Annotated in this window: 56 protein-coding genes (1 of these 56 running past the window's edge); 1 reads left to right on the top strand and 55 read right to left on the bottom strand. The window is 57.0% G+C overall.

All coding sequences use genetic code 11. From position 1 onward, the window contains the following. The 39 genes from PMI16_RS23190 to rfbA form a co-directional block, all read right to left on the bottom strand. On the bottom strand, positions 1-235 hold the beginning of the coding sequence (locus PMI16_RS23190; RefSeq protein WP_007884137.1) for a polysaccharide biosynthesis protein. It extends 776 nt beyond the left edge of the window; 235 of the gene's 1011 nt are visible here — the first part of the coding sequence; the start codon lies at positions 233-235; its stop codon lies beyond the left edge, outside the window. Between the two features lie 83 nt (positions 236-318). After that, a complete protein-coding gene (locus PMI16_RS23185; RefSeq protein ID WP_007884135.1) occupies positions 319-1185 on the bottom strand; it encodes a dTDP-4-dehydrorhamnose reductase family protein in 867 nt (288 codons plus the stop codon). Then, entirely contained in the window at positions 1182-2429 is a 1248-nt protein-coding gene (locus tag PMI16_RS23180; protein WP_007884134.1) for a glycosyltransferase family 4 protein, read from the bottom strand. The genes PMI16_RS23185 and PMI16_RS23180 overlap by 4 nt, the downstream gene beginning before the upstream one ends. A 64-nt stretch (positions 2430-2493) precedes the next feature. After that, the gene (locus tag PMI16_RS23175) at positions 2494-3546 is read right to left on the bottom strand and encodes a glycosyltransferase (protein WP_007884133.1); all 1053 of its coding nucleotides are present in this window, start codon (positions 3544-3546) and stop codon (positions 2494-2496) included. A gap of 282 nt (positions 3547-3828) precedes the next feature. Next, positions 3829-4842 (bottom strand): glycosyltransferase family 2 protein, encoded by a 1014-nt coding sequence (locus PMI16_RS23170; RefSeq protein WP_237719934.1) that lies wholly within the window; start codon positions 4840-4842, stop codon positions 3829-3831. A gap of 5 nt (positions 4843-4847) precedes the next feature. Next, positions 4848-5951, bottom strand: a complete 1104-nt coding sequence (locus PMI16_RS23165; RefSeq protein WP_007884131.1) for a DegT/DnrJ/EryC1/StrS family aminotransferase — start codon at positions 5949-5951, stop codon at positions 4848-4850. Then, the gene (locus PMI16_RS23160; RefSeq protein ID WP_007884130.1) at positions 5952-6947 is read right to left on the bottom strand and encodes an NAD-dependent epimerase/dehydratase family protein; all 996 of its coding nucleotides are present in this window, start codon (positions 6945-6947) and stop codon (positions 5952-5954) included. It lies immediately after the preceding gene. After that, entirely contained in the window at positions 6928-7752 is an 825-nt protein-coding gene (locus PMI16_RS23155) for a hypothetical protein (RefSeq protein WP_202801663.1), read from the bottom strand. The genes PMI16_RS23160 and PMI16_RS23155 overlap by 20 nt, the downstream gene beginning before the upstream one ends. Positions 7753-7999: 247 nt before the next feature. After that, positions 8000-8836 carry a methyltransferase, TIGR04325 family gene (locus PMI16_RS23150; RefSeq protein WP_007884123.1) on the bottom strand — a complete coding sequence of 279 codons (837 nt, stop codon included), beginning with the start codon at positions 8834-8836 and terminating at the stop codon, positions 8000-8002. Further along, positions 8833-9747, bottom strand: coding sequence for a glycosyltransferase (locus PMI16_RS23145; RefSeq protein ID WP_202801662.1), 915 nt, complete (start codon positions 9745-9747; stop codon positions 8833-8835). The genes PMI16_RS23150 and PMI16_RS23145 overlap by 4 nt, the downstream gene beginning before the upstream one ends. A 12-nt stretch (positions 9748-9759) precedes the next feature. Next, positions 9760-10461 (bottom strand): FkbM family methyltransferase, encoded by a 702-nt coding sequence (locus tag PMI16_RS23140; RefSeq protein WP_007884117.1) that lies wholly within the window; start codon positions 10459-10461, stop codon positions 9760-9762. Positions 10462-10606: 145 nt separating this feature from the next. Further along, on the bottom strand, positions 10607-12379 hold the full coding sequence (locus PMI16_RS23135; RefSeq protein WP_007884116.1) for an ABC transporter ATP-binding protein: 1773 nt from the start codon (positions 12377-12379) through the stop codon (positions 10607-10609). Then, positions 12376-12987 carry a hypothetical protein gene (locus PMI16_RS23130; protein ID WP_007884114.1) on the bottom strand — a complete coding sequence of 204 codons (612 nt, stop codon included), beginning with the start codon at positions 12985-12987 and terminating at the stop codon, positions 12376-12378. The genes PMI16_RS23135 and PMI16_RS23130 overlap by 4 nt, the downstream gene beginning before the upstream one ends. A gap of 217 nt (positions 12988-13204) precedes the next feature. After that, positions 13205-14527, bottom strand: coding sequence for a TIGR04372 family glycosyltransferase (locus PMI16_RS23125; protein ID WP_034381997.1), 1323 nt, complete (start codon positions 14525-14527; stop codon positions 13205-13207). Between the two features lie 81 nt (positions 14528-14608). Beyond that, entirely contained in the window at positions 14609-15436 is an 828-nt protein-coding gene (locus PMI16_RS23120) for a nucleotidyltransferase family protein (protein ID WP_007884111.1), read from the bottom strand. Between the two features lie 4 nt (positions 15437-15440). Continuing rightward, positions 15441-16925: a PfkB family carbohydrate kinase gene (locus PMI16_RS23115; RefSeq protein ID WP_007884110.1), complete on the bottom strand. Its 1485-nt coding sequence runs from the start codon at positions 16923-16925 to the stop codon at positions 15441-15443. Positions 16926-17225: 300 nt separating this feature from the next. Beyond that, complete coding sequence (locus PMI16_RS23110) at positions 17226-17984, bottom strand: phytanoyl-CoA dioxygenase family protein (protein ID WP_007884109.1); 759 nt, start codon at positions 17982-17984, stop codon at positions 17226-17228. 18 nt (positions 17985-18002) lie between these two features. After that, complete coding sequence (locus PMI16_RS23105; protein WP_007884106.1) at positions 18003-19127, bottom strand: radical SAM protein; 1125 nt, start codon at positions 19125-19127, stop codon at positions 18003-18005. An 8-nt stretch (positions 19128-19135) separates the two neighbouring features. Then, positions 19136-19807 (bottom strand): hypothetical protein, encoded by a 672-nt coding sequence (locus PMI16_RS23100; protein WP_007884104.1) that lies wholly within the window; start codon positions 19805-19807, stop codon positions 19136-19138. 2 nt (positions 19808-19809) lie between these two features. Continuing rightward, a complete protein-coding gene (locus tag PMI16_RS23095; protein WP_007884101.1) occupies positions 19810-20130 on the bottom strand; it encodes a hypothetical protein in 321 nt (106 codons plus the stop codon). Between the two features lie 11 nt (positions 20131-20141). Next, entirely contained in the window at positions 20142-21203 is a 1062-nt protein-coding gene (locus PMI16_RS23090; protein ID WP_007884099.1) for an alpha-ketoacid dehydrogenase subunit beta, read from the bottom strand. After that, positions 21204-22172 carry a thiamine pyrophosphate-dependent dehydrogenase E1 component subunit alpha gene (locus PMI16_RS23085; protein WP_007884098.1) on the bottom strand — a complete coding sequence of 323 codons (969 nt, stop codon included), beginning with the start codon at positions 22170-22172 and terminating at the stop codon, positions 21204-21206. A 115-nt stretch (positions 22173-22287) separates the two neighbouring features. Beyond that, positions 22288-23394 (bottom strand): DegT/DnrJ/EryC1/StrS family aminotransferase, encoded by a 1107-nt coding sequence (locus PMI16_RS23080; RefSeq protein ID WP_007884095.1) that lies wholly within the window; start codon positions 23392-23394, stop codon positions 22288-22290. Further along, complete coding sequence (locus PMI16_RS23075; protein WP_007884094.1) at positions 23387-24541, bottom strand: DegT/DnrJ/EryC1/StrS family aminotransferase; 1155 nt, start codon at positions 24539-24541, stop codon at positions 23387-23389. Before PMI16_RS23075 ends, PMI16_RS23080 begins: the two co-directional genes overlap by 8 nt. Positions 24542-24570: 29 nt before the next feature. Then, positions 24571-25566: a GDP-mannose 4,6-dehydratase gene (locus PMI16_RS23070; RefSeq protein WP_007884093.1), complete on the bottom strand. Its 996-nt coding sequence runs from the start codon at positions 25564-25566 to the stop codon at positions 24571-24573. Then, positions 25566-26156: an SIS domain-containing protein gene (locus PMI16_RS23065; RefSeq protein WP_007884092.1), complete on the bottom strand. Its 591-nt coding sequence runs from the start codon at positions 26154-26156 to the stop codon at positions 25566-25568. The genes PMI16_RS23070 and PMI16_RS23065 overlap by 1 nt, the downstream gene beginning before the upstream one ends. Then, positions 26153-27103, bottom strand: coding sequence for an NAD-dependent epimerase/dehydratase family protein (locus tag PMI16_RS23060; RefSeq protein WP_007884090.1), 951 nt, complete (start codon positions 27101-27103; stop codon positions 26153-26155). The genes PMI16_RS23065 and PMI16_RS23060 overlap by 4 nt, the downstream gene beginning before the upstream one ends. An 81-nt stretch (positions 27104-27184) precedes the next feature. After that, positions 27185-27958, bottom strand: coding sequence for an oxidoreductase (locus tag PMI16_RS23055; protein WP_007884089.1), 774 nt, complete (start codon positions 27956-27958; stop codon positions 27185-27187). 10 nt (positions 27959-27968) lie between these two features. Further along, complete coding sequence (locus tag PMI16_RS23050) at positions 27969-28688, bottom strand: acylneuraminate cytidylyltransferase family protein (protein WP_237719933.1); 720 nt, start codon at positions 28686-28688, stop codon at positions 27969-27971. After that, positions 28673-29590 carry a Gfo/Idh/MocA family protein gene (locus PMI16_RS23045; protein ID WP_007884087.1) on the bottom strand — a complete coding sequence of 306 codons (918 nt, stop codon included), beginning with the start codon at positions 29588-29590 and terminating at the stop codon, positions 28673-28675. The genes PMI16_RS23050 and PMI16_RS23045 overlap by 16 nt, the downstream gene beginning before the upstream one ends. Further along, complete coding sequence (locus PMI16_RS23040; RefSeq protein WP_007884085.1) at positions 29587-30636, bottom strand: nucleotidyltransferase family protein; 1050 nt, start codon at positions 30634-30636, stop codon at positions 29587-29589. Before PMI16_RS23040 ends, PMI16_RS23045 begins: the two co-directional genes overlap by 4 nt. Next, positions 30636-31265 carry an acetyltransferase gene (locus PMI16_RS23035; protein WP_034381993.1) on the bottom strand — a complete coding sequence of 210 codons (630 nt, stop codon included), beginning with the start codon at positions 31263-31265 and terminating at the stop codon, positions 30636-30638. The genes PMI16_RS23040 and PMI16_RS23035 overlap by 1 nt, the downstream gene beginning before the upstream one ends. Next, positions 31262-32341 carry an N-acetylneuraminate synthase gene (neuB, locus tag PMI16_RS23030; protein WP_007884083.1) on the bottom strand — a complete coding sequence of 360 codons (1080 nt, stop codon included), beginning with the start codon at positions 32339-32341 and terminating at the stop codon, positions 31262-31264. Before neuB ends, PMI16_RS23035 begins: the two co-directional genes overlap by 4 nt. After that, on the bottom strand, positions 32334-33494 hold the full coding sequence (gene neuC, locus PMI16_RS23025) for a UDP-N-acetylglucosamine 2-epimerase (RefSeq protein WP_034382006.1): 1161 nt from the start codon (positions 33492-33494) through the stop codon (positions 32334-32336). The genes neuB and neuC overlap by 8 nt, the downstream gene beginning before the upstream one ends. A 5-nt stretch (positions 33495-33499) precedes the next feature. Beyond that, positions 33500-34678, bottom strand: a complete 1179-nt coding sequence (locus tag PMI16_RS23020) for a LegC family aminotransferase (RefSeq protein WP_007884077.1) — start codon at positions 34676-34678, stop codon at positions 33500-33502. Beyond that, complete coding sequence (locus tag PMI16_RS23015) at positions 34671-35666, bottom strand: NAD-dependent 4,6-dehydratase LegB (RefSeq protein WP_007884076.1); 996 nt, start codon at positions 35664-35666, stop codon at positions 34671-34673. The genes PMI16_RS23020 and PMI16_RS23015 overlap by 8 nt, the downstream gene beginning before the upstream one ends. A gap of 99 nt (positions 35667-35765) precedes the next feature. Further along, a complete protein-coding gene (locus PMI16_RS23010) occupies positions 35766-36704 on the bottom strand; it encodes a GDP-L-fucose synthase family protein (RefSeq protein WP_007884075.1) in 939 nt (312 codons plus the stop codon). 7 nt (positions 36705-36711) lie between these two features. Continuing rightward, positions 36712-37797, bottom strand: coding sequence for a GDP-mannose 4,6-dehydratase (gmd, locus tag PMI16_RS23005; protein WP_007884074.1), 1086 nt, complete (start codon positions 37795-37797; stop codon positions 36712-36714). Positions 37798-37848: 51 nt separating this feature from the next. Continuing rightward, positions 37849-38739 (bottom strand): glucose-1-phosphate thymidylyltransferase RfbA, encoded by an 891-nt coding sequence (rfbA, locus tag PMI16_RS23000; RefSeq protein ID WP_034382003.1) that lies wholly within the window; start codon positions 38737-38739, stop codon positions 37849-37851. A 311-nt stretch (positions 38740-39050) separates the two neighbouring features. On the opposite strand from rfbA, the gene PMI16_RS22995 reads away from it, so the two are divergent. Beyond that, positions 39051-39869: a symmetrical bis(5'-nucleosyl)-tetraphosphatase gene (locus PMI16_RS22995; RefSeq protein ID WP_007884070.1), complete on the top strand. Its 819-nt coding sequence runs from the start codon at positions 39051-39053 to the stop codon at positions 39867-39869. Here PMI16_RS22995 and PMI16_RS22990 read toward each other — a convergent pair. The 16 genes from PMI16_RS22990 to polA all read right to left on the bottom strand — a co-directional run. Beyond that, positions 39799-40608 carry a lysophospholipid acyltransferase family protein gene (locus tag PMI16_RS22990; protein WP_034381990.1) on the bottom strand — a complete coding sequence of 270 codons (810 nt, stop codon included), beginning with the start codon at positions 40606-40608 and terminating at the stop codon, positions 39799-39801. The two genes, PMI16_RS22995 and PMI16_RS22990, sit on opposite strands and share 71 nt — an antisense overlap. Positions 40609-40623: 15 nt before the next feature. Continuing rightward, complete coding sequence (locus PMI16_RS22985; protein WP_007884067.1) at positions 40624-41904, bottom strand: dihydroorotase; 1281 nt, start codon at positions 41902-41904, stop codon at positions 40624-40626. A 141-nt stretch (positions 41905-42045) separates the two neighbouring features. Beyond that, a complete protein-coding gene (locus tag PMI16_RS22980; RefSeq protein WP_007884066.1) occupies positions 42046-43005 on the bottom strand; it encodes an aspartate carbamoyltransferase catalytic subunit in 960 nt (319 codons plus the stop codon). Continuing rightward, positions 42998-43516, bottom strand: a complete 519-nt coding sequence (pyrR, locus tag PMI16_RS22975) for a bifunctional pyr operon transcriptional regulator/uracil phosphoribosyltransferase PyrR (protein ID WP_007884065.1) — start codon at positions 43514-43516, stop codon at positions 42998-43000. The genes PMI16_RS22980 and pyrR overlap by 8 nt, the downstream gene beginning before the upstream one ends. Then, positions 43503-43895: a Holliday junction resolvase RuvX gene (ruvX, locus tag PMI16_RS22970; RefSeq protein ID WP_007884064.1), complete on the bottom strand. Its 393-nt coding sequence runs from the start codon at positions 43893-43895 to the stop codon at positions 43503-43505. Before ruvX ends, pyrR begins: the two co-directional genes overlap by 14 nt. A 10-nt stretch (positions 43896-43905) precedes the next feature. Further along, positions 43906-44604 (bottom strand): YqgE/AlgH family protein, encoded by a 699-nt coding sequence (locus PMI16_RS22965; protein ID WP_007884063.1) that lies wholly within the window; start codon positions 44602-44604, stop codon positions 43906-43908. 78 nt (positions 44605-44682) lie between these two features. Continuing rightward, positions 44683-46116 (bottom strand): amidohydrolase family protein, encoded by a 1434-nt coding sequence (locus PMI16_RS22960; protein WP_007884062.1) that lies wholly within the window; start codon positions 46114-46116, stop codon positions 44683-44685. A 6-nt stretch (positions 46117-46122) separates the two neighbouring features. Continuing rightward, positions 46123-46914: an ABC transporter permease gene (locus tag PMI16_RS22955; RefSeq protein WP_007884059.1), complete on the bottom strand. Its 792-nt coding sequence runs from the start codon at positions 46912-46914 to the stop codon at positions 46123-46125. Next, entirely contained in the window at positions 46895-47770 is an 876-nt protein-coding gene (locus PMI16_RS22950) for an ABC transporter ATP-binding protein (RefSeq protein WP_034381988.1), read from the bottom strand. The genes PMI16_RS22955 and PMI16_RS22950 overlap by 20 nt, the downstream gene beginning before the upstream one ends. 15 nt (positions 47771-47785) lie before the next feature. Beyond that, positions 47786-48811 (bottom strand): aromatic ring-hydroxylating dioxygenase subunit alpha, encoded by a 1026-nt coding sequence (locus tag PMI16_RS22945; RefSeq protein WP_007884056.1) that lies wholly within the window; start codon positions 48809-48811, stop codon positions 47786-47788. 105 nt (positions 48812-48916) lie between these two features. After that, positions 48917-49912, bottom strand: coding sequence for an isopenicillin N synthase family dioxygenase (locus PMI16_RS22940; RefSeq protein ID WP_007884055.1), 996 nt, complete (start codon positions 49910-49912; stop codon positions 48917-48919). Positions 49913-50059: 147 nt separating this feature from the next. After that, positions 50060-51049, bottom strand: coding sequence for an ABC transporter substrate-binding protein (locus PMI16_RS22935; RefSeq protein ID WP_007884054.1), 990 nt, complete (start codon positions 51047-51049; stop codon positions 50060-50062). 39 nt (positions 51050-51088) lie between these two features. Then, entirely contained in the window at positions 51089-52102 is a 1014-nt protein-coding gene (locus PMI16_RS22930) for a PDR/VanB family oxidoreductase (protein ID WP_007884053.1), read from the bottom strand. A 465-nt stretch (positions 52103-52567) separates the two neighbouring features. After that, positions 52568-53452 carry a dienelactone hydrolase family protein gene (locus PMI16_RS22925; RefSeq protein WP_007884052.1) on the bottom strand — a complete coding sequence of 295 codons (885 nt, stop codon included), beginning with the start codon at positions 53450-53452 and terminating at the stop codon, positions 52568-52570. A gap of 179 nt (positions 53453-53631) precedes the next feature. Next, positions 53632-55284: a methyl-accepting chemotaxis protein gene (locus tag PMI16_RS22920; protein WP_007884051.1), complete on the bottom strand. Its 1653-nt coding sequence runs from the start codon at positions 55282-55284 to the stop codon at positions 53632-53634. A gap of 459 nt (positions 55285-55743) precedes the next feature. Beyond that, positions 55744-57671: DNA polymerase I (gene polA / locus PMI16_RS22915; protein ID WP_007884050.1), on the bottom strand; the 1928-nt coding region annotated here is incomplete at its 5' end.

Raw genomic sequence — 57671 nt, 5'->3', positions numbered from 1 at the left:
GAAAAACAAAATCGACGCCGACCAGGGCCTGCGCCACGCTATCGTAGTTGCGCACGTCGCCGATGTAGAACTTGACCTTGTCATTGTTCAAGGCAATCCGCATGTCTTCCTGTTTCTTTTCGTCGCGACTGAAGATGCGGATTTCGCGTACGGCTGTATCCAGAAAGCGTTTCAGAACGGTATTGCCGAAAGATCCGGTACCGCCCGTAATCATCAAAACTTTATTATCAAACATACAATACTCAATTCATCCATGGTGAATAACAGCGCCCGCGCCTCAGCCTGTCCAGCCGCTGAATACATCAAAAATTTAGCACATTACTTTCCTGCCCCATAATACGCGTGCATGCTTGCAATCAGCTCCGGCCACTCAGGCGCCCGGTATTGCGCCGCTTCGGCAAAGCGATCCGCATTGAGGGAGCGGTCAATGACCAAGGTATCGTCGGGAATAATCTCGATCTGCTTCCCATAGACATCGGCGACGAGACGCAGCAGGTCGAATTTAGCAATCGGTTGTGCCGCGACGTGATACAGCCCCTGCAGTGCGCGGTTGGGAATCACCTGGTCGCGTACGATTGCCGCCATGGTCGTGGTCGGCAAGCCCGAAAAGATGGCCCGGCGGTATCCCTTGCATTGCCCCTGTTGCTTCAAGAACCAGCCGATCAGGCTGTAAGCTCCTTGCAATTCGTGACCGATGATCGATGTCCGCAGCGTAATCGCATTGGCGCCGCCGACTTCGCCCAGATATTTTGACTTGCCATACATATCGGCGGCGTCCGATGGCGCCGCTTCCGTGTAATGTCCGGTGGCGCCGCTGAACACGCAATCCGTACTGAAGTGCACCAGGCGGATGCCCTCCGGGTCGCACAGTTTTTTCAGACGATGCGGCAGCAAGGCGTTGATCGTAATCGCCTCCACCGGATCGTCGGCCTGCGCCAGTTGCTTGATCAAGCCAATGCAGTTGATCACGACATCCGGCTTGATCTTTCGCAATACGCCGGCCAGTGCATCATCGTCGGTAACATCGATGCCCGTCACCAGGCGCGATGCCGTATCGGCGGAAAAGAAACGCCCGGCGTCTTCCGAACGCACCGTTCCGAATACGTCAAGATCCGCAGCCTCGCCGAGCACGCGCATCATGGCGTTGCCCAGCATTCCCGTTGCACCCAAGACTAAAATTTTCATTGCATCTCTCCGGCATTGCCTGCCGCATCCGATAAATAACCGACGAGCTGATCGATCAATTTTTCCCGGTCAAAATATTGACGGGAAAACATTCTACCGTTACTTCCGAACTGCTCCCGCTCTTCCGGCGCCATGTCCGCCAGCTGTAACACGGCATCGGCCAAAGCAGCCGCGTTCTCTGCGGGCACCGCGAGCCCGGCCTTCGCTTCTGCGATCAAGCGTGCGCCTTCGCCGTTGAGGCTGGCAATGATCGGCCTGCCTGCAGCCATGTACGCCTGCACCTTGCTTGGGACGGTCGCGGCAAAAATCGGCTCATCCGCCAGCGTCACCAACAAGACCGATGCCTGCCGCATCAAACCGGGCATCGTCTCGACCGGAAAACGCCCCGGCAAATGCAGGTTGCTCAGCCCCCGTTTGTCCGCCGCCTCCGCCAGCCAATCCCATTTGCTGCCCTTGCCGAAGACGAAGAAGGCAATGTCTTCACGGTGCCGCAGCAATTCGGCGGCATCGGCAATGACGTCTACCGCTTGCGCTGCCCCCACGTTGCCGGCGAAAACAACGGAAAAGACGTGCGGCGGCAATGTCGGCAACGCGCCGTCGCCGCGAGGACTTTCGGCAACAGCATCACTAGCGAACATGGCATCTACCGAATTCGGATAATAAACCGCCGTTTTCCCAGGCGCGAGTCTCTCCACACTATCTTTAAACGCTGCCGACTGAACCAGCAATAAATCGGTATGGCGGTAAACAAAACCCACCACTTTTCCAACGCACTTCAGAATAAATGCATTCTTGACATAGCCTGTCGCCGCCAGGCTTTCGGGCCAAAGATCTTGCACCCATACCGTCACCCTGGTCCGCTTCAGAAAACCAAGAAACAGGGCCGGGAGCGCTTGCAGCAGCGGCGACGTCGCATAGACGAAAATGGCGTCATAACGGCGACCGCGCAACAACCAGGGGCCCAGGACGGATCCTGTGGCGATAAAGGACAGGTAATTCAGCACCAGCCGGATGGCGCTACGGCTTCCCCGCGCGACCAAAGGCACGCGGTATATGCCGACGCCTGCCCACTCTTCACGCTGGCAACCGCTCCCCTTGTAGCCGGGAAAAAATTTCCCGTCGGGATAATTCGGCTTCCCGGTCAGGACGTCGACTTCACATCCCCTGGCCACCAGCGCTTTCGCCATGTCGTTAATGGGAAAGCTTTCCGGCCAGAAATGCTGACTAACAATCAATACTTTCATTTTGGCTAATTCAAGAGATCCATGTCTGGCTCAAACAAATATCGCGGCATGCGGCAAAGGTCTTTTATTTGTGGCTCTTCAAAACGTAGGCGAGGAATGTTGCCGCATCTTGCAACGCCGATGGCGGCGACTCCTTGCCGATAAAACGTTTGACCGCGCGCGCGATGGAGATGGCAGATTCGGGATCGAAGGTTTGCTCCGGATCGACCACATCCCGGACATAATCCAGCTCGGACGCCAATATCGCCAATCCGGCCTGGCGCGCCTCAATCAGCGGCAAGCCGAACGATTCCATCGTCGACGGATAAATCAGGGCGGCTGCCCGGCCATATAGCTCCACCACCTTGTCGTGCGCGACAACCGATGTATTGTCGATACGCAGTCCGTGTTCCTTGGCCTGCTGCATTACCCAGGCGCACAGTTCAAGGAAATTGCCGTTATCGAGCGTCAGCGTCAGCGAAGGAAACAAACCCTCCTCCGCCAACAAGCACCAGGCCTCGATCAGACGCCGATGATTCTTGTGCGGATCCCCGGACGCCACGTAGACAAAGTCGATCTCCTTTGCCCCGGACCCGGCGGAAACCGCCGTCTTGCGCGCATAACCCGCAGGATTGGCCACAAACGGCATGATATGGATCGGCACCCGGCCCTTTGTCAACGCAGCCAGAGAGCGTTTCATCGACGGCGTCTGCACCACCAGCACATCCGCATTCGCGATGCGCCAATGCAACCAGAAACGCTCGGAGAAAAGGCGAAACCAGGTCCTGAAAGAGGTCGAATCCAGCTCGACCTCATCCACCAGATAGCGATTTTGCACGAAAACGATTGCGCAGCCCCTGGTCTTGAACAAGGGGGGCAGATTGCCCAGACACAGCAGGACATCGTCCTTCTCTACCTTGCGCCGCAACCAGATTTCAGAGAACAATCTTCCGACAATGCTCGGTGGAGTCCGTCGCACAAGGTTTTTCGAAGACACCGCATCCGGCAAAACGACGCGCTCATGCAATGACAATACGGATTGCGTACCTTTGGGCAACACAGCAAGCAAAGCATTCAATAAGGTGAGACCGCCGCCTTGATGAATATTCGAAGCGTGGATAAACAATTTGCGCGTCAAACCAGACTCCACATGAACTCATGGGCGTCAGGAAGCGAACCTGCCGTCATTCCGGCGAATAGGCAAACTGAGAAGATATTGATGATGACACTCCGGCACTAAGCAAAAACAAACGCAATTCTAGTGCATTACAGAATGATGACCGGCCATTTTCATGCCAAATGCCGACAAATGCGGCTCGGGTAGGCGGGCGTGCAACAAGGAAGCAGAAATCCCTTGCCAAGACAGCCGTGCCGCCACGCTGCGGGCCGTCGCATGAAAAGAGCGCAGGCCGAATAAATGTTATTTAAACAAGTATTTGCGCATCCGCCATTTCAACTTCGCCCAATGCTTCTCCAGATGGCTGACCAATGCGCCCCGCTTGCCGCTCAGGATTTTGGCGCGGGCCGCTTCGTCGAATACCCGGACATTGGCATCGCTGACGCCGCCAACCTCCATATTCACGGTCACGGCATCGAAAAAAGCCGCCCCGAGTGTGTCGCGAGGACGCAGCAACAACTCATAGTCACCGCAAATCTTGTAGCTGTCGTCAAACAAACCATATTTTTCAAACAATGCACGGCGATGCATGGATCCCACGTGGGCGACGCCCATGTATCTGCGAAATACCGGCCATTGCCAGGCATGTCCCACGACGCGAAGCAACTGCGCATCCCGGATAAGATTCACCTTCGAAGAGACATATTCCAGCGTGCCCGGCTGATGCGCTGCGATGAAATCGACGTAACCGGCGATTGCGTTGTCGGCATACGCATCATCCGCGCCCAGAAAGGCAATCCAGTCGCCGGTTGCCAGGCGGACGCCGCGATTCCATGCATCGTAGATGCCGGCATCCGGCTGGCTCACCCAATAGTCGATGGCGTGTTCATATTGCTTGAGGATGTCGATGGTGCCGTCCCGGGATCCGCCATCGACGACAATGTATTCGATGTTGTCGTAGGACTGGGAAAGCACGCTGAGAATCGATTTCTCCAGTGTTTTTTCGCCATTGAAAACGGCCGTAATAATCGTAATGAGCGGTTTGCCGCATGGCGCGCCGCCGACATTGCCGCCCGCTTCGGCTTGCTTGAAATAACCATTGACGCGCAAGCCTCCTTCGCCTTTGCGACCGGCTGCGGCAGGCAAGGCAAGACAGGAGCCCAATGCATTGCCCGCGTCGGACGGCTTGCTCCGGGTGAGGCGCCGCGTTGTGCTGAAGCGCGGATCAAGGCAGACAAATCCATTCATTTCGCAAATCTTTCTTTTTCCGTCATCAAGCGATTTGCATGTATTTCCCGATCCGCTCGAAAAATACAAGGTGCTCAGCTGTTTTTAAAGGCATTGACTGCGGCAATCACGCGCGCCACATCCGCATCGGTCATCTGCGGATGGCATGGCAAGGATAAACAGGTTTTGGCATGCTGCTCGGTGCGCGCCATTCCTTGCGGATCCAGCCTGACATCGACACACGGCTCCTGATGATGCACCGGGATAGGATAGTGAATCAGCGCTTGCACGCCATTCGCATTCAAATGCGCTTGCAATTCATCCCGCGCGTCGCAATTGACGACGAACAAATGGTAGACGTGCGCGGTCTTTTCCTGGGGACGGCTGAGCGGCCGGACCCGGGGATTGCCGATCCCGGAAAAATAGGCATCCGCGATATCTCGCCGGCGATCGGTAAATTCTGCAAGCCAATGCAATCTCGCCGACAGCATGGCCGCCTGGATCTCATCCAGGCGGCTGTTCATGCCGAGCTCGGGATGATGATAGCGAACGCTCTGCCCGTAGTTGCGCAAGCGCGCCGATTTTTTGGCAAGCGCCTCGTCCCCGGTCACCAGCATGCCCGCATCGCCTGGCGCACCGAGATTTTTGGTTGGATAGAAGCTGTACGCGCCGGCCCGGCCGAATGCGCCGGCCACTTGACCTTGCCAAGTCGCCAGATGTGCCTGTGCGCAATCTTCGATCAGCGTGATTTCATGCTCGGCGCATAGTGCACGCCACGCATCCATGTCACGCACCTGGCCATACAGATGCACCAGCAACACCGCTTTGGTCCGTTCCGAAATACACCGGCGCACGCTCTCGCGCGACAACAAGCCGGTGTCGGATTCGATATCGGCAAGCACAGGAATGGCGCCGGCCCTCGAAATTGCCAGCACCGTCGCAAAAGCCGTCATCGAGGTCGTGATCACTTCGTCGCCCGGACCGATCTCCAGCGCACGCAAAGCAATCTCGATGGCGTCCATGCCGTTGGCAACGCCAACTCCGTGCGCCAATCCGCAAGCATCGGCCCATTCGCGCTCAAAGCTTTCCAGTTCCTTGCCCAATACATACCAGCCCGAGTCGATCACTCGCTTGGCGGCCGCCAGCATGGCATCGCGAACCGCCTGCGGCTCGGCCTTGAAGTCGTTCATCAATATCATTTAGGTATCCAAATAGTGTGGAATATGCGCTTTATAGTATTCGATCGTGCGTTTGAGTCCTTCTTGCAAACCGATCTTCGGCTCCCATCCGAGCTCTTGCGATATCAGGCTGAAATCACTGTAGTAATCGCCGATGTCGATCGCCTTGCGCTCTGCCGGAAACGGCACCAGTTCATATTTGCCGCCATAGCCCAGTCCGACCAGCATGTCTGCCAGACTGCCCAGATCGATGACTTCCTTGCTGCCCAGGTTGTAGACTTTGCCGTTGGCATGATCGCTCGCGCCCACCAGCAGCAGCGCGTCGACACAATCATCGACGTAGTTGAAATCACGCAGTTGCTTGCCATCGCCGAAAACCTTGATCGGACCGCCTTCAATCAACGACCTGATCCAGATGCCCAAAAAGGTCTGGCGCGCATCCTTCACGCGCATGGCCGGCCCGTAGGTATTGGTCAGCCGCAAGGCGCACGCGCGAATGCCGTAGACGTTGTTGTAGAGCAGGTGATACCACTCGCCGGCAAGCTTGTTGATGCCATTCACGTCAACAGGACGGATAGGATGACGCTCGTCGACCGGCAGATAGTCCGGCTTGCCGTATAACTGACGGGTACTCGCGAAGGTGATCTTCACGTTGCTATTGGCCGCCCGGCAGGCTTCGAGGATAGTGAGCTGCGCGGCGGCGTTGATGTCCAGGTCGGCGCGTGGATTCGTCATCGAATCCATATGGCTGGTCTGCCCCGCCAGATTGAACAAGTAATCCTGATCCCGCACGAGATACGCCATTGCATGAGGATCGCGGACATCGCTGATATTGCAGTCGATGCGATCGCGAATATCCGCAATGTTGAACAGGTTGCCGCCGTATGTCGGAATCAGGCTGTCCACCAGCGTGACATGCGCACCAAGGCCAACCAGACGTCGCGCCAGATTCGAACCGATAAAACCGATTCCTCCGGTAATCAATACGCGTTTGCCGTTATAAGGACTGGTATTCATTGAACTCCCCTTTGATACGCCGTCTGATGTTGCGCAGCGGCGTCTTCCACGACACCACCTTGGTTGCGTTGCCCCTGTCGAATCCGGGCAGGACCGCACTTACTTCGCGCCTGGCCTCGGCCAGGCCCTGCACGTAAGGCCGGTACAGCAATTCCCTGACGGATCCGGCCAGCCGATAAGCACCTAGCTCAAGCGTGCCGTCGGCATATTGCTTGTAACCATGGAAATGGTAAAACACCAGCATGGCATCGTTCGCATGGAGTGCGCCGTCCGCGACATGAACATCATATTGCTGCACATTCCATGGCGCGACGCCGCCGCCGATATGGCGCAGGGCATGGACTCCGTCAAACCGTTCCAGCCAGTCGTCAAGATACTTCTGATCGCCGAACTTGCCATCTTCCACGCGGTTGTAGCACCATTCCAGGCATCGGTCCTGCCACCACTGAAGCACGGTCAATCCGCGCGAGTCCGACTTGAATGTCATGAATTGCACGCAATAGGTACCCGATGCCGCCGACTGATCGTATCTGGGCGTGTAGCGATGCGAGGTGATCAATACGGATGCCCCGCTCTGCGCGAACTCCTGCAGCAACAGCGATGGCTTGGCGTAAAAACAAAGATCGGCATCGAGATAAGTCACCTCGTCAAGCCGATACGTGTCCAGCACGTGGCGAATGACATGCGGCGTACATGTCCAGCAGTATTCACCGGCGCTGCGCTGCGGTTTTACCGCCAGCAAACCGGCCGTTTCAAATTCGCCGAGCGGTATGGCGACCAACCCGGGCAATGCCAGCTTGCCCAACGCCTCATAAGCCAGGTCGTCAAAACAGACCGCATATAACGTGAACTCGTCCCCCGTCCTGACCAGCGAGCGGTATAACACCAAAGCGCGGGTCAGATAGTTGGAGTCAAATAGGGTACAAAAATTATGCATAGATATTTCGGGCGTTCATTTTCGCCTCATTACGACGTCGCATGATTAATGGCGCTGTCCTCCGGGGAATTCTGCGCCCTGGATTGCCAGTGCCTGTGAAATGAAAAATCAAACGTCAATACCGCCGCCAGATCATTCCTCGATACTCAAACGGGAACATGCGGATTCCAGTCTGCACGTACCCGTCTCCGCCCAACGCCTCAAAATCGGCGATGAGATGATAGTCAGCCGAGAAACGCCGCACCAATCTTTCACTACTGAGCAAGGCGCACGGATAGCTGGCCTCGTAAATCGATGCAGGCACCTCTTGCACGCATATCCAATCATCCTGCCGGGCAATGAACGGGGTCCGGTCAATCAGGACATAAGGAATGGATGCCGCGACGACACTATCCAGGATCTGATCCGCCTTTTCCAGATACTGCAACACACTGGCAAATAAAACGACATGCGGGCGATGCTGCGCGAGGCACTCTTCAATTGAAAAGAAAAATTGCAACTCATCCGTTGCAAATGCATCGCGACCACGCTGAACGAACTTCTCTTGCTCGACCACGCACCAGGTCAGCGCTACGCTATCCGGCAAGAAATGCTTGCATTGAAAGTAACTGCTGCCAAGAGAACCGCCGAAATCCAGCACGGTCAGCTGACCGCCATTCTCCACCGCCACCCTTAACAGACCGGCAAGCAACGGGAAAGAGTGATGCACTTCGTCAAACAGGACAGAGTCCCGCTCGTATATCGCCTTGCCGGACTTCACCTGCATCAGCGCATTGCTGACCTGTTCCAGTATGCGGCTATCGTCGTATCCTTTGGAGGCGCCGGCAGCGGCTTCCCAGGAAGCAAAATGTCCGACAAAACGAATGCGCGATCTCGAAAAAAAATGCCGTATCGCCATTGCTCCCGGAGGAATGCAATTTTTGAGCAGCCGCTTGAGTGATTTTCCGATCATGCCAGTCTATGCCACCATGAGCGAAGTTTATTCAAGATGCGTTGTCCAAGTGTTTTTCTCAGCGACAGGAAATAGACACGGATTGCTTCGTAGGCAACGACACTGGGTTCGATCGGGATTCCCCCGACCGGTATGGCTGTTGTTGCGATCTCGCCGCTAAAATCATCCGTATTGCCGCCATGCGTGCCGGTCCGGTCATGCCCGATATTGTGAACCAGGCTGACCCCTGGGTACAGCGTCAGCTTGTTCGCGAGAAATGCACTTGCATACCAGCGGATTGCCCAGGAATTGACTTTGCCTTCGATTTGTTGCTGCAGCATTTCAGCATATCCATAACTGCCCTCAAAATCAAAAGTCGACACTTCTCCACCGGCGAGCAAGGCATCCTGCAGCTTCTTCGCATCCGACTCAAAGAAATCCCAGCCACGCTTCCACGTCGCCCACCCCCAACAATCCGCACCGCGCAAGAAAAAAGTCGACGGCAGACGTGAAGCGGTAGGATAAATGTAGCCGTGAATGCTGATGACCTGATCGACAAACTCATATTCGTCGAGAGCGGCATTCATGTATTGCAAGAAATGGGGGGAGGTGACCAAATCGTCTTCCAGTACGATGACTTTTCCGTATTGGGCACAAATCATTCCTACTCCGTCAATGACGGAATTTGCCAATCCCATATTCCGTTCGCGTTCAATCAAGGTCACGGATTTAAAACCCGTCACCGTGCGCACGAAATCCCTGACATCACTCACCGCAGGCATTGCGCCCGCATCTTTTGCCGCATCGGAAAAAATGAACAAGTCGCTTTTCTCGGCGAGCAGATTCTTTTGCAGGGCAAGGATCGTCTGCCGGGTATGATCCAACCGGTTATAGACAAACAGGACGATGGGGGCAAGGCTAGCAGTCATCATAAGACCTTAGCTTCATGCCGCACGCAGCACTGCTCGGAATATCCACGTGTTGAACGTCTTGGCAAACAATGTGTAGCCATTCTCTTTCATGAACTTGTACAGTTCATTGTTCGCAGCATCGTCGAGACTGCTCTCCAATGCTTCGACCAGCACGCATGAGGGGCGATACAAAGACCAGTTGTTGGACTTCAACACTTCAAAATCCAACCCCTCGACATCGATCGTCAAAAAATCGATATGCTGACCGGCCGGCAAATGCTCGCTCAAAATTTCGTCCAGCCGTCGTACCGGAACCAGTATCGTGTCGATGACCTTGTAGGACGTATTGTCGAGCCGATCCTGAACCAGCGCAGCATCAAAGCTGTTGAGCGCAGGTTCATCGAACCGGTAGTATTTCAACACCCCCTGTGTCTCGGCGACACCATATTGCAGATTGACATCCGACTTTCGGCAACGCTGAAAAACTGAAATGGCGTCGGGATTCGGCTCGATATTGATCCCTCGCCATCCTCGACGATAGAAATATTGCGTGTTCGAAAAACGAGATGGATGGTGCGCCCCGACATCCACAAAAAAACCTTCGCGTTTGCCGTCAAAGATGCGGCGCAAGACCATGTCTTCGCCTTCTTGAGAATAGACCCGCACTCCGTAGACGTCGCTGAATCGGGCGCGCAAATGAAACAGATGCTCCCTCAGTTTTTGGATGATTGTCATTTTTCGCGTATGTCTTTTCTGTCCAGATAACGTATCTGCACAATGCCTTCTCGGTACCGCATGTCTCTCGTGTTCATGCCAATACGGTTGGATAGTATGTGATCTTACCCGGTGCCTGGTCTATCCGAGCCGTCCCGGCGGAAGATCAAGATTGATCATTACTCTCGTTTTTTTCCCCGGGAAGATTCATTGCCCGATACAAGGAACTGTTCTGCAGCAGCTCGGCGTGTTTTCCGCTGGCGACGATCTTACCATCCTGCATCACGTAAATAACGTCGCAATGCATGATCGTCGTCAAACGATGCGCGACGATAATCAGCGTCTTGTTTCCGGCAAGCGCCTGGATTTCATCCGAAAGTTCTTTCTCCGTAATATTGTCCAGCGCACTCGTGGATTCATCGAAAATGAGAATCTGCGGATCTCGATACAATGCCCGCGCAATCCCCAGACGTTGCTTCTGGCCTCCCGAGAGACGCACTCCGGCCTCTCCGACAGAGGTATCGACTCCTTCAGGCAACGCATCGACAAACGCACTGAGATTGGCGACTTTAAGCACCTCGTTGAGCTTGCTACGGTCATAGTCATGCGTGAACGTGACGTTGAAGGCAATCGATTCGTCGATCAGGGCGATTTGTTGCGGCACGTAGCCGACATAACGTCGAATTGCATCGCTTGAATACGGATCCACCTCGATATCATCCAGCAAAAAACGTCCGCCGGCCTTTTCCTGAAGACCGGTAATGACATCCAACAGCGTACTTTTCCCGGAACCGGAAGCACCGACGATACCCACGGATTGCCCTTTCCGTATTGTTATCGACAGATCGCTGATGATTTCCTTGTCCGGATAACTGAACCGCAGATGTTCGATCTCGATTTTCTTCTCAAACGGGATGTCGAGATGGACAATCTCCTGACGGCTTTGCGCGAGCGTCGAATGAAACTCCGCCAACTTGTCGAGATAATTCCTCGAGTAACGGAACGTACTGTAATAACCGGTCAAACGTCCAAATGCCGGCAACGCCCGCAAGGCGCTCAACGCCATCAGTCCCAACACCGGCAGCATCTTTTCCATGCTGATGCCGGAGCGCATGAACAGCACCGCAGCAAAAATAAAAGCGGTAATCATGACGTATTCGATGCTCACGCGTGGCAGAGCACTAGCGAAACTATTACGCCAAGCTATTTCCCGGGTCTTCTCCGAAAGTTCCTCAGTTCGCTCATAGAACGTATTTCCCAAACCCATGATCTTGGCGTCTTTAATACTGGAAACCGTTGCATAAGTCCATCGATGGCGAGCAGCATCAATCAGATTCTGCTGCTTCCCATAACGCACGATTCTTTTGATGATCAAAAGATAGAGCACCACCACAATCAGAATTATGCCCCCTGCGATAATCATCGTTGCCAACGGTTGCACATAGACTGAAATGCAAAAGAACAACATAAAGAAAATGAACTCGTTGACGATCCCGAGCCACGCCTGAAAACTCAAGACAACCTGGGATGAATAAGAATAGTTCATCCCCAGCAATTCAGATGGCGCGCGACGTAGAAAAAAATCATAGCGCGCCGTCATCAACATGCCGAACAACTCTGTTGTCAGACGATGAGCAATTTCGGCCAAGCCCTTATATTGCAACTTATTGAGAAGAAGTATGCATATTGTCTTTAACGAGAAAAATACCAGCAAGCAAAAACTAACTGCATACATGAATTGTTCATGGGAGTTGAATCCAACGATCTCATAAAACGCACGCAGATAGCGATGGGAATCAATAACCTCTGGCTCGGCAATGAGCTTTAAATAGGGAAAAATAATAGCGATCCCAGCAAGATCAAATACCGATAATAGAAGAGCACCGATAAGGAATGCCGCAATTTTGCGCCGGCCAATGAATTTGAACAGAAACTTCATGCGACCTTCTTAAGTTTGTCGCCGAGGCCTCCTGCCGGCGTATTCAACTCGCTGCCATAGATTGCCCGGACAATCTTCGCAACCTCTCTTTTGAAAAACTCGGTTTTCCGTTCGAAGGACACCTGCTCAAAAGTAGACGGATTGACCTCGTCGAATAAAGACTTACTGCCATTGACGGCAATTTTATTAAGCAAATTTCGCGAATGCAGATGCCCCGCTCTGTTCCTGCAATCTCGAATTTTCGCCCTATCAGGCCTGATGGCACAGACAATCCGCCTGAATGCACGAGCGATGAACGTACGGCTGAGTTCGCGAGCAGAAAAGCTCTCGGAAATATTGATCAGCGAACGATAATATTCGAATGCAGACCATCGATAAGCCTTGCGTTTGTGAGCAGTGCAACGGTTGCATACTTTTTGTTTCTCAACTGCCGAGGATTCTTCAGAGACGCCATAGGCGCTCATGGGGATGCAATATCCTTTGAACTGCCCGCCACAAGATACGTAGACCACCTCGTTGCCGGCTTGCTGCAAAGCTTCGAGGACCAGCGTCTCCGAAAAGGCATGTGTCCAAATAGCCGAGTGTGGGGCAAATGCAAATATTTTCATCTTAAATTATTTAGCAGTAACTTATCGCAAATGAGATGCATCGATTTCAAGAGGGGTAATCGTCATATTGAGTGTTCTTACCAAAATAGAAGCGCCACACTCACGCTCTTCACATTCACTGCACCTAGGCAGGCAACCATTATTAAAGAGGCGACGGGCGGTTTGGATTTGGCCATTGAGTGCCCCTCAAGAGAAGCTCGCGCTGCCAAATTTTGAGTTAATTTGCCAGAGATCGTGTCTGTGTCGGCGCATTCATATGCCGCTCCTGAGTTCGCTCCAAAAAACCAGCGCCAAGCGCCCCCTGAACCGACTCAAGACGAGAGGCCAGACGGTAGCGGGCCAGCATATCCGCAAAATTGTCCCCTGGATTGAATTCGCTGCACAATAATTCGCGCGCCCCATTGATACGCAATGCATTGAATTCCTTTTGCAGCGGTGAATGCTTCCAGTTTTCTGGACGATCCAGATATTCCGCAACAACAGCGCGAAGTTCCTCAGGCGTGTTTTCATGAAACTCATACTCTTCTTCAGGAGAAAAGCTACTATGACCTCCCCACGCCAACTGAGGCCATTCAAAAGGGGAGAGAAAACGTTTTAGCTTCTTTGAGTAGACATGTTTGAACAATCCCAGGTCGCTTTGCTTGGGAGGGAAAGCAAGCAACCAGCTGCACATGTTCACTACCAGCATCGGGCGTTGAAACAACATTGCCAAATCCAGGATCCCGGACAACATGCCAATGTAGAAACGACATTCCTTGATCAGATACAGATCCATCATCGCGCTCTTGGCCGCCGTGAACGGATAGTCGATGACACGCTCCATCTGGGGCAATCGCGTCATGGATGCATCCCCCATACGCACAACCCAACCACCCCTACGAGTAATTTCTTTAATTGCTTCGAAATAATTTGCAATGGTGGCATTTCGTGATCCCGATGAATCATGATCACTGTAATAGCCGCCCTCCCGGACGTGTAAACAGACAAACCAGGCATCTGCCGGAAGGCCCATGTCTCGCCTCAGAATGCGCGCCTGCTTCTGCTGGCTTTCCGAAAGCGAAATATCAACCGGCGCTTCCATTTGGGCAGTCCAGTCATAGGCGCTAACCACATCCCACGAGAAATTCTTCATCGTACCTTTCGGTTGCCATAAGACTTCCTGACCAGCCATTGGAATCGTAAGTTGTTCTCGAAGAGTGATTCCCAACAGCCTTATCGTCACAATACTGATCGCACGAAAGAAAGCAAAATAGAGTGTCACACCCCAGCATATGGGGACATACCAAAAACTATCTTGTAACCGAGATCTATATTCGGTTTGCAATTCAAGCAATGCTCGATTGTTATGGAGCTGCAAGTGCAAACGACCGGACAGCGGATACGGCAGAATAACCAGTAGCTTTTTCTTTTCTCGACGTGCCTTTAACAGACCGAAATAGATCTCTTCACCGCAAGTACCGATTGCAATCGGATGCGGAATTAATATAACCGTACCGAGTCGCTTGCCAAGCCACTCCAAAAAACGATGAAAAATTAACATTCTCTAATGCACTTTCCAGTTCAAATATCTGCGATGCCAACCGCCATGTCGCTGCTATGCGAATAACTATCTGCCCCTGGTTTAAGCAGAAGTCGTCGCATTTCCCCTGGAGGGATCTTCCTCCAGCAACTGCAAAAGCACATGATGAAGCACCGCATCATCCGCCAAACACATATCCTGCCAGACGCGCTCATTCTGAGGCGAAAAAGAAGTCGCCTGAAAGTCCCGGTTCGCTTGCTTCCAACTCGCTACGGTGCCGATATCACGGTGATATGTCTGATTCAGATAAGTGTTGATTCGTCCAGTCAGCAACGGAATCACTTGTGTACTGATATCCAGGCCGTCTCCTCCCGTCTCTGCCATCAATCGGATTACCGATGGTTCGAATATATACACTGCGGCATTGGCAAGATTGCTCGGTGGATTTTGCACTTTCTCATGAAAAGCGGACACCACGCCGCGTTCATCGCACTCGACAATCCCGCAGGAGCGAGGATCGTCCGTCTCGAACAGCATCATGGTCATTTCCGTCGAGGACGGACGACGACGGTGGGCATCGCAGAAAGCCGGTACATTGAACAAGGTCAAATTATCGGCATGCGCGACGAGTACGGACTCGCCCGCAATAAATGCCTGATTGGCGACGATTGTCCCCCCGGTGCCCAACAAATGCGATTCGTGCACAAACCGGACATAAGGCGACCAAGTGCTCCGATTGACATACTCCACGACAAGCGGCGCCAGATAGTGCGTATTAATCAGAATTTCTTTGAAGCCGCTACTGACCAGAGCCTCAAGCCAATAGTCCAGCAATGGCCGACCGCCTACAGGAACCATGCATTTGGGAACGTAATTGGTCAGAGGACGCAGTCTTGTGCCAAAACCCGCAGCCAACAGGAGTGCGCGCATCGTGCTACCCCTTTAGTTCCGACGCCAGATCCGCAGGAGACAACGGAATATTGCCGACACGACCAACCTGGCATGCCGCGGCGATGGAACCTAAATACATGCTTTGCCAAACGTCAGCACCGACTGCCATCGCCAGGGAACAACATGTCAGCAAACTATCCCCCGCGCCTGCCGAATCCTTTGGTGCCGTATTGAACGCAGGGAGACGGTCCGTCAGCCATTCATCTCCTGTCGGATCCGCGACATGCGCCATGATTCCTTCCGCGCCAAGCGTCAGAATGATGTTTTTTGCGCGCGCTTTTTTACGCAATTTTTCAGCCAATACCACCAGTCCTGAATTGAAATCGCGAACAGCCAGGCGTGCCTCACGTTCAGTAGGCGTGAGCAACATCGTATTTTTAAACCGCGATACATCGCCCATCTGGGAGGACGATTGACTATCGGCCACCATCGGTATTTTTCGACGCCGACAAAAATCCACCAAATCATCCACCATGCTCTGCGGAAGACATCCGTAATTGAAATCGGAAAAGATAACCAGATCCGACTGCGACAGGGCGGCTTTAACCTCTGTTGCGAACTGCAAACTAAGTTGGTGATGGATATCGTGCTGACGTAAATGACTGACACGCAACAGTGTCTTTCCCGATGCCCTGTAGCGCTGTTTTAAGGTCGTTGGCCGGCTGTCATCCTCAAATACTTCCGCGTACACGCCGTACTCATGGAGTTTGTCTCTCGCAAATTGTGCTGCCGCATCTTTTCCCGATACCGTGAAATAGCGCACATCGGCACCCAGTTCCCGTGCGTGAGAAGCAACGATAGCGGCCCCGCCGATGAAACGTTGCGTCTGTATCGGTGTGACGACCAAGGTAGGATCCTCCTGCGACATCCCCAGGGGATCGCAAGCGATGTATTCATCGACGATCAAGTCACCCAACACCGTGACGCGAAGTCCCTTGAATTTATCCATCGTCGCTTGCATGTCGGCACGAGAAAAACCATGCCTGGCAGGAAAATCCATCGGCAGTGAAACAGAAGACAGGTTCGCCTCTTGGATTTCTCGCTTGAGCAAGTCGATCGAAGAAAATCGCATTTCACCGGAACCGAAGAGCAGCTTGCCGCCATAACCATTCACGGCACTCTGTTCGGGGTTTTCCTTCGTTTCATGCTCCTTCCCCTTGATCACGATTGCAGGCTGCAATTGCGCGATAAACTCCTCAGGGGAAACTCTCAAGATAAAAGCGTAATCGACGAAACTGATGGCGCGTACGCCATCAAGCCTCAACTCTTCCTTTAACATGATCGTACCGTGGGCGTGATTATCCGCCACGCCGACCACCAGAAAATCGCCACATTCAGCGGCAAAACGCAGCAGGCGCAAATGTCCGGGGTGGACCGTATTGAAATTTCCGGAAACGAAAACGATACGCTTGCGCGAGCCGGCCTTTTGTCGAATCTCGGCCACAATATCTGTAACGGCGCCGGTCATTTCAACTCTCCCGCGAGAGAGAGAAGCTTCACATCAGCAAATATTGCGCTGTCTTTTCTTGTCGCATCATAGGACTCCCCGGCGATGATCCGGAATACCATCATGTTCACTCTATGATTCCTCAAACGTGTGAATAGAGACACGCGACCTTTTTTATAGGTGCGGCTTGTCGGTTTAAATGTTGATTGTGAAAATCAGAAACACGCGATCACGGACATTGCGCCGACGCAACATCCAAGACATCGACATATTGCATATAGCTGGAAGCGGCAGTTGAGTTCCTCACTGAACCGCAACCGGCTAAGTCAGAAGTCGAATTGCAAATTCGATGCTAACCCGTGTCTGCTCGCCATTATGAGGAATACCTGCGTGCAGGAGTTTTGTATTGAATACAACAGCTTCGCCCGCCTTGGTATCAAGCGTCACCAGATCCAACGTCTCTTGAGGCACTGCCAGCACCGGCTTGCGTCGACCATGTCGCAACTCCCACGTATTTGGCCACTCGACCAGATGCGACCCCGGCAAAACGGACAATCCGCTTTCGCCTGGTTGCACGTGAATGGCGGCCCACACCTTGACAAGCCCCTGTTGCTGCTCGTCAGTCAAATTATTGGTGTAGTCGTAAAACCAGGCATCGGCATGCGCTCCCGCGACGTCATTTTGCTGTCCGGGACGTACTAAGCGCCAATATATTTCCGGGTAACCCAATCCCTCAATATCGGCAACTTCGAATTGCCCCACCTGCTCTGCCAGCAAGGCAAAAAAAGGCATGGATAGAATTCTGGAGACTTCATTTTTATTGAAGAGCCTCGCATCTTTAATCCATGCAGACTGATGATCAATCAAATGCGATATCTTGTGGTAATCATGCAAGGCAGTACGTTCAAACTGTACCGCCTCCGCAGGATTCACACGCACCAGATTGGCAAGCCACTTGCCGTGAATGATTTCCCGCAACTCGCCTAGCTCAGATTCCGAAAAGTGAATCCCTCGGCGATAACCGGAGTCGCCAAAGATATCGTCGCGAAATTGGGTGTTCTTTTTGTCTACGGCCATCATCGAAGAATTTCTCGAAGCTCAAACGAAATTGATGTGCTGGGGTTCGATTTTCCCATTCAAATCGGGCAAGGCAATACGCTCTTTTTGATAACCATCAAGGAATTCGTTAACTTTGTGCTGCAAGCACAGAGAGCCGCACATTTTTTGCGCGTTGAAATCCGGCCCGGCAAGATAGTTCATGACTTCCCAATAACGGTCCGAAGCCCAGATATCGCGGAAACGCTCGTCACAAATATTGCCCATATGGAATTTTTTGTAACGTTCGTTAAACAACATTCCGCATGGCGCCACCAAACCCGATCCGGAGAGCTGAATCATGAATGGCGCACCATAGCAACGCTGATAGCTGCGCTGACCGGTGGAGTCAATCTTCGACCACTTTACGACAACCTTGTATTCATCGTCAGACATGGCCTCAGCTTCACGCAGCGTGTCGTAAATCGCAGCATATTTGCTGTAGTCGACACCCAGATCACCGTCCTCATTATCCGAGCAATGCTTGATCACCAGGTAATCCGGACGCAATTCTTTACCAAGTTTTGCCAAAGGCAAAATCTGATCCGCATATTCCGGCATCAATACCATTTGCAGACCGATGGTGACCTTCAGATTGTCACGCTTCTTGATCGCTACCATGTCGCGGATGTTTTGACATACACGATCAAAATAGTCTGGCTTGACACCCATGATTTCGCCGTAGCGATCGCGCTCGCCAGCCGAAATATTAATACGGAGATATGTCAGGGACGGCAGCACTTCTTCGAGCTTGCGCTTGGTCAAAACAAAACCGTTTGTACCGCAAGCCATGGACAGACCAAGCTCATGGCCTTTTTTACACGCATCGACGAACACCGGCGAAATGGTGCTCTCTCCATCGGAGACGAAGCTAATGCCTTTAACACCGATTTCTGCGCAATCCTCCAGGAAATTCGTGATCACTTCCTTGGTGATGGTCTTGCGATCGTTTTCTTGCAACATGGCGTAGCAAAAGTGGCAGCCATAGTTGCACGCGCGCGTCAGCGCCATGTCAATGGTAATAGGAGCGATACGCTCGCCACGCTCCCAAGCTTCAATACGATCTTGGTGCCAACCAATTTTGGTGCCATCAAGAATCAAGTCTGCGTGTTCCGTAAGTCCGGTCATATCGTTTCCTATAATCGACGAATGCGATTTAAATCTTTCATTTCGAATGCAAAAACTTCAAGTCTTTCCTTCGTTTGAGTACGCAGGTAGCGTTCGAAACCCATTAACAACTCAGGCTTATCCGCGATAGCAACAAAATCGGAAATTTGTATATCGATACGCTCATATTTGTCGATATCGAAACGAACGACCGAATCTCGCGCAATATTGCCGGCATCCAGGAACTGCGTTAAATATTCACCAACCTTGGCTTTTTTTTCTGGTTTCGGCAGAGCAACCCATTCCGGACTGATTCCGCGATCTTCGTAGTTCCACTCTTTCGCTTCCAGGGCCCAGAAAGGTGAACCACGATACATTTTGCGTAAAATTGCTTCAGCGCGGCCCAGGTCCGGATTCAAATTCTTGGGCAAACCGATACCGCCCTTGCGCTCTTCCGGCAACTTTCCTGCAGCACGCAGTTCCCTGGCCGCATAGAGCGCAGAATGTTCTGCCGCCTCACGCAAGGAATGTCCTACCATGGCGTTGCATACGGCATCGAAAATAGTCGTTTCTACATCACCCTCGGTTCCTGAGAATGTAACCGCAAGAACCTTATTTTCGACAACATCAGCGTTAATGGAACGGCCGTCAATCTCAGCCGCCAAATTCAACTGCTCCAATCCTTCAGTTATCGATGCCATTCTCAAGCCTTGCTTCCAATTTGACTAAATTTCAACGCATACATCTCGCCAGTTGCCTCTACAGCGATATCGGCCAAATCACTAATATCTTCAGCCAAAATCTTCAACTGAGCATCGCTGATTGAGGATTGATTGATCGTGAGAACAAAATCCGGCAACCCGTAAATTTCTGCAGCCTCAACCATGTTGGCGATGCTCTTGCGCGAATCCGGATCCGGCACCCACATTTCCAAAAAACCAGCTTCGTTGTTATGACCACGCAACTGGGTTAATAGCGATTCTTCGAAATTCTTGATCAGTTGCTCGTATACCAATTCATTCATTCTTTCTTCTCCTAGAAGGGACCAGTAAACCAGTCTCCCGGCACGTCGTGCGGATAGGAAGTTTCTCGGTTTAATGTTCCCTTGATCTGCTTTACCCCAGACATTTGCTGAATTTTTTCAATAATATTCTCAGCACGAGGGTAAAACTCTTTTGTCAACATAAAGCTCGTTGGCTCCGGGATATCCGGCATCGCAATGCGTGCTGGCGCAGACCGCAAAGAGCTCCACAATTCTTCAGACAAACGGGCAACAATTTCTCCCGCCACCGATCCTGTAAGCGCCCCCGTATCCAACACCAGCAAACGCCCGGTCTTTTTGACGGAATCCCGCAAACAAGGCCAATCGATTGGATTAATGGAAGTCAAATCTATGACCTCGCAGTATACACCGTTATCTGCCAGATAATCGGCTGCGTAGAGCGCCTCGACGGTCATGAAGCCCATTGAAACAATTGTTACATCCGCACCGTCACGACGCACTCTCGCTTTCCCCAAAGGCGCCGGCACAGGCGCCTCAAGAACCTCCCCTGTAGTATTGTGCAGCCAGCGATGTTCCAAAAACACTACCGGGTTGGGGTCTTCTATCGCACCAAGCAGCAACGCTTTTGCATCCGCCGGCGTGGTCGGCATCACCACTTTCAACCCTGGAATGTGCGCAAACCATGCGTGCAAAGATTGGGAATGGGTGGGCCCCTGCCCCCATCCTCGACCGATGACCAGACGAATGACGATGGAGGCCGATTTTTGCCCCCCGAACATAAAATGCCATTTGGCGGCACCGTTGACCAATTGGTCCATCGCCAGCAAGAAAAAATCCAGCCGCTGATGCACCATGACTGGGCGATAACCTTGCAAAGACGCGCCAATAGCCACGCCTGTCATTGCATTTTCTGCCGTCGGCATGTCAAAAACGCGCTCCGCGCCAAACTTCTCCTGCAAGCCGCTGGTCGTACCGAAAATCTCTTTCGGATCTCCGACGCCAAGCCCGAAGGTAATTACCTTCGGATCGTTTTCCATGGCCTGCGAGAGCGCCTCGTTGATCGCTTGCGCGAAAGTGATAAAGCGTCCCGACATCTAGTTCACCTGCTTATAAATATAGTGATCAACCGTACTCAAATCAGGAAACGGTGAGCTCTCTGCAAACTGGAATGCCTCTTCAACCTCGCTTCGTACCCGGGCATCAATTTCATGTTCCATTTCATCCGTCAGCAGGCCGCTCGTCCTGAGCGCCTGCTCAAACAGCATCACGGGATCTCTCGCCTTCCATGCCTGAAACTCGGCCTCTTCGCGATATCCGATGTGGTTATCATAGTTGGGGCCGCAATGCTCCAGCCAACGATAAGTGGACAACTCAACAAATTGAGGTCCTCTTTTATTTCTGATGTTTTGAACGGCGACTTGAACGACGTCTTTCACCGCCAGAATATCGTTGCCGTCCGCGTAGTGGGACTGCAATCCAAGACTCTGCGCCATTTCATGTATCACCCGCCCTTTGGGCTGGCGCACAGACAAGCCGGAGTAAACGGAGTACTGATTGTTCTCGCACAAAAACAATATCGGCAGATTGCGTACAACGGCAAAATTTACCGATTCGTAAAAGACGCCCTCTTCTGTCGCGCCGTCGCCGACGAAAATACAGCTCACCCTATCGTCGCCAGCCAGGCTGATCGCCAATCCCAATCCCACTCCCACAGGAATGGTATTACCGACGATTGCAGTGCTGCCCTCGAAACCGACGTCCAGATCAATCAGATGCATGGAGCCGCCACGACCGCGCGAACAACCGGTTTCTTTGCCATAAATCTCGGCAATCATCTTGCGCAAACTCCCGCCTTTGGCGAGATAGTGCGCATGTGCACGATGAGTACTGACAGCCAGATCCGTTTTGCGCAGCGCAGCGCAAACGCCGACAGCGGTGGCCTCTTGCCCAATAGAAAGATGCGTTGGGCAACGCATTTTCCCATTGGAGTACCTGGCGCTGATCTCCATTTCGGCGGCGCGAATAAGCTTCATTTGATATAGAAGCTCAATCTTTTCTTTCATATTTGACTCAATCGTTAGAAACAGCCTGGGTATTGAGGACAACAATCATTGTCCTCCGATAGACGGCCATGCAACTCAGGGCCTTGGCTCGGCCATGCATAAGCCCGTCTGCATGTCAGCGAAAAAACGACCTCACGGATTGCACAACATGCGCGACTTCAACATCGCTCAGTTCCGGATAGATCGGCAAGCTAATCATCGTTTTGGCGTAACGCTCGGCGTTGGGGAAATCCCCCGGCTTGTAAGGAAGATTCTTGGCAGCATCCTGCAAGTGAATCGGAATCGGATAATGCACGCGGGTGTCCACACCGTTCTGCAAGAGATGCGCCATCAAGGCATCGCGTTGATCCGTGCGGATCACGAAGTTGTGATAAACGGATTCTTCCCAGGCCTGGTCAACCGGCACCTGAACGCAATCCGCCAAGCCGGTTGCATAGGCTTTGGCGATGACGCGGCAACGCGCATTCCATCCGTCCAGATAGCCGAGCTTGACTTCGGCAAAGGCGGCTTGCATGGTGTCGAGTCGCGAATTGAAGCCCCAGATTTCACACTCGTCCCGATTACGCAGACCGTGATTGCGCAGTTTCAACAACTTCGCGGCAAGCGCGTCGTCATCTGTCGTGATCAAGCCGCCATCGCCGTACACGCCCAGATTTTTCAAGGGATGCAAACTGAAGCCGGCTGCGTGTCCCAGTGCGCCGGCGCGCTTGCCGCGATAACGGGAGCCGATTGCCTGAGCAGCGTCTTCGAGGACAAACAAGCCGTGCTTCTGTGCAATCGCGTTGATCTCATCCATCGGCGCCGGACGGCCGGTGAGATGGACCGGAATGATTGCCTTGGTACGCGGCGTGACAGCGGCTTCGACCAGCTTCGGATCGATATTAAAATCCTCGGCCACATCGACCAGCACCGGCGTAGCCCCCGCCGCAACAATCACCCACGCCGAAGCGATGAAGGAATTGGTGGCGGTAATCACTTCGTCGCCGGGACCGATATCCAGCGCCTTGAGCACCAGGAACAGGGCATCGGAACCATCGGCCACACCAAGGGCGTGACGCACGCCGATGAACTCCGCAACCTTGCGCTCAAACGACTCCAATCGCGCGCCCATGATATAGCCGCCGCTGCGGCCGACATCGACAAATGCCTTGGTCAGTTCAGCTTCGATGCTGCGAAACTGGCGCGCCAGGTCGACGAACGGGATGGTCATTTTTTCAGCCATAGAATGCCTTGATCAATTGAATCACGCGATCCTGCTGCTCACGCGTGATGAATTCGTGCACTGGCAGCGACAACGCCGAGGCAGCGATCGCTTCCGTCACCGGGAAGTCACCCATCTTGTGTCCCAGGAAAGCCGCCGCGGGCTGCAGATGCATCGGCACCGGGTAGTGGACTTTCGCGTCGACATTGTTTTCGACCAGATATTTCTGCAACAGGTCGCGCTGTTCGCAGCGCACCATGTACAGATGGTAGACCTGCTTCACGTCGGCTTCGCGCGCCGGAATGGTGATTTGCGGAATGCCGCGCAAACCGTCATCGAAGTACTGCGAGTTGGCGATGCGGGAAGCCGTGATGTGGTCGATCTTGCCCAGCATGTGTCGCGCGACCACGGCTTGAATGGTATCGAGCCGCGAGTTATAAGCGAAGACGCGGCATTCGTCGCGCCCCGCCAAACCATGATTGCGCAACAGGCGCAGCTTGTCGGCCAGTTCGTCGGAATTGGTGGCGATGATGCCGCCGTCGCCCCATACGTTCAGGTTCTTCAGGGGATGGAAACTGAAACAGGCGATGGTGCCCAGTTCGCCGGAATGCCGACCTTTGTAGCTTGCCTTGATTGCATGGCAGGCGTCGCTGACGATCGCCAGTCCGTGCTTCTTCGCAATCGCTTCGATGGCATCCATGTCGCAAGGCTTGCCCGACCAATGTACCGGCATGATGGCTTTGGTCCTGGACGTGATCTTTTTTTCGATCTCGGCGGGATCGATGTTGTAGTCGTCGCGCGCATCGGCAAACACGGGCGTAGCGCCGGCGGTCACGATGGCGCCGATGGTCGCGTAAAAGGTGTAGGGCGTGGTGATGACCTCATCGCCCTTGTCGATGCCCAGCGCCTTCAGGCTCAGGAACAATGCATCGGTGCCGCTGCCGACGCCGATGGCATGCTTTACGCCATTGATGGCGGCAAACTCGGCCTCGACCTGATCGACTTCCGAACCGAGGGTAAAGTCGCCGCGACGCACGACTTCCCGGATTTTGGTCCAGATCACATCATGATCGGCAAACTGATCGTGCAAATAGTTGTGATTGATCTCGAGCGCGCCGGTCTGGCGATATTGCTCGGGCAAGAAATTTTGAATGGTAGGAGAAGTCATGATCGTAAATGTTGTACGGTAGTTACCGTCTATGCCTTATGGATGTAATTCAGCGGCAACTGATTAATTTCATCGAGATTGTCTTTTACCCAGCGAATCGTCGCATCGACACCCTGCTCGAAACTGACTGCTTCAGTCCAGCCCAATTCGGTCTTGGCCTTGGTCGAATCCATCAGGTAGGCCTGGTCTTTTCCGGCCCGGTCCGGCGCGACTTCCGCCAATGCATCAAAGGGTACACCGATTCGCTCGCAGATGATTTCGACAACCTTGCGAATGCTCATGAAACGATCCGAAGAGAAGTGATAAATCTCTCCCGGATTGCCGTCGGCGGCGGCGCGCATGATGCCGTCGGCCACATCGTCAGCCGCGATAAAAGCACGCACCGCAGTACCACCGCCATGCAATTGCAGCTTGCGACCGGTCAAAGCATAAATGATGGTGCGCGGTACGATGCGATACAACTGCTGACCCGGGCCATAAAAATTGGCATAGCGGGTGAACACCACCGGAAAACCGTAATTCTGATGAAACGCACGCAGACTCATATCGATGGCCGCATGCGACACCGCGTACGGCGTGCTCGGCAAATACTGCCAGCTTTCAGGGATCACGCTGTCCTGGCTACCGTAGACTTCCGGCGTCGAAATGCGGACATAACGCTGCAACCAATCGTATCGACGCAAACGATCGTGCAAACGCACCTTGGCAATGATATTGGTGTTGTACCACTGCGCCGGATCCTGCCAGCTTTCAGCCACCATGCCCTGCCCGGCGAAATCAACAATCACCTGCGGACGAAATTGCTCCAGAACACCAAGAATCGTCTCCAGATCGTGATTGATATCGGCTCTATAAAACGTATAGCGACTGCTGTTCGGAGATTGCTTGTACGGCAGGAAAATATCCGCCCCCTCCGGGGAACGGTTGAATCCGACTACTTCCGCACCATCGGCCAGCGCCCGGGCAACGAACGCTGCTCCCGCAAAAGAATTACTGCCTAAGACCGCAAAACGTTCAAACTTCATCACCGCGCCTCAGGCTTATTCTGGCAAAGCCATTGCATGATCATATGCCCGACAATGACCTGCAAATCCTCGGAAATCTGCATATCGTTCACATCAAAGTGAATCGGCAAATCAGCCATTGCTTTCGCTTTGCCTCCGCTATAGCCCAAAATCGCGCAAGAGCGCACGCCCATGGCGCGAGCCTGTTCCAGTGCTTTCAGAATATTCGGTGAATTCCCGCTGCCGGACAGAACAATCAGCAAATCGCCTTTTTGGCCTTGCACGGCCAACTGCTCGGAATAAATACTGTCGTAGCCAACGTCGTTAGCCAGGCATGTAATGACCGCGGCGTTAGCCGCCAGCGACAACACGCGCATGCCGCCGCCGGTTCGCTTGGCGATGCCATAGAGGTAGTCGTTGGCCAAATGGATGGCGTTGCCCGCGCTGCCGCCATTTCCGCAAAAAAACACTTGCCGGCCGTTAGCCCAGCAATCGCGCATATCTTCCGCCAGTTGCGCCACGCCGGACCAGTCTGCAGATGCGAGCACGCCTTGCAAGCGACTCGCATAATCGCTGAAGAAAGCCGTTGGTAACTTGTTGTTTTCACTCATGCTGCTTTGGGAGCCAGTACGGTCTGCTCCATCCATTTCAGATTGTAGTAACGGTCTTCGTCTTTCAACACGCCGCTGCGGTATTTCTCGATGATTTCCGTGATTGCCGTTTCAACCGATTTGGACGGTTTGAAACCGGTAGCAAGCAACTTGTCGGAATTGACGCGATAAGAACGCGGGTCATTCGATTCCGTGACAACGATCTCGACAGGAATATGCTTTGCGACCATCTTGGCAATATCGAGGATAGAAATATTCTCGAAGCCGGCGTTGTAGACGCCGGTCACTTCCGGATGATCGATCAGATGCAGATAGACGTCGGTGATGTCGTCGATATGAATGTTCGGGCGCACCTGCGCACCGCCGAACACGGTGATCTTGCCCTTGGAGAGCGCCTGCATCGTCAGCAGGTTGACCGACACGTCCAGGCGCATGCGTGGGGAATAGCCGCACACGGTTGCCGGACGAACGATCTGCACTATCATGCGATCCTTGTAGCTCATCAGCACCGGCTCGGAGACCATCTTGGTCTTGTTGTATTCCGAAATCGGCTTGAGCTCCAGATCCTCGGTCACTTGCAACTCTTCCTTGACGCCGTAGACGCTGCCGGAAGAAGCATAAATGAATTGCTTGACGCCCTTGCGCGCCGCCTTGTCGGCCAGCTGCATGGTTGCCAGCGCACTGACTTCCCACGTCAATTTCGGATCGAGGTCGCCGCACGGATCATTGGCCACCGAGGACAAGTGAATGATCGTGTCGATACCGTCGAGAGAGATTTGATCAATATCACGCACGTCGCCTTGCGTTACGGTCAGATTCGGATGCGGCTGCAAATAATTGCCGAACCACATGGTATCCAGCACACGCACCTTGTAGCCGCGCGCGAGCAATTTGGGGACCAGCACTGTACCTTTGTAACCGCAACCGCCAGTAACTAAAATATTCATATATGCGTGTGATTCTCTTAAAAATTAAATGGAACTGATTTATCGTTGCTCTGAAACCGCAGATTCGCCAGCATCTTTTTGTTATAAAGACCAGCCGTCATCGACGATGATGTTCTGTCCGTTCACAAATTGCGACATGTTGCTCAAAAGGAATAGCAAAGCCCCCTGAAGATCGCGAGGCTCAAGCATTCCCTTGGAAAGCGAATAACTATTATATCGCGCCAAAAAAGCCTCGGGCTGAGCATCCAGAATGCCTCCCGGGCTGATGCAATTGACTCTGATACCGCTACCTTTCAGATAACTGGCCAGGTATTTTGTCAAATGAACAACAGCCGATTTGATCGCAGCATATTCCACCGGCATCGTCATGGGGGTATCGCCGTACACATCGAAACGCGGCGCCACTACCCCATAGATCGAAGCCATGTTAACGATGGAACCTCGTTCTTGTTTCTTGAAATAGGCGGCAAATTGTTGAGATGCCAGAAAATATCCGCCTAGATGCATACCGACGTTTTGATTGAAATCATCAAACTCAACGTCTTCGAACTTGCGTCCGTAGTGCTGGTTGCGCGGGTAGGCATTATTGACCAGTGCATCGATGCGGCCATATTTTTGATGCACGGCGGCAATCAGCGCCTGCAGCGACTGCCTGGATGTAATGTCTGTTTTTACGAAATCGATCGACGCTAAAGGATGCTGAGACTGTTGCGATTTAACAACGGCGTCGCCGGCCCCTTCATCGCGATCGGCAATGACCGCCGTTCCGCCCTGCGCCAGAATGGCGCTGACGAACGAGCGCCCGATCAGGCCTGCGCCACCCGTGACCACAATAACCTGGTCTTTCAACAACATCGCGATCCCCTTACTCTGCCGCTGCCAGACGCTCTCGCATCAACAGCTCTACCAAACGAAAATCCAGCTCCGAATCGATGTCGATCGAACGCTCTTCCGGCATGACATGAAGCCGGGTATTTGCGCGAAAAACGGAGTCTCCATCGAAAAGTGCATCGTGTTGCCAGACATAAATGGACGCATTCATGTCGTAACACAAAGGCGCATCCTGACGCCGGACAATGCCGGCCTGCAACGGCTTGGACAGTGCCACGACACCGGCCGCATTGACCTCGACCAGATTGAAATAGGGTGAACGACGCGCCGGCATTGCCGTAATGACGTTGTCGACTCCCGTGCTTTCCAGCAACCCGACCGCCTGCAGGATGTCCTCCTCCGAGCGCAAAGGCGAGGTGGCATCAAGGTCGACCAGGGTGGCAAAGCGCTTCCCGGACAGACGTTCGACCTCCGACACGCAATGTCGGATGACCGGCAGCTTGGCGGCCGTATCCGTGGCAAGCTCAGCCGGACGCGCGATCAGATAATCCACGCCGGCATTGCGCGCCGCCTCCAGAATCACTTCGGAATCGCTGCTGACCGCAATCGCATCGAACAATCCGCTGCGCCGCGCCTGCTCAATGCTGTAGGCAATCAACGGCTTTCCGATCAAGGGGCGAACGTTTTTCCCTTTGACGCCCTTGGAGCCGCCCCGTGCGCAAATCGTGCATAAACGGCTCATCGCGATACCCATTGCCGCGTGCCGGCGGCCTGTTCGATGGCGGCAATCAGATCGAGCACTTCAGCCCCCTGCCGGAATGTACACAGCGTCTCATGGCGCCCGCCAAGCAATGCCGCATGCATTTCTCTGTAGGTATCGTCGCGACCGCTGACGATGCTTTCAATTTGATCGTTCATGGTGACCGTTCCCCTGACAAGATCCGCCTCTATCGTGCCGCTATCGGTATTGATGATGACGACGCGCCTGCCGACGCGGTCCAGATAATTCATCTGCAAGCTCACCACCGGACATCCTGGTGTTTCGAGCAGCACGGAGAACACGTCGTCGCTATCGATTTCAAGCGAGCTGAAATGACCGCCCAACGCGGCGACCCGGCTCCAGCCATTGAACAACCAGGCAATATAGTCCAGCTCATGACTCAGGTCGCGCAATACGCCGCCGCCCTGACCGGCGCTCGCCGAATAGGAGGTACGGTAATCGGCTTGCGGGCGCCATTGCGGCAAATACTGCCCGACATAAATCTGCGCCGACAACATGCGCTCGCCTTGCAACAAGGTCTTCAGCCGTTGCAACACGGCATGAAACCGCAGGTTATAGGCAACGAACACGCGACCGGAACCGCCCCCCGGCTCAAGGTCGCCCGGCGCCTCGAACAAAGGTTTCTCAACCAGAATGTCGCCGGTGAAACCTGCGCGATTGAGCGACTGCAAGGTGTCACGGTGCTCCGAGGTGCGGTTGGCGATCACCACGTAGGCCGGCTCATACTGTTGCAAGGCCTCATCGAGACCGGCATAGCACGTGCGCACGTTGATCCGGCGTCGGCTGACGACGGCGACCTCATGCCCCGACTCCTCAAGGATCCGGACGTGACGCGCACCGATCGAACCATAGCCGACAACCAGCGCCTTGCTCATGAAAACACCGACTGGTACTCGCCGTTGGCGCGCTCATAGTCGGCAAGATGTCCCACATCCAGCCAATACTCCCGCACCGGGAAAACCACCGTCTCGCGCTGTTGCGCCATGAGATTCTCAAACAGGGTCGGCATGTCGAAAAAGGTATCCGGCGCAATCAGATCGAGCGCTTCCGGCGCCAGCAAATAAATGCCTGCATTGACGAAGAAACGCTGCACGGGTTTTTCTTCGATGCCGGTAATGCGATGGTTCTCGATCTTCACCACCCCATACGGCACCTGATGATCGTATTCCCTGACGCACATGGTCGCCGCCGCATCATGCGTCACATGAAACGCCAGCAACTGGCTGAAATTGACCTTCGTCAGCAAATCGCCGTTCATCACAAAAAACGGTTCGGCCGGACGCTCCGGCAGCAAACTCAGCGCGCCCGCTGTGCCCAGGCGCTTGTCCTCGTGCAGATAGCGGATTTCGACGCCGAAGCGGGAACCGTCGCCAAAATAGGACTTCACGACTTCGGCCATGTAATTGACCGAAATATAGAAACGCCGGAAGCCGTACTCGATGAAATTTTCCAGGATCGTTTCCAGCAAGGGCTTGTTGCCGACTTTGAGCATCGGCTTGGGGCAATCTTCCGTGAGCGGCCGCAAGCGGCTGCCAAGACCGCCTGCCATCAGCACCACCCAGTTGTCCTTGCTGCGCGAATGAATCAGATCGTCGAGCGTGTCGAGGCCGATGACGGTGCCGTCCTCGTCCACCAGCGGCATATGATGCAAACCCTTGCGCTTCATCGTCGCCAGCACGGTTTCGCGGCTCATTTCCATACGCGCCGTATTCGGCTGCGGATTCATGATGAGGGTAACCGTCTCCGTGAAATCGATCCCTTTCAGGATGCCCCGGCGGACATCGCCGTCCGTCACCGTTCCCAACAAGCGGCGCTGCTCGTCAACGACCAGCACGATCTGTTTCCCGCTGCTGTCGAGCACCTGAATCGCCTCCCTCACGGAGGCCTGCGGCAACACCAGCACATCTTTCCATTTATCCATTATCTGATCTCTTTTGCGGGAACGCCCACGACCTTTGTTCCTGGCGGCACGTCGCGCACGACGACGGCACCGGCGCCGACGAGGCTGCCCTCGCCGATGCGCACTCCCTGAATCAGGGTCGCCCCCGTACCGATATGTACATTATCGCCAACCTCGACACCGCCGGAGAGCACCGCTCCCGGCGCGACATGGACATGGCGTCCGATGCGGCAATCGTGATCGATGATGGCGCCGGTGTTGACGATCGAATTCTCACCGATCGAACAACCGGTTTGCAACACCACGCCGGCCATGATTTGCGCGCCCTCGCCCAACACGACGCCGGCCACCACAACGGCCGAGGGATGACACACCTGCGCGAAGGTGTAGCCGGCACTCTTGCAGCGATCAAACAGCGCCCGGCGACCGGCGCTGCTCCCAACGGAACCGATGCCATTCACCAGCAGGATGCTGTCGACGGCATGCTCCTTCAACACATCGTCGGTCCCGAGAACGGGAATGCCGGCGATCAGCACGCCCGTCTTCAGCGGGTCGGCATCCGTCAATCCCAGCACCGGCATGCCGGCCAATGCACTCAACAACACGCGTGCATGACCGCCTGCGCCGAGAATGATAATTCCCCCGCTCAACGTTGCACCTTGTCGTCAACACCGTAGTCACGATCGGCAACCGTACCCAGCAACTCCCAATATCGCACTGGCGAAAGGCCATCGCCCGGCCGCTTGACGTCCAGATTGTCAGCGGTGAATACCTCCCCTTTGCGAACCTCCGCGCCGGCGACCAGGCTTTTACGTGCAATCGCACGATTCTTCAATTCGGACGGCGCCGCCTGCTTGACCGCGGAGCCGAGCGACATTTCCACTTCGCGTATCGAGCGGATCATTTGCGCCAGCTCATCCGGCTCCAGCGATGCCTGATGATCCGGGCCGGGCAAGTTGCGGTCGGTCGTGAAATGTTTTTCGATCACGACTGCGCCCATTGCCACGGCAGCGATCGGCACCGCGATGCCGACGGTATGATCCGAATAACCTGCCGGCAGATCGAAGGCATTGGCCAGCGTCGTCATCGCGCGCAAGTTCACATCGGCAAATGGCGCAGGGTATTCGGTCGTGCAATGCAACAACGTCACCCTGGCTTGCAGCGCGGCACGTCCGGCCGCGGATACGTACGCTTGCTCGAAAGCGCTCATCGAAGGTGCCGCCTCCGGCTCGGAGTAGCCGAACGCCAGCACGCCAAGCGCCTGTTCGATTTCCCCCAGCGTACTCATCCCCGTCGACAAAATGACCGGCTTGCCGGTGCGTGCCGCGGCAAGCAGCAGCGGTGCGTTGGTGATATCGCCGGAAGGCATTTTGATCAGCGGCAGGTCGAAACGGCCGGCGAGCAACGCCAGGCTGTCCAGGTCAAACGGCGTCGACAGGAAGTCGATATTGCAAACCTTGCAGTGTGCGATCAACGCCTCATGATCGGCATCGCTGAGTTCGAGCTTGCGAATCATTTCGTGCTGCGATTCTTCCGCGTCGGTCGTCGCGCGCTGGTACTGAGCCTTGGGCGCGGCGCGGCTGACGAGTTTATCCGCCTTGAAGGTCTGAAACTTCACGGCATCGGCGCCTGCACGCGCAGCTACCGAAACCAGCTCCCTGGCGAGATCCAGCGATCCGTTGTGATTGACACCGGCTTCGGCGATAACATAAACGCGCTTATTCATGATCGATGTTCAATTCAAAAAAATGTTTCTTCAGTAGCGCTGCCGGTTCCCGGACCGCACTGATCGCCTTGGCTATCCGCGCAGCGCTTTCACCGTCGCCATAGGGATTGACCGTTTGAGCGCAATCCATCGTCAGTGCACGCCGTATCGCGGCTTCAATCTCTGCCGCGACAGGTTCGCAATTGACAACCGAACTTGCCTGCAAGCGCCCTTTCTGACGGTCGCCGATATTGACCGTCGGCTTGCGGAAAGACGGCGCTTCGTACAGACCGCTGGATGAATTGCCGACCACGCCGTCAACCAGCGCCATGGCACTCAGATAGCGGACCTGGCCCAGCGATGTGTAGGCGCGTGCGAACGGCCGGTCCTTCACGTAGCGGTCCATCAGATCGATAATGATCTGGCCATCCGTATCTGCGTTCGGCTTGGTCATCAGGATCCCCACTTCGGGACCCAGCGCGTCCAATGCCGTCAACAACTCTTCGAACTGTGCGGCGGCAGATTGTTTTTCCAGCGTCGCCGGATGAAAAGTCACCAGCAAATTCTGCTTCTGAAAACGAAAATCCAGCGCAGCCTCCAACGCAGCCCGCTCAAGCAAACTGACGCGCTTGATGTAGTCCAGCCCCGGGCTGCCGACATTGTGAATATGCGCCGGATTCTCTCCGAGCTGGCGCACGCGGCGCGCTGCATCCGCATTGGTGACAAAGTGCACATGCGCCATCTTGGTGATGCTGTGCCGGATGGCCTCGTCGAATGCCCCCTCGGTCACGTCGCCGCCGGCAATATGCGCAATCGGGATACGTGCGATCAGCGCCGCTTGCGCAGCGGCCAGGATTTCATAGCGATCGCCGAGCACCAGCAACATGTCCGGCTGCAAACGATCCAGGGCATCGGCGAATCCAATCACGCCCAGGCCGATCGATTTGCCGACGCCGATGGCCGTATCGCTCGCAAGCAACATGTCCACTTTGGCGTCGATACGAAAACCGTCGGCTTCAATGGCGCGATACGTCGAACCGAATTGCGCGGACAGGTGCATGCCCGTGGCGACGATCTGCAACTGCAAGCCGGAGGTAGCGGCGATTTCGCGCATGACCCAATACAGCAAGCCGTAATCGGCACGGCTGCCGGTCACCACGCAAATTTTTCGCATGGCCGTCACCGGCCGGCTCCCAACGCTGCACTGCTGGGAATATTGATAAGCCGCGCTTCAATGTCTTCCGCCGTTTCCAGCGAGGGCATGCGCGGACATACGCTGAACATCGGCAGCCGGTGCATCAGCGTCCAGGCAGGACGCGTCATGATGCCCAGACCGTTGCTCAGTTCCAGCAACTCGTCGCGTTGCGCCGCGTTATCCCGATCCAGCAACAAGACATTAAGCCAGTAGTTGCTGCGGGCAAAAGACGGTTCGCTGAAAAAACGCACGCCGCCGATGCCCTCAAACACCTGCGCATACGTTTTTGCAAGGGCGCGCTTGGCCTCGATGAAACCGGGCAATTGTTCCAGTTGCGCACAACCCAGGGCGGCATTGATGTTCGGCAGGCGATAGTTGAAACCGATGCGGTCATGCGCAAACGACCATTTGTGCGGCACTTTGGCGGTGGTCGTCAGATGCTTCGCCAATTTCCCCAGTTCGGGATCATTGGTCAGAATGGCGCCTCCGCCACCGGTGGTCACGACCTTGTTGCCGTTGAAACTCAGCGCCGACACGCGCCCCAGATTGCCGGTATGGCGGCCTTTGTACGACGACCCCAGCGATTCCGCGGCATCTTCGATCAAGGCAATCCGGTAGCGCTCGCAGACGGCAACCAAGGCATCGAGGTCGACCGGATGGCCGAAGGTATGCATCGGCACCACGGCCTTGATGCGGCGCCCGGTTTGTTTGTTGTAGCAAGCGTCGCCGCGCACCTCCGCGATATTTTCCAGATGGCGCTCCAGCTTGTGCGGATCGAGCCCCAGGGTCGCGATGTCGCTGTCGACGAAATGCGGAACCGCCCCGCAATAGCTGATCGCGTTGGCGGTCGCAATGAAAGTCAGCGTCGGCATCAGCACTTCATCGCCGGCCTCAACGCCGACCAGCAGCAAACAGACATGCAAGGCGGCAGTGCCGTTGACCACGGCGATCGCATGACGCGTGCCGGTATAAGCAGCCAGATCCTGCTCGAAACGGTCGACGAACTTGCCGACGGACGATACCCAGCCCGTGTCGATGCATTCTTTGACATACGTCCATTCATTGCCGCCGAACTCCGGCTCGTGCAATGCCACCCGCGCATCCGGCGCAGGCAGGACGGATTTGAGCGCCGCGATGATTGCCGGCTGATCCAGTTTAGACATTGTAGATACCAGCCTTGTAGTTCTTCAGGTTGTCCGGGTTGGTGAACCAGGTCACCGTTTCCTGCAAGCCGCGACGGAAACCGTCATGACCGGCATAGCCCGGACTCCAGCCGGTCAACTCGCGCGCCTTGTCGTTGGCCGCCCACAGGCGGTCGACTTCGCTTTTCTCGGGGCGGAGCCGGACTTCGTCCGTTTCGATCTCAATCTTCACGCCCATGATGTCGGCAATCATGGCGACCGTATCGCCGATGGAAATTTCGAAGTTGCTGCCGACGTTGATCACTTCGCCGACCGATTTTTCCGACTGTGCAACCGCGATGAAACCTTGCACCGTGTCCGCCACGAAATTGAAATCGCGGGTCGGATGCAAGGCTCCCAGCTTGATGCGGCGCTGACCGCTGGCGATCTGCGTGATCACGGTCGGAATGATGGCGCGTGCCGACTGGCGCGGTCCATAGGTATTGAACGGACGAATCACCGAAACCGGCGTGTCGAAAGCGTTATAGAAAGACATGGCGATCTGGTCGGCGCCGATCTTGCTGGCGGAATAAGGCGATTGTCCCTGGAGCGGATGTTCTTCGGTAATCGGCACAAAGCGGGCGGTTCCATACACTTCGCTGGTGGAGGTATGCACCACCTTCGATACGCCAAGTTCGCGCGCAGCCTGAACGATGTTGAGCGTACCCTTGACGTTGGTGTCGATATAGGTATCCGGCGAATGATAGGAGTAAGGGATGGCGATCAGCGCCGCCAGATGCAACACCAGGTCGCAACCTTGCATGGATTTCTTGACGCCGTAGGGATCGCGGATGTCGCCGGCGAACACGTCGAATTTACCTTTGACGTCGTCCGCGCAACTGTCCAGCCAGCCCCAGGAATTGAAGGAGTTGTAGAGCACGAATGCCCTGACGTCATGTCCCTGACGCACCAATGCCTCGGTCAAATGTGATCCGATGAAGCCATCCGCTCCGGTTACCAATACTTTCATTTTTGCTCGCTCTGACAAAAGACTTCGATGCCTTGCACTGCGATCCGTCATGTCGCTCACTGAGCCGGATCGCCGCGCAAGGCGAATTAACGATGATGCTTATTGCAAACCCGACAAATAACTGTCGTAGGTCTTCCTGATGCCATCGGCCAGGCTGACGCGCGCCAACCACCCTCTTTGCGCCAACAGGGAAACGTCGAGCAGTTTGCGCGGCGTTCCGTCCGGCTTGCTGCTGTCGAATTCAATATCTCCTTCGAATCCGACGACCTCCAGAATCGTCTCGGCCAATTCGCGAATCGTCACGTCCGTGCCGGTGCCGACGTTGTAAGCGCCGCTGCCGGCGCCTTGCTCCATCAGGAACACGCAAGCATCGGCCATGTCGTCGACGTACAGGAACTCCCGCATCGGCTTGCCCGATCCCCATACGATCAGTTTCTTGTCGCCACGCAGCTTGGCCTCATGCGCCTTGCGCAACAGTGCCGGCAAGACATGGCTATTGGCGAGATCGTAGTTGTCGTTCGGGCCGTACAGGTTGGTCGGCATGACGGTGACGTATTCCGTCTGATATTGCCTGTTGAAGGACTCGCACATTTTGAGTCCGGCGATCTTGGCGATCGCATAGGGCTCGTTGGTGCTCTCCAGCGGGCCCGTCAGCAAATACTCTTCTTTGATCGGCTGAGGACAGTCGCGCGGATAAATGCAGGACGAACCAAGAAACATGAGTTTGCCGATCCCTGCCGCATGTGCGCCGCCAATGACGTTGGCTTCCATCTGCAGATTCTGATAGATGAAATCCGCACGATAGATATTGTTTGCCTGGATGCCGCCGACCTTGGCCGCAGCCAGGAATACATATGCCGGCTGCTGCTCCGCCAGGAACGCGTGCACGCGCGCCTGGTCCAGCAGATCCAGCTCGCCGTGGGTGCGCGTCAGGATATTGGCATAGCCGCCGGCCTGAAGGCGCCGCACGATGGCCGAGCCGACCATGCCGCGATGGCCGGCCACATAAATCTTTGCGTCTTTGTCGATTGCAGCCATTGCGTCTTCACTCACGATTGTCGATAGCGGTATAGCCGTGGCGCTTGATCAGCTCGTCGCGCTGCGCCGATTTCAAATCCTCGCGCGCCATTTCGGCAACCAGCTCCGCAAACGAAGTCTTGGGCGTCCAACCAAGCTTTTCCTTCGCCTTGGTGGCATCGCCGAGCAAGGTTTCCACCTCTGCGGGACGGAAATAGCGCGGATCAACGGCGACGATGCACTTGCCGTTTTCATCGTACCCCTTTTCGTCAAGGCCCTCGCCTTCCCAACGCACCTTCAGATCGATTTCACGCGCCGCGGCCTCGATGAAGTCGCGCACGCTGTATTGCACGCCGGTAGCGATGACAAAGTCTTCCGGTTGCTCCTGCTGCAACATGAGCCACTGCATTTCAACGTAATCGCGTGCATGCCCCCAGTCGCGACGGGCATTCAGATTGCCGAGGTAGAGGCACTCCTGCAGACCCAGCTTGATGCGCGCCAACGCGCGGGTAATTTTGCGAGTGACGAAGGTTTCGCCGCGAATCGGACTTTCGTGATTGAACAGAATGCCATTGCACGCGTAAATGCCGTAGGCCTCGCGATAATTGACGGTGATCCAGTACGCATACAGTTTCGCCACGGCGTAAGGACTGCGGGGGTAAAACGGCGTGGTCTCCTTTTGCGGCGTTTCTTGCACCAGGCCATACAGCTCCGAGGTCGACGCCTGGTAAAAACGCGTCTTCTTCTCCAGTTTCAGAATGCGAATCGCTTCCAGAATACGCAAGGAGCCAAGGGCATCCGAATTGGCCGTGTACTCCGGCTCTTCAAACGAGACGGCAACATGGCTTTGGGCCGCCAGATTGTAGATTTCATCCGGCTGCACTTGCTGGATGATGCGGATCAGGCTGGTCGAATCGGTCAGATCGCCATGGTGCAATCTGAACCGGACGTTTTTCTCGTGCGGGTCCTGATACAAGTGATCGATGCGATCAGTATTGAGCAACGAGGTACGCCGCTTGATGCCATGGACTTCATAGCCCTTGGACAGCAGCAACTCCGCCAGATAAGCGCCATCCTGCCCTGTAACGCCGGTAATCAGTGCAACTTTACTCATGTACTCTTCTCAGTTTTTTGTGTTCGGTGAAAATGATATGCGCGATGTCGCCTAAAACATCTTCGCATTCAACAAGCGCAACAAATACTTTCCGTAACTGTTCTTGATATAAGGCTGTGCCAGCGCCTCCAATTGCTGCGCGGAAATATATTTTTTGCGATAGGCAATTTCTTCGGGGCAAGCGATCTTGAGCCCCTGGCGGCTTTCGATGGTGGCGATGAATTGCCCGGCGTCCAATAGAGACTCGTGCGTCCCGGTGTCAAGCCAGGCCATGCCCCGTCCCATCACCTCGACGCTCAACCGGTTTTGCGCAAGATAGACGCGATTGATGTCCGTAATCTCCAGTTCGCCCCGGGCGGAAGGTTTGACAGCCGCTGCAATGTCGCAAACCTGCTGATCGTAGAAATACAAGCCCGTGACGGCGTAGTTGGACGTCGGCGCAACCGGCTTCTCTTCGATGCTGATGGCGCGGCGCTGCTCGTCGAAATCAACCACGCCATATCGTTCCGGATCGGTCACGTAGTAGGCGAACACATAAGCGCCATCCTGTTGCTTGTCCGCGGTTTTAAGCTGGGATTCGAACTCGTTGCCGTAAAAGATATTGTCGCCGAGAATCAGTGCCGACGGATGGCCTCCGATGAAACTGCGTCCAATGGTGAAGGCCTGCGCAAGACCGTCAGGAGAGGGTTGTTCCGCATAGGACAAGGAGATCCCCCATGCACTGCCGTCACCGAGCAAGCGCTGGAACATCGGCAAATCATAGGGAGTCGAGATGATCAATATGTCCCGGATACCGGCCAGCATCAGCGTTGACAGCGGATAGTAGATCATCGGCTTGTCATGCACCGGCAGCAGCTGCTTGGAAACAGCCTGTGTGACGGGGTACAGTCTGGTGCCGGATCCGCCGGCCAGAATGATGCCCTTGCGCTGGGTACTCGTCATCGGCGTGCCGACTCCGCTGGCAATGCGGGCTGGCGGCGGCACCCTGTCCATGAATCAGACACGAACATCATCTTTACCTCGTTACACTCAATATTCAGTTTAGCTCGCAATTTTACTGGCAAAACGCATGAATGCGTCCGATAAGGAACTGAGATAAGCACTCAAGACACAAAATGGGCATCTTTATCGGACACTTCTCCTTCAAACAAAGCGCTGTTCGAGAAAAACGGCTTCAGTCATACTCTTCGGTATGAATGAAGTCCGATAACATCATTGCATCTTCGACATTAAAACCCTTGCCTACATCCCTCATGCCTACCTACGCCATCGGCGACCTCCAAGGCTGCGGCCAGCAGCTGCAAAACCTGCTCACCCTGATCGACAAGGCATCCCCCGACGCCGACCTCCTGTTTGTCGGCGACCTGGTCAACCGCGGTCCGCAATCGCTGGGAACCTTGCGCCACCTGCGGTCATTGGGGCCGCGCGCCAAGGCCGTGCTGGGCAATCACGACCTCCACTTGCTCGCGGTCTCCCAAGGCATCCGCCCGCAACATGCGACCGATACCCTGGATGACATCCTCAACGCCCCCGATCGCGACGAACTGATCGACTGGGTACGCCATCGTCCGCTGGCCCTGTTTGAACAAGGCCATTTGCTGTTTCACGCGGGAATCTTTCCGGAATGGAATGCAGAAAAGACCATGGCACTGGCGCATGAAGTGGAGACCATGCTGCGCGGTCCCGATTGGGTCGATTTTCTGCGTCACATGTACGGCAACGAGCCGGCGATCTGGTCGGACGACCTGGAAGGCCACGACCGCCTGCGCTGCATCATCAACACGCTCACGCGCATGCGCCTCTGCCGGCCTGACGGCGGCATCGACTTCTCGATCAAGGAAGGTCTCGACGCCGCACCGCCCGGCTATGTTCCATGGTTTGACATGCCCCATCGCCAGACTGCCGACGTCACTTGCGTATTCGGCCACTGGGCATCGCTGGGATTGACGCTGCGCCCCAACCTGATCGGACTCGATACGGGCTGCGTCTGGGGCGGCAAGCTTACTGCGATACGGCTTGAGGATCGGGCGCTGTTCCAGGTGGAATGCCCGCGCGCGGAGCAGTTTGCATGAGATCCTCCGGCACATAGCCAAGTCCATCCGCCACCACCTTCCGGGCGGTGACAGCCAATTCTCGGCGATGCGCGCCGTCGGTCGGTATCGCCGGCAATTGCGTCAGTTCCGCCGTCATCGAACGCGCATGCAAAATCGCCAGGATACTTTCCACGATCGTGGTGTCGCCGATGAAATCGGCCGCCGGATGGTAATTCCCCTGTGCGTCCAGATAGCGCAGTGCATAAGGTTGCACCGGCACCCTGGCGTCGAGCGCGGCTTCAAACAGGTTGGCGTGGAAAGGCAATAATTTCCCCTGCGCCGCCGTCGTGCCTTCCGGGAAGAACGCCACGCGGTCGCCGGCTTCGATGCTTTCCACCAATCCCTTGAAGATGCGCCGCACGTCGCTGGCTTTGCCGCGCGAGATGAAGATCGTCCCGGTCTTGGCGCACAGCCAGCCGATGAAGGGCCAGCTGCGGATGTCCGACTTCGCCACGAAGCGGCACGGCTGCATCGAGTTGACGACGAAGATATCGAGCCACGAAATGTGATTGGCGACGATCAGCGAACGCGGCGGCGCCGTCACGCCATCCGGCCGGCGTATCACCACCCGGATGCCGCAGATGGTCAGCAGCTTGCCTGACCAGCGACGGATATGGCCTTCGCGCCGCGCCGCGCCGATCCAGGGAAAGATGAAGGCGCAGATCGCCATGCCGAGAAACAAATGCGCAACCATGCGCAGTATGCGAAAAGGAAGCATCGCTTTTTTCTGTGATTAACGCTCGAAAGCGATGTGTCCGGCGACGATGGTCGCCTTGACCTGGCCGGTCAGTTCGTAGCCGAGGAAAGGCGTGTGCTTGCCCTGGCTGGCGAGGGCTTTGGCTTCCACCGTCCAGCGTGTTTCCGGATCGAAAATGCAGACGTCGGCAATGTCGCCGACCTTCAGGCCGCCGGCCGGCAAACCGGCTACGCGCGCCGCGTCGGTAGTCACCTTGGCGACCGCCTTGTTGACGGCGTCGGCAGCGCCGGCTTCTTGCGCCCACTTGAGCGACAGCGACAGCAGCAATTCCAGGCCGGTCGCGCCCGGCGAAGCTTCGCCGAACGGCAGCAACTTCTCGTCGTCATCGACCGGCGTGTGGTCGGAACAGATCGCATCGATGGTGCCGTCCAGCAGCGCCGCGCGAATCGCGTCGCGGTCGCGTTGCGAGCGGAACGGCGGATTGACGCGCGCGTTGGAATCGAAGAAACCGATGTCCATGTCCGACAAATGGATGTGATGGGCGCCGACGTCGCAAGTCACCGGCAAGCCTTCGCGCTTGGCGGCGCGCACCAGTTCCAGGCCGGCAGCCGACGACATGCGGCACAGGTGGACGCGGGCGCGCGTCGAGCGCACCAGTTCGAAGATGGTGTAGAGCGCGATCGTTTCCGACATCACCGGCACGCCGGACAAGCCCAGGCGCGACGCCGCCGGACCGCTGTGCGCGATACCGTGGCGACCCAGGTGCGGGTCCTGCGGGCGCAGCCAGACGGTGTAGTCGAAGGTCTTGGCGTATTGCAGCGCGGAGAGCAACACGGTCGTGTCGAGAATGGGTTCATCGGCCTGCGAGAAGCCGACGCAGCCGGCGTCGGTCAGCTCGGCCATTTCCGTCAGCGCCTTGCCCTTCAGGCCGACGGTCAACGCACCCAACGGATACACGTGGGCCTGGTTGAGCGACTTGGCGCGGTGCTTGAGCATTTCGACCAGACCCGGCTCGTCGAGCACGGGATCGGTGTCCGGCGGACACAGGAGACTGGTGACGCCGCCTTGCATGGCGGCCTGCATTTCGGATTCCAGCGTGGCTTTGTATTCGTAACCCGGCTCGCGCAGGCGCGCGCTCAGGTCGACCAGGCCGGGAGCAACCACCAGGCCGGCCGCGTCGATGGTCTTGTTGGCCGTGAAATCAGTGGGAGCCTTGCCGATGCCGACTACTTTGCCGGCGGCGATGAACACGTCTTGTTGCGCGTCGATATTGTTGGCAGGGTCGATCAGTCTGCCGTTCTTGATATGCAGTTTCATGCGCTATTCCACTCTTGTCCGCGTTGGGACTGACGCAAAACTGCCCCAGCGTCGTTATGCCTCCTAGTCGTACCGCCGTACTGCCTTCGTCGGCACACCTAGCTGGGACAATTTTGCGTCAGTCCTGTTTGTACTAATAAATTAATTACCTGCGACGATGCTCATCACCGCCATGCGCACCGCGATGCCGAAGGTCACCTGCGGCAGGATCACGGCTTGCGCGCCGTCGGCCACGGCTGAGTCGATCTCGACGCCGCGGTTCATCGGCCCCGGGTGCATCACGATGGCGTCCGGCTTGGCCAGCGCCAGGCGCTCGGGCGTCAGGCCGTAGCTCTTGAAGAACTCCTGCGCCGACGGCAGCAAGGCGCCGCTCATGCGTTCGTTCTGCAGGCGCAGCATGATGATGACGTCGACGTCCTTCAGGCCTTCTTCCATGTTGTGGAAGACGCGCACGCCCATTTGCTCCAGCCCGCTCGGCAGCAGCGTGCTGGGACCGATGGCGCGCACTTCCGGCACGCCCAGCGTGGTGAGGCCGTGGATGTCGGAGCGCGCCACGCGGCTGTGCAGGATGTCGCCGACGATCGCCACGCGCAAGTTGGTGAAATCCTTCTTGTAGTGACGGATCGTGTACATGTCCAGAAGACCCTGGGTCGGATGCGCATGGCGGCCGTCGCCGGCGTTGACCACGTGTACGTGCGATTGTTTGGTGTCGATCAGGTGCTTGGCGATCAGGTAAGGCGCGCCCGATTGCGAATGGCGCACCACGAACATGTCGGCGTGCATCGCCGCCAGGTTGTCGATGGTGTCGAGCAGCGACTCGCCCTTGCTGGCGCTGGAGGCGGAGATGTTCAGGTTGATCACGTCGGCCGACAGGCGCTTCGAGGCGATCTCGAAAGTGGTGCGGGTGCGCGTGGAATTCTCGAAGAACAGGTTGAACACGCTCTTGCCGCGCATCAGCGGCACCTTCTTCACTTCGCGGTCGCCGATGCTGACGAAGGACGATGCGGTGTCGAGGATATTGGTGATGATTGCTTTGGGCAGACCTTCGATGGTCAGCAGATGTTGCAGTTCGCCGTTCTTGTTCAGTTGTGGATTAAGCATGGACCACCGTCAGGGAAAATCGGCCGTCGTCGGCGCGTTGCAGTTGCAGGGATTGATCGTCGGCGAGCGCAATCGTCTCGGCCAGGAAGTCGGCGGCGATCGGCAGTTCGCGGCCGCCGCGGTCGACCAGCGACGCCAGCAGGATGCGCGCCGGGCGACCGTAGTCGAACAGCTCGTTGATCGCGGCGCGCGTGGTGCGGCCGGTGTAGAGCACGTCGTCGACCAGCACGATGGTCGCGCCTTCGACGTCGAAACCGATCTGGCTCGGCTTGACGTCCGAACGCAGGCCTTTCTCGGCAAAGTCGTCGCGGTAGAAGGACACGTCGATGAAGCCGAGGCGGTCGTTCAGCTGCAACTCGGCGGCCAGGCGTTCGGCCAGCCAGGCGCCGCCGGAATGGATGCCGACGATGGCGGCATGCTCGACGCCTTGCAGGCCGGCTTTGACTTGCTGCGCCAGCCTGGCGTACAGCGCTTCTGCGTCCAGCGGCGGGAGAGTGTTAGTTGTGCTCATGGGAGTCGTCAAAATATTGCTGCAAAATAATGGCGGCGGCCTCGGCGTCGATATGCTCGCCGCGGCGCTGTTCGATCACTGCCGAGGAATAGCGCTCGTCCACCAGCACCGTCTCGACGCCGAAGCGGCCGTGCAGCTGGTTGGCAAAGCGGCGGCAGCGTACGGTCATCTCGTGTTCGGCGCCGTCGGGGTGGCTGGGCAGGCCGACGATGCAGCGCGTCGGCGTCCACTCGTCGATCAGCTTGCCGAGTTCGGCGAACTTGGCGTCGTTGGTCGCGGCGCTGATGATGGTCAAAGGCTGGGCTTGCTTGATCAGGGTATTGCCGATTGCCACGCCGATGCGCTTTAAGCCGAAGTCGAAGGCCAGGAGCGTTTCCACGGATTGCTGCTCAGGCCCGGCCGAAGTCGCCGCTGAGCATGACCGGGTCGATGCCCAGCAAGGCCAGCGCTGCAGTGAAGCGTTGCTCCACCGGCAAGTCGAAAATGATGGACGGATCCGCCTTGACGGTCAGCCAGCCGTTGCGGGCGAGTTCGTCTTCCAGCTGGCCGGCGCTCCAGCCCGAGCAACCCAGGCTGACCAGCACCTGCTGCGGACCGTCGCCGTGGGCGACCGCTTCCAGCACGTCCTTGGAGGTGGTCAGGGAAATACCGTCGGTCACCTGCAGGGTCGAGGAAAACTGGCTCATCGCCGTATGCAGCACGAAACCGCGCTCCACCTGCACCGGACCGCCGAACATCACCGGGCTGCGATACAGCTCGGGGACGGCGTCAGGCGAGTCGTGGATGATTTCCAGCTTGAGATTGATGCGATCGAACAGGACATCCATGGTCATGTCGGTCGGCTTGTTGATGACGACGCCGAGCGCGCCATTCTGATTGTGTTCGCACAGATACACCACGGTGCCGCCGAAAATCGGATCCAGCATCGAAGGCATTGCTATCAGGAAATGATCGGTCAGATCGAACTCGGGAGCGAGTTTGGCGGCTTTGTCGGTGCTTGCCGCAAAATCGGAGGTTTCCGTCGCGTCGTAGGCAGCGTCGGAGGTGTCGGCGGAGAAGGCTTTGCGTCGCTTGATCATGCCCGCCATTTTAGCAGTTTTACGACGAATCCCCCAGTCCGGCGGCGAGCCCTTGCTGCTTTCAGCTCGGCCGCCGGGCGAGTCGCCCTAGGCTGCCAGCAAACGCCGCGTTGCCTCCCTTGCCTCCCGCCCCAGGGCCGCCAGATCAAGGCCGGGAATGTCGTCATCTTCAACAACCGCCTTGCCCGCCACGTACAAGGCTTTCAGATACGGCCGCCCGCCGCCGACCACCGGTCCCAGGGCCGGATCGTGCAGGCCGAAATAGCGCGGATCGTCCAGACGATACAGCGCGATGTCGGCCTGTTGTCCAACCTGCAAGCCCTCGATGCCGCCCATGCCGCCCATGCCGTGCAGCCCCAGCACCCTGGCGCCGCCGGTCGTGCCCCAACGCACCACGTCTTCCACCGTCGCGGCGTCGGCGCCGCCTTCAAACGTGCCGCCGGCATAGGACGGCGTCGCCTCCTGGCCGCGCCGCGCGCGCTGCATCAGCCAGGCCGCGTGGGTTTCCGACAGCATATCGGCCGCTTCGTTGGAGGCCGCGCCGTCGACGCCGATGGAAATCGGTACGCCCGCCTCTTCCAGCTGGCGGATCGGCGCGATGCCGCTGCCTAGCCGGCCGTTGCTTTGCGGACAATGCGCAATCCCGGTACCGGTCTTGCCGAGCAAGGCGATTTCGGACGGATCAAGCTTGACCAGATGGGCGAACCAGACGTCGCTGCCGAGCCAGTCGCAGCGCTCGGCGAATTCCACCGGCGTGCAGCGATGCTTGCCCTGCGCGGTATCCTGATAGCCGACCGTTTCCGACAGATGGCTGTGCAGGCGCACGCCGGCCCGGCGCGCAAAACCGGCCATGGTGCGCAACTCTTCCGGCGTGGCCGAATACAGCGGCGTGGTCGGCGCCATCACCACGCGGCGCATCGCCGCCGGCGACGGGTCGTGATACCGCTTGATCAATCGCTCCATGTCGGTCAGGTAACCGTCCAGCGTTTCCGGTCGCAAGGCCGTCGGCAACTCCGCTTCCAACTGGCGCGTCTGCGTCGCGCCGCCCCGGCACAGCACGAAGCGCAGGCCGAGCGCTTCGGCTTCTTCGAACAGAATCGCCGAGGTGTCGTAGGGCATGCCGGGGTAATACAGATAGTTGTGATCGGCCACCGTGCCGCAGCCGGAACGCATCAGCTCCACCAAGCCGATGCGTGCGGCCAGGCGAAACAGCTTCTCGTCGAATTTGGCGCGATAACGGTAAGGCGTCGCCGCCAGCCACGGCGTCAGCGAGGCATCGATGCCGGCCGGATCGCCCTTGAGCATGGACTGGAACAGATGGTGATGCGTGTTCACCCATGAGGGATACGCGATGCAATCGGTCGCATCCACAATCGTCTCGCCCGCCAAGGGCGACAGCCTGCCGATGGCGGCGATGACGCCGTCGACCACACGGATGTCCGGCCCGGCATGACGTGCCGCTGCGCCGGGCAAGCCGGTCATGATGGCGTCGATGTTGCTGATCAAAAAAGAAGTCGTCATTTTGCGTTAACCCATTTCACTTTCATGCCATCCGGCCAGCGCCACGCGCGACAAGGCCATCATGGCGAGGAACAAGACGATCCCGGTCACGGTAATCAAGAACAGCGCCGCAAACAAGCGCGGAATGTTCAGTTGAAAACCCGCCTGCAGGATCTGATACGCCAGTCCCGATCCGGTGCCGCCGGTGCCGGCGACAAACTCCGCCACCACCGCGCCGATCAGCGCCAGCCCGCTGGAGATCCGCAAGCCGCCGAAGAAGTACGGCAAGGCGCTGGGAATGCGCAAGCGGCGCAAGGTCTGCCAGCGCGACGCCTTGTTCAGCTTGAACAGGTTCAGCAAACCCGGATTGACGCTGCGCAATCCCAGCGTGGTGTTGGAGATGATCGGGAACAGCGCCATGATGGTCGCGCAAATCACCAGCGCGAAGGTCGGCTCCTTGACCCAGATGATGATCAATGGCGCGATGGCGACGATCGGCGTCACCTGCAGGATGATCGCGTACGGGAAGAAGCTGACTTCAATGAAGCGGCTCTGCACGAACACGAAGGCAATCGCGACACCCAGCAGCACCGACAGCACGAAGGCCAGGAAGGTGATCTTCAGCGTCACCAGCAGCGAGTCCGACAATAGTCCCCAGTCCGCCATCAGCGTCCTGGCAATCACCAATGGCGTCGGCACCAGGTAGACCGGCACCTCCAGCAGCGTGCAGATCAACTGCCACGCCAGCAGCAACACCACGCCGATCGTGAATGGCGCGGCGACACGCAGGAATTTCGGATTAGTGATCAACGGGGTCATGACCGCCTCCTTCTTGATTGGCCAGCGTCAGGTAATCGGACAGGATCTTGCAATAGCCCATGAATTCCGGCGAGATGCGGAAAGCGTCGTCGCGCATGCCGCCGGCGCCCGGCGCCTCGATCGGCACATCGGCAATCACGCGCCCCGGCCGCGCCGCCATCACCACCACGCGGCTCGACAGATACACCGCTTCGTAAATGCTGTGCGTGACGAACACCACGGTCAGGTCTTGCCGGCTCCAGATCTTGCGCAGATCGGCATCGAGCTTGTTGCGCGTGAACTCGTCGAGTGCGCCGAAAGGCTCGTCCATCAGCAGCAGATTGGGCCACGTCGCCAGCGCGCGCGCAATCGAGGCGCGCATCTGCATGCCGCCCGACAGCTCGCGCGGATAGGCGTCATGGAAGCGCTCCAGCCCCACGAGCTTTAGCGCATCTCGTACGCGCACGTCGCTGTCGGTGCGCGCCATGTGCTTCAGATCCAGCGGCAGCCGCACGTTCTGTTCCACCGACGCCCACGGCATCAGCGTCGCTTCCTGGAACACCATCGCCAGCGTGCGGTCCGGCGTGCCCACCGTCGCCAGGTTCTTGCCCCACCAGCGGATGTGGCCGTGCGACGGCTCCTCCAGCCCGGCGAACATCTTCAGCAGCGTGCTCTTGCCGCAGCCGGACGGACCGAGCAGCGAGACGAACTCGCCGCGCCGGATGTCCAGCTTCACCTCGTCCAGCGCACGGGTGCCGTTGCGATAGGTCTTCTCCACCCGCTGTGCGCTCAGCACTGCATCGATTGAGGAGGCAGGGTCGGCAGCGCCCTGCTCCCAGGCCGCCAGTTGCGGCATCGCGTGATCGTCTCGTTTCATCATTGCTCCCGGCCTCTAGTCTTTGCTGCGGAAAACTTCGGTTTCGCCATGCTCTTCCAGCAACTGCAACAGCATGCGACGCATGATCAGGCCCGGACGATCAGACGCCATGTGGAATTCCTGCTTGCGACGCACGTCGATGCAGGCATCGGGGTCCGTGGCTTCCAGGATCTCGCGGTCCTCCACCAGAATCGGCGCGTCCCAGGCGATCAGCTCGGCTTCGGCGCAATCTTCTTCGGCGTCGTTGCGGTATAGCCATTGCGCCAGCATGATGGAGCCGTCGTCGATCGGCGTGGCGCAGTTGTAGATGATGTGATGCCGGCCCGAGCTCGGATACTGGCAACCGAAGCGGCGCGAAAACGGCAGGTACCAGCGGTTGAACATGTGGCGCATGGTGGTGTCGTCGGTGGTGCCGGTGACGCGATAGCTGGCCGGCACGTTCTTGATCGGCACCAGCGTTTCCGCTTCGAAGCCGTAATCGGTTTCGTTGATCTCGTACTTCTCCGGCTTGGGCTGGTCGTACAGGCCGAAGGTGCCGCGATGGACATAGCTGAAGTGCGAATTGTCGAAGGAGTTTTCCATCATCCGCAGCGCGCTGGTTTCCCAACGTTCGTAGAACTGGAAGATGCGGCGATAGCCGGGCGTGGTTTCTTCCGGGAAGAACGGGATGTCGCGCAGCGGCTTTTCCAGCGCCACCCACACGTAGCCGTAACGCTCTTCGCAATAATACGACTGCACCATCGCGCCGGCCGGCACCGAGCCGTCGGCGTTCTGCGGCACGCGCACGCAGGCGCCGGCGCAGTCGAAGGTCCAGCCGTGATAGCCGCAGACGATGTTGCCGTTGTCGACAAACCCCTTCGACAATTTCGCCGTGCGATGGCAGCAACGATCCTGCAAGGCCGCCGGCTTGCCCGGCGACTTGAGCCAGACGACGATGTTCTCGCCCAGCAGCGTGAACGGCTTGGGCCCGTCTTCCAGCATCGTGATCGGCATGACCGCGTACCAGAATTTTCGCAAGACTTTTTGTTTCGTAACCAGCATGGTGCAACTCCTTTAAAACCAGCCATGCTCTGCGCCTGCAGCAACATGGCCAAGCAGCCGGCGCGCCGTCATGGTCGCCTTCGCCGCGAATTCAATCAAATCGAGTTACGACGCCGCAGCCAGTACGCTGGCGGCGCCGAAGGTTTCCTGCACTTTTTGTGCGAGGTAGTCGCCGATGGTGCAGGGCGCATAGCGTGCCGGATGCTCGTCGGAGCAGCACGACGGCAGGCACGACACGGTCACCGCATGGTCGCCGTCCATGAAGAACGGCAGCGAATAGCGCGGCACCGGATTGTCGTTGCGCACGCGATGCGCATTGCTGTGATAAACGTCGTTGCTCCAGCGCTGCAGCAGGTCGCCGATGTTGACCACGAAGCTGCCGTGTATCGGCGTCGCGCGCACCCAGTCGCCATCCGCATTGCGCACTTCCAGGCCGCCGATGTCGTCCTGCGCCAGGATGGTGACCAGCCCCCAGTCGGTGTGCGCACCGGCGCCGATCTGGTTGTGCTGCGCGTCGGCAGGCTGTGGCGGATAGTGCAGCATGCGCTGGGTGGCGATCGGCGTGCCGAGTGCGAAATTGAAGAAGTCTTCCGGCAATTGCAGCGACAGCGCAATGATCGCCAGCAGCCGCTGCGACAGCGTGCTCATGGCGGCGTGGTATTGCTGCGCATGTGCGCGCATGCCAGGCAACGCCTGCGGCCAGAGGTTGTGGCCGTAGCGCAGCACGCCTTGCTGTACATAAGGATGATCGGGCGGCAGATCGGTGCCGAACTGGAAGCCCTCCTTGAGATCGGTCGGCCCGTCGTCGAGCGCCTGCGTGCCGATGCGCTCGTAGCCGAACCCGGCCGGCGACAGCGACATGTCGACCCCGCGCTTGACCGCATCCGGCGCGGCAAAGAAGCGGCGCGCCCAGTCGAACTGGCCGTCGACCAGGCTTTGCGGCACGCCGTGATTGACCAGATAGAAGAAGCCGACGTCGCGGGCGATCTTATGGATCTCCCAGGCGACGGCTTCACGCTTGCCGAGGTCGTTTGAAAACGCATCCGCGAAGTCGATGACCGGCAGGCGCTGCGCGGTCTTGGGTGGTGTGTAGAGAATCATGGCGTCCTCACGCTGTTGGCTTCATCCGTTACGCAACCAGATCTCCGTCGTCCTCGCGAACGCGAGGACCCAGTGTCGCTGCTACTCGAATCCGATGCGACGCTGGATTCCCGCTTGCGCGGGAATGACAGTTCTTTTTCCTGGCCGTCAAGGCATGACGTGCATGTCTTTCACGAACTGCGTGGTGTACGCCTTGTGCCAGTCGACATCGGCCTTCAGCAAACCGGTGGAAACCATGGTGTCGTAGGTTTTCTTCCAGCGCTCGTCCGTCATGATGCCGATGCCTTGCCTGGCGGCGTCGCCGCCGGTGACGACTTTCAGTTCCTTGAGCTTCTTGAGCGCGTAAGCCAGTTGCTCGTCGCCCATTTCCTTGTTGTCTTTTTTGATCAGCGCGTTAGCCGCCGACGGATCTTCCAGATAGCTCTTCCAGCCTTCGGCGGTGGCCTTGACGAAGCGCTTCACCAGATCAGGCTTGGTCGCCACCGTCTTTTGCAACGTGATGATGGTGGTGCCGTAAGGCGGATAGCCTTCTTGCGCGAACAGGAAGAAGTTGGCCTTGGCGCCGGATTTCTCAACCTGGAACGGTTCCGACGACGGATAAGCCTGCTGTACGGTGTTCGGATCGGCGAAGAACGGCTGCAGGTTGAAGGTATAAGCCTTCGATTGCGCGTCGGTGTAGCCGTACTTGGCTTTCAGCCATGGCCACCAGCTCGATTGTCCGGAACCGGCCACCAGAATCGTCTTGTCCTTCAGTGCGCCGAGATTGGGCACGTCGGTGTGCGTCATCATGCCTTGCAGATCGGATTGAAACGAGGTGCCGACCGTCACCAGCGGCAAGCCCTGCTCGATGCCCTTCAACACGGTGAAGTCGTAACCCATGCTGAAGTCGGCCTGGCCGGCCACGAGGATCTGCATATTGTTGACTTGCGGACCGCCCATCTTGATGGTGACGTCCATGCCGTACTTCTTGTAGATGCCTTTGGCGACGGCCTGATAGAAACCGCCGTGTTCGGCCTGGGCGTACCAGTTGCTCAGGACGGTGACCTTTTCCTGCGCCTGCACGCCGGCTGCTGCCTGCAGCGCCAGTGCGCCTATGATTGCTGCGGCAATGCGGATGAGGGATGTTCGCTTGCTCATGGCCTTCCTTTCAGGTGGGTTGTTGTACGTCAATCGAAATCAGATATCCAGCACCAGGCGTTCGCTGCGACAGCGCGATACGCAGGGCATCAGGCAGTGGTTGGCGGCACGCTCTTGTGCCGTCAGCACGCTGTCGCGATGATCGGGAACGCCTTCCAGCACACCGGTCTGGCAGCTGCCGCAAAAACCTTCGCCGCACGAGGTGCCAATCGACACCCCGGCCGCAGCGGCGGCAGCGACGATGCTTTGCCCCGGCTGCACCACGCACTGCACGCCTGAGCGTTGCAGTACGAGTTCGAATGCGCGGTCTTGCGTTACGGTCGCATCGCTTGCTGGTGTCGTGGCGGCGAACAGTTCGAAGTGCACGTCGGCGTCGCGCCAGCCAAGCTGCGCAGCCTGCTCGCACACCTGCGCAATGAAGGGCGCCGGACCACAGATGTACAGCGGCGTCGTCCGCGCCAACAAGGCCAGCCTGGCTGCGACGGCGGCGACGACCTCGTCGGCATTCAGGCCGAAGCGGAAGTGGCAGTGTCCGGCCATGACGGGTTGCGACAGCGAAGAGAGAAAGGCGGCGTGTTCCACGCTGCGCGCGAAGTAATGCAACTGCGCGGCGCGTCCGCGGTACAGCAGGTCGGTCGCCATGGCGTAAATCGGCGTGATGCCGATGCCTGCGGCAAACAATGCGACGGGATGCTCACTGTCGTGCAAGGGAAAGGCGTTGACCGGGGCGGCGGCGATCAGTTGCGTGCCGACGCCGGCTTGTTCGTGCAGCCAGGCCGACCCGCCGCGCGATGCTGCCTCGCGTTTGACGGCGATGCGATAGAAGCCGTCGTCGCCGGGAGTGTTGCACAATGAATAGCAACGCTCCAACCCGCCAGGCAGCGACAGTTTGATATGCGCGCCGGGCGTCCACGCCGGCAGGCAACGCGCATCATCGGTACACAGGTCGAAGACACGGATGTCGCGGCCGTCCTCACGGGTGACCGTCACGCGCAGACGCAATGGCGCGCCGGATTGCACCCGTGTCATGAAGGGTTCGCGCACGGTTGTCATTGCACGCCTCCGCGAGGCCGCCGCAGCACTGCGCAACGTGCAGGATGTTCAGGGAGAAAAGAATTGCCGCAGACGCAAAAGCGGCGGCGAGGATGAACAGGGAAAGTATGGCTTGAGCAGCATGAGTACGGAGATCGTCGCAGCATTTCTCGTGTCCTATAAGTTCACAGGTGCCACCGGTCTATTCCGATGGCGTCACGAGCAATGCCCCACAGTCGATGGTATTTGGATCGACGGCTAGCCGCTTCTACTCAGCTTTTAAACAAGCAATCTGCGTGCCATGCCCTGCACGCAGGGGATGCGCCGTTTTTATTGCCTGACAAATAAAAAGAGGACGGAAAATTCCGTCCTCAATCCGAACATTTGATCCAAACCAGTGCAGCCTCATGCAAGTCTTGATCTCATCGCCCCAAAAACTGGCGCAAAGCGTCAAACCATACAGACCGCCCGATCCGACTATATAGATCAGCCGACGCCATGCGCTTTGAACCACTCGGTGGCGCGCTTCCAGCCTTCCTTGGCGTCCGCTTCCACGTAGCTCGGACGATAGTCGGCGTTGAAGGCGTGGCCGGAATTCGGGAACACGATGAATTCCGACTTGTTGCCGGTCTTGGCCAGCGCTTCTTTCATCTGTTCCACGGTGGCGACCGGAATGCCGGCATCCTTGCCGCCGTACAGACCCAGCACCGGCACCTTCAGCGTCGGCGCGATGTCGATCGGATGTTGCGGCTGCAATGCGCTCTTTTCGCCGACGATGCGGCCATACCATGCGGCGCCGGCCTTGATCTTCGGATTGCGCGCGCTGTACAGCCAGACGATGCGGCCGCCCCAGCAAAAGCCGTTGATGCCGATCTTGTCCGGATTGCCGCCGTTCTGGCCGGCCCAGGCGACGTAGGCGTCGAGGTCGCCGAATACCTGCTCGTCGGGGACCTTGGAGATGATTTCCTTGTTCAGTTCGGCGATGGTCGGATAGACCGCCGGATTGCCCTGGCGCACGAAGAAGTCCGGTGCAATCGCCAGATAACCGAGCTTGGCGAAACGGCGCGCGATGTCGGCGATGTGCTCGTGCACGCCGAAGATTTCGGAGATGACGAAAATCACCGGCAAGTTGGTCTTGCCTTCCGGCTGGGCGCGATAGGCCGGGACCTTGGTGCCGTTGACCGTCACGCTGACTTCGCCCGCGGTCAGGCCGGCGGTATCGGTCTTGATCATGGTTTGCGCGCAGACCGGCAGCACCGCGGCGGCAAAGCCGGTGCCCAGCGTGGTCTTGATGAAAGTGCGGCGATTGCCGGCATCCAGCAAGCCGGTCGCGCCGACCAGGCTGTCGACATCGTTCTTCAGATCGTTCATGAAAATCTCCAGTTCAGAATTCAGCAGAATTGCGCAAGGAATTGAGGGACTTAAGGACCAAGGGATGCCAAGGCTAAAAAGGACGGCCTGCCTGATGTCGATTCAGGCAGCGAATCAGACAGACCCGTGCTTCTATTGCTGCTCGCATTCTACAAGACTTGCGAGATGATTTGCAGTCGCTATGCCGCGACCGCGCCGGGCAGCTCCGGATGCGCGGGCGTGATGTCGATGGTGCGCTGCGCCGGTGGCGCCATGGCGATCTGGCGGCCGTCCAGTTTGAATACGCTGACCAGGTGCATCAGGTTGCCGGCCTGATCCTGCAGCGACTGCGCGGCAGCAGCGGCCTGTTCAACCAGTGCGGCGTTCTGCTGCGTCATGTCGTCGATCTGGATGATGGCTTCATTGATCTGTTCGATGCCGCTGCTCTGTTCGGTGTTGGCGCTGGTGATTTCGGACATCACGTCGGTGACGCGGCGGATGCTGGTGACGATGTCGTTCATCGTGACGCCGGCCTGTTCCACCAGTTTGCTGCCGGTTTCAACGCGCTCGACCGAATCGCCGATCAAGACCTTGATCTCCTTGGCAGCGCTGGCCGAGCGCTGCGCCAGGCTGCGCACTTCCGACGCCACCACCGCGAAGCCGCGTCCCTGCTCGCCGGCGCGCGCCGCTTCCACCGCGGCATTCAAGGCCAGGATATTGGTCTGGAAGGCAATGCCGTCGATGACGCTGATGATGTCCACCACTTTTTGCGAAGAAGCGTTGATCGACTCCATGGTCGCCACCACTTGCGAGACGATGCTGCCGCCCTGCACGGCGACATCGGACGCTGCCGCCGCCAGCTGATTCGCTTGCAGGGCGTTTTCGGCATTCTGCTTGACGGTGGAATTGAGCTGTTCCATCGACGACGCGGTTTCTTCCAGCGAACCCGCCTGCTGCTCCGTGCGTGCCGAGAGATCCAGATTGCCGCGCGCGATTTCGGTCGATGCCGTGCTGATGGTTTCGGAACCGGTGCGCACTTGCGTGACGATCGCGGCAAGCTTGTCGCGCATGACGCTCATGGCCGCGAGCAGGCTCTCCTGGTCGCCCTTTTTGGTGTCGATGTGCACGGCGAGGTCGCCATCGGCGATCTGGCCGGCGATGCTGACGGCATAGTCCGGCTCGCCGCCCAGTTTTTTCAGCAGGTTGCGCGTGATCCAAACGGCGGTCAGAAGCGCAGTGATGACGCCGGTCACGCTGGTGACCAGCATCAGCCAGCGCGCCGCGTCGTAGGCGCTGGTGCTGTCACGCGCGGCGTCCAGGTTTTGCTTGTCTTCGATGGCGCTCAGCACGGTCAGCTCGGCCTGCCATTTTTTTTGCACCGGCAGGTATTCTTCTTTCAGGAACTGCGCCAACTCATAGGCTTCGCGCTTGAGGCCGAGGTCAACGGCTTGCTCGATCAGCTTGTGTGCGGTGTCGGCCTGCGCCTTGATTTTCGGCAAGGCGGCTTTTTCTTCCGGCTGCGTGCCGGATTCGCTATCGAACATCTTGCGCAACTTCTGCTCTGCAGCGAGATATTTTTGCGTCTGCGCCTTGATGTAGGCCGCTTCTTTCTCGATGTCCTCGGCGCCGCCCTGCAACATCAGATTGCGCAACGAAATCGAACGCTCCTGCACCGTCTCCATCATCTCGGAAACGAGCTTGGACTCCGGATTATTGACGGTGACCACCTCAAGGAACCGCCGCTGCATCTGATCCATGTTGTACAGACCGAACACCGTCACCAGAATGAGCAACAGTACTCCCCACGCGAACCCCAATCCCAGCCGCGTTCCCACCTTCATCCCTGCAACCATGACGCCTCCTCGTTCAACTTGATCCGATGATCCCGAGAAGCCCTGCGCCCTGAAGCCGGCAATACCAATACGTCGTCCTGCTTTTGCTTTGTTTTCCGTCGACGCACCGCCAACTTCCTCGCAACAGCTTCGTATCTCTTATTTAATTTGTATCGTAGGTCCCCCACCGTCATCGGGCGATGACGATGATGCAACTTTTATCGTTACTTCTTTTTTGTTGTATTTACTGCAAGCACAGCCAATTCACTGCCAACGCATATTCTGCACGAAGCAGAGCATGCGCGCAGGAATGTTAGCGCAGGGCAATCGAAAAAGTACAGGGCGACTCTACGAGCCGACGAAGTGCCGAGAGAAATTATCGCCATCAAACACAACAGGTCGGTGAAGCGTAGCGAACAAGTCGCTGTGTAGCCGAGAAGCGCAGTCGTACTTTGCTTGCGCAGTAGCTTCACGGACCTGTTAATGGGCCTGATCCCAGTTTTTACCGACACCCACTTCGGCCAGTAGCGGCACCTTCAGGTCAGCAACATTTTTCATCAGTTCAGGCAATTTTTCACGGACGACGGCAAGCTCGCCGTCCGGCACTTCCATGACCAGTTCATCATGCACCTGCATGATCAGTTTGGATTTCATGCCGTCGCGCTCCAGCCAGCCTTGGACGGCGATCATTGCCAGTTTGATCAGATCGGCGGCGGTGCCCTGCATGGGCGCATTGATCGCGGCACGCTCGGCGCCCTGGCGGCGCGGACCATTGGGCGAGTTGATCTCCGGCAGCCACAGGCGGCGACCGAATACGGTCTCCACATAACCTTGCGACTTGGCTTCAAGGCGCGTGTTGTCCATGTACTGCTTGACGCTGGAGAAGCGCTGGAAGTACTTCTCGATGTACATCTGCGCGGCGGCGCGCTCGATGCCGAGATTGCCGGCCAGGCCGAAGGCGCTCATGCCGTAGATCAGGCCGAAGTTGATGACCTTGGCGTAGCGGCGCTGTTCGCTGGTGACGTCGCCCAAGCCGACGCCGAAAATTTCCGCGGCGGTGGCGCGATGGATGTCTTCGCCATCGGCGAAAGCCTTGAGCATGTTCGCGTCTTCGGAGATGTGCGCCATGATGCGCAATTCAATCTGCGAATAGTCGGCGGAGACGATGGTGCTGCCCGATGGCGCGATGAAGGCTTCGCGGATGCGGCGGCCTTCGGCGGTGCGGATCGGGATGTTTTGCAGGTTGGGATCGTTGGACGCCAGGCGACCGGTGACCGCCACGGCCTGCGCGTAATTGGTGTGCACGCGGCCGGTGGTCGGATCGACCATCTTGGGCAGCTTGTCGGTGTAGGTCGACTTCAGCTTGGACAGGCCGCGATAGTCGAGCAGGATCTTCGGCAACGGATAATCTTCCGCCAGCTTTTGCAGGACTTCTTCGTCGGTCGACGGCGTGCCGGAGGGCGTCTTCTTCACGACCGGCAGTTGCAGCTTCTCGAACAGGATTTCGCCGAGCTGTTTCGGCGAATTCAGGTTGAACGGCTGGCCTGCCAATTCATACGCCTGCTGTTCGATTTCCAGCATGCGCTTGCCGAGCTCGTTCGATTGCGTCGCCAGGATGTCGGCGTCGATCAGCACGCCGTTGCGTTCGATCTTTTGCAGCACGACGGAGGTCGGCACTTCGATCTTTTCATAGATGTAGCGCAGCTTGGCGTCGTTCTCGACTTGCGGCCACATGGCCTGATGCAGGGCCAGCGTGACGTCGGCGTCTTCGGCCGCGTATTCGGTGGCGCGGCCGATCTCGACCTGCTCGAAACCGATCTGCGAGGCGCCCTTGCCGCAGACGTCGGTGTAGCTGATCGTAGTGCGGTTGAGATGGCGCAGCGCGAGGCTGTCCATGTCGTGGGTGCGATGCGATTCAAAGACGTAGGATTCCAGCAGCGTGTCGTGCACGATGCCGCGCAATTGCACGCCCTGATTGGCGAAGATGTGGCTGTCGTATTTGAGGTTCTGTCCGAGCTTGGGCTTGCTCTCGTCTTCCAGCCACGGCTTGAGCCTGGCCAGCACCAGTTCGCGCGGCAGTTGCTCCGGCATGTCCTGATAGTTGTGCGCGACCGGAATGTAGGCAGCGCGGCCCGCTTCGCAGCACAGCGAGATGCCGACCAGCTGCGCCTGCATGGGAATCAGCGAAGTGGTTTCGGTGTCGACTGCCGTGAGCGTAGCGGCATTGATCTTTTCTATCCAGGCGTCGAGCTGCGCTTCGGTCAGAACGGTTTCGTATTCCTTCGCGATGGCGGCGCTGGCGTCGAACAGGCCACCTTGCGCGGGGCCGGACGAAACGTCGGCGCCCGCCGTCGTTGCCGTGCCGGCGGATGCGGCAGACGATGTATCGGACGTGGCGGCGCCTGCCG

Source organism: Herbaspirillum sp. CF444 (genome assembly GCF_000282135.1).
Classification (GTDB): Bacteria; Pseudomonadota; Gammaproteobacteria; order Burkholderiales; family Burkholderiaceae_D; genus Herbaspirillum.
Note: the sequence above shows the minus strand (reverse complement) of the source record. Positions and strands in the feature narration are given on the sequence as shown.

Coding starts and splice junctions, on each gene's coding strand:
- PMI16_RS23125 (WP_034381997.1), bottom strand. CDS start 14,527: ATGTTAATTTTTCATCGTTTTTTGGAGTGGCTTGGCAAGCGACTCGGT.
- PMI16_RS22980 (WP_007884066.1), bottom strand. CDS start 43,005: ATGCTTAATCCACAACTGAACAAGAACGGCGAACTGCAACATCTGCTG.
- PMI16_RS23095 (WP_007884101.1), bottom strand. CDS start 20,130: ATGAATGAATTGGTATACGAGCAACTGATCAAGAATTTCGAAGAATCG.
- PMI16_RS23040 (WP_007884085.1), bottom strand. CDS start 30,636: ATGGATAAATGGAAAGATGTGCTGGTGTTGCCGCAGGCCTCCGTGAGG.
- PMI16_RS22965 (WP_007884063.1), bottom strand. CDS start 44,604: ATGGCGGGCATGATCAAGCGACGCAAAGCCTTCTCCGCCGACACCTCC.
- PMI16_RS22920 (WP_007884051.1), bottom strand. CDS start 55,284: ATGGTTGCAGGGATGAAGGTGGGAACGCGGCTGGGATTGGGGTTCGCG.
- neuB (WP_007884083.1), bottom strand. CDS start 32,341: ATGAATAAGCGCGTTTATGTTATCGCCGAAGCCGGTGTCAATCACAAC.
- PMI16_RS23120 (WP_007884111.1), bottom strand. CDS start 15,436: ATGCGCGCACTCCTGTTGGCTGCGGGTTTTGGCACAAGACTGCGTCCT.
- PMI16_RS23075 (WP_007884094.1), bottom strand. CDS start 24,541: ATGACTTCTCCTACCATTCAAAATTTCTTGCCCGAGCAATATCGCCAG.
- PMI16_RS22960 (WP_007884062.1), bottom strand. CDS start 46,116: ATGACGACTTCTTTTTTGATCAGCAACATCGACGCCATCATGACCGGC.
- PMI16_RS22945 (WP_007884056.1), bottom strand. CDS start 48,811: ATGCTGGTTACGAAACAAAAAGTCTTGCGAAAATTCTGGTACGCGGTC.
- PMI16_RS22995 (WP_007884070.1), top strand. CDS start 39,051: ATGCCTACCTACGCCATCGGCGACCTCCAAGGCTGCGGCCAGCAGCTG.
- PMI16_RS23100 (WP_007884104.1), bottom strand. CDS start 19,807: ATGGCATCGATAACTGAAGGATTGGAGCAGTTGAATTTGGCGGCTGAG.
- PMI16_RS23180 (WP_007884134.1), bottom strand. CDS start 2,429: ATGAAAGTATTGATTGTTAGTCAGCATTTCTGGCCGGAAAGCTTTCCC.
- PMI16_RS23165 (WP_007884131.1), bottom strand. CDS start 5,951: ATGATATTGATGAACGACTTCAAGGCCGAGCCGCAGGCGGTTCGCGAT.
- PMI16_RS23015 (WP_007884076.1), bottom strand. CDS start 35,666: ATGAAAGTATTGGTAACCGGAGCGGATGGCTTCATCGGATCACATTTG.
- PMI16_RS23010 (WP_007884075.1), bottom strand. CDS start 36,704: ATGGCTGCAATCGACAAAGACGCAAAGATTTATGTGGCCGGCCATCGC.
- PMI16_RS22955 (WP_007884059.1), bottom strand. CDS start 46,914: ATGACCCCGTTGATCACTAATCCGAAATTCCTGCGTGTCGCCGCGCCA.
- PMI16_RS23150 (WP_007884123.1), bottom strand. CDS start 8,836: ATGATCGGAAAATCACTCAAGCGGCTGCTCAAAAATTGCATTCCTCCG.
- PMI16_RS23080 (WP_007884095.1), bottom strand. CDS start 23,394: ATGGCTGAAAAAATGACCATCCCGTTCGTCGACCTGGCGCGCCAGTTT.
- PMI16_RS22990 (WP_034381990.1), bottom strand. CDS start 40,608: ATGCTTCCTTTTCGCATACTGCGCATGGTTGCGCATTTGTTTCTCGGC.
- PMI16_RS23145 (WP_202801662.1), bottom strand. CDS start 9,747: ATGATGACTGCTAGCCTTGCCCCCATCGTCCTGTTTGTCTATAACCGG.
- PMI16_RS22925 (WP_007884052.1), bottom strand. CDS start 53,452: ATGAACGATCTGAAGAACGATGTCGACAGCCTGGTCGGCGCGACCGGC.
- PMI16_RS23055 (WP_007884089.1), bottom strand. CDS start 27,958: ATGTTGTTGAAAGACCAGGTTATTGTGGTCACGGGTGGCGCAGGCCTG.
- PMI16_RS23090 (WP_007884099.1), bottom strand. CDS start 21,203: ATGTCGGGACGCTTTATCACTTTCGCGCAAGCGATCAACGAGGCGCTC.
- PMI16_RS22935 (WP_007884054.1), bottom strand. CDS start 51,049: ATGAGCAAGCGAACATCCCTCATCCGCATTGCCGCAGCAATCATAGGC.
- PMI16_RS23185 (WP_007884135.1), bottom strand. CDS start 1,185: ATGAAAATTTTAGTCTTGGGTGCAACGGGAATGCTGGGCAACGCCATG.
- PMI16_RS23020 (WP_007884077.1), bottom strand. CDS start 34,678: ATGTCTAAACTGGATCAGCCGGCAATCATCGCGGCGCTCAAATCCGTC.
- PMI16_RS23130 (WP_007884114.1), bottom strand. CDS start 12,987: ATGAAAATATTTGCATTTGCCCCACACTCGGCTATTTGGACACATGCC.
- PMI16_RS23060 (WP_007884090.1), bottom strand. CDS start 27,103: ATGAATATTTTAGTTACTGGCGGTTGCGGTTACAAAGGTACAGTGCTG.
- PMI16_RS23065 (WP_007884092.1), bottom strand. CDS start 26,156: ATGAGTGAAAACAACAAGTTACCAACGGCTTTCTTCAGCGATTATGCG.
- PMI16_RS23135 (WP_007884116.1), bottom strand. CDS start 12,379: ATGAAGTTTCTGTTCAAATTCATTGGCCGGCGCAAAATTGCGGCATTC.
- PMI16_RS23070 (WP_007884093.1), bottom strand. CDS start 25,566: ATGAAGTTTGAACGTTTTGCGGTCTTAGGCAGTAATTCTTTTGCGGGA.
- PMI16_RS23085 (WP_007884098.1), bottom strand. CDS start 22,172: ATGAAAGAAAAGATTGAGCTTCTATATCAAATGAAGCTTATTCGCGCC.
- PMI16_RS23115 (WP_007884110.1), bottom strand. CDS start 16,925: ATGACCGGCGCCGTTACAGATATTGTGGCCGAGATTCGACAAAAGGCC.
- pyrR (WP_007884065.1), bottom strand. CDS start 43,516: ATGAGCACAACTAACACTCTCCCGCCGCTGGACGCAGAAGCGCTGTAC.
- PMI16_RS22985 (WP_007884067.1), bottom strand. CDS start 41,904: ATGAAACTGCATATCAAGAACGGCAGACTGATCGACCCTGCCAACAAT.
- PMI16_RS23110 (WP_007884109.1), bottom strand. CDS start 17,984: ATGATGGCCGTAGACAAAAAGAACACCCAATTTCGCGACGATATCTTT.
- PMI16_RS23050 (WP_237719933.1), bottom strand. CDS start 28,688: ATGGGTATCGCGATGAGCCGTTTATGCACGATTTGCGCACGGGGCGGC.
- neuC (WP_034382006.1), bottom strand. CDS start 33,494: ATGCGAAAAATTTGCGTGGTGACCGGCAGCCGTGCCGATTACGGCTTG.
- PMI16_RS23140 (WP_007884117.1), bottom strand. CDS start 10,461: ATGACAATCATCCAAAAACTGAGGGAGCATCTGTTTCATTTGCGCGCC.
- PMI16_RS23160 (WP_007884130.1), bottom strand. CDS start 6,947: ATGAATACCAGTCCTTATAACGGCAAACGCGTATTGATTACCGGAGGA.
- PMI16_RS22940 (WP_007884055.1), bottom strand. CDS start 49,912: ATGATTCTCTACACACCACCCAAGACCGCGCAGCGCCTGCCGGTCATC.
- PMI16_RS23105 (WP_007884106.1), bottom strand. CDS start 19,127: ATGACCGGACTTACGGAACACGCAGACTTGATTCTTGATGGCACCAAA.
- rfbA (WP_034382003.1), bottom strand. CDS start 38,739: ATGACGAGTACCCAGCGCAAGGGCATCATTCTGGCCGGCGGATCCGGC.
- PMI16_RS23045 (WP_007884087.1), bottom strand. CDS start 29,590: ATGAGCAAGGCGCTGGTTGTCGGCTATGGTTCGATCGGTGCGCGTCAC.
- PMI16_RS22930 (WP_007884053.1), bottom strand. CDS start 52,102: ATGACAACCGTGCGCGAACCCTTCATGACACGGGTGCAATCCGGCGCG.
- gmd (WP_007884074.1), bottom strand. CDS start 37,797: ATGAGTAAAGTTGCACTGATTACCGGCGTTACAGGGCAGGATGGCGCT.
- PMI16_RS22950 (WP_034381988.1), bottom strand. CDS start 47,770: ATGAAACGAGACGATCACGCGATGCCGCAACTGGCGGCCTGGGAGCAG.